The organism is Paenibacillus sp. 32352, assembly GCF_002042965.1.
GTDB classification, from domain to species: Bacteria; Bacillota; Bacilli; order Paenibacillales; family NBRC-103111; genus Paenibacillus_S; species Paenibacillus_S vulneris.
Genome location: NZ_MZNT01000022.1, coordinates 1 through 57,671 on the forward strand (window position 1 = coordinate 1; position 57,671 = coordinate 57,671).

A 57,671-nucleotide genomic window follows, 5' to 3' on the forward strand; every position below is an offset into this window, starting at 1 on the left:
GACGTAAACTCTTCCGAGGAATACCCCACCTCCATATTTAGCAAAGTTCTCGCAAAACTAGGTTTCTCGACAGACTCGCCCCACTTTGTGGGGTTGTTTTATTCATTTCGGGCCTTGTGTTAGCATAGACTGCTTCAGAAGCATGGCTGGGAGGGGGGACCCCATCGGAGTATATCAGCACAAGCTCTATAGATTTTTCAACAGACCAACCCGCTTTACCGGGTTATTTTGCATTCCATGAAGTCCGCCTCCGAACCGGAAGGGCAGGTACAGCATACAATATTGTGTTTGAATCGACTGTTTGGGCGGGTGCCGCATCGGATGCGGACCATGCGCTTATGCAAGAAGCTCAAGGCGATTACAAGTATGGTTCTAACAAAGCACGCTATAAACGGGATTATGTATACCTGGCGATTCGAGGAAAGGTGGATGTCATGAGTAAGAAGTATAATCGGTTCGTCGTCAGTAAATGGACGAAGACCTGCGTGTTGAGCGAAAATACCAAAATCCGTGCTCATATACCTCCGACAGAGAAAATGACGCATTCCTCTCTTAAAAGCATGCTGGATAAATACCGAATGGTGTATATCAAGCCGGATAAGGGAACCTTTGGGATCGGGGTTATGAGAGTGGAGGTGGATTCGGATGCCTCGAAGCCGGTGTACCGTTATCAGAGCGGCTCGGAAATCCGGAAATTTTCATCCTATGACGACATGTACGATTCCATTATCGATCTCACGAAAAATCGGCTGTATTTGGTTCAAATGGGCATTCACCTGACCAAATACCTCAAGCGCAGCTTCGACATTCGCGTCCATGTGCAGCAGTCGCCGCAAAAGAAATGGGAGACGACAGGCATTATCGGGCGTGTCGCAGACCCCAAGAAAATTGTGACGAACGTTCATAACGGAGGACAGATCAAATCGATTGAGACCTTATTGAAGGCTTATTTACCTGCGGATAAGCAAAAGATCTTCATCCGGTATTTGAAGAAGCTCGGCTTGGTGACGGCGGAAGAGCTGTTCAAAACCTATAAAGGCATTAAGGAAGTCGGTCTGGATATTGCCTTGGATAAGGATCTCAAGCCCTGGATTCTGGAGGTGAATACCAATCCGGATCCGTACATTTTCAACCGGTTGAAGGATAAAACCATGTATCGCAAAGTATACCGTTACGCCAAAGCCTACGGAAGAGTCTAGCATCGTGTCATTATGACAAAATCCCGTATCCGCTTATGGTCGGGGGTACGGGATTCTCGGGATGAGTATCATCTAACGAGGGGTTTAACTTTGTTTAAGAATCGCGGGAGTCCGTCTCTGCGGGAGAGGTGGCTTCCGTTTGCGCTTTAGGCAGTGTGATGAGGAACTCGCTTCCCATGCCGGGGGTGCTTTGAACTTCAATCGTACCTTGATGGGCTTCAACCAGCCTCTTCACAATAGATAGCCCCAATCCCGTTTCACTGTTGCTTTTGCTGCGGGAAGGGTCGGCCTTATAAAACCGTTCCCAGATATACTCCTGCTCTTCAGGGGTCATACCGTGCCCGGTATCCGAGATTTGGATCCTTGTCTCGGTTTCGGTTTCCTGTCCCCGCAATCGGATGGAACCGTAATCGGTGAATTGGATGCTGTTCTTCACAAGGTTAATCAGAATCTGCATCAGCCGGTCATAATCCCCGTAGACTAGCAGCATGGGATCGCATTCGATAATGATTTGGAGGTGCTTCGCTTCCAGCAGGATCTCCAGCGACTCCGAGACCACCTCCATTAATTCTTTCAGAGGGATATGCTTCTTATGCAGCGTAATCATGCCGTTCTCGATTTTCTCCGTATCCAGCAGCTCATTAATGAGCCGGATCAGACGGAACGTTTCCTTCTCGATAATGCCGTAATACTTCTGCTTGTCCTCCGGCTGGGTGACCAGATTGCTCTTCAGTCCTTCGATAATGCCCCGAATGGAGGTTAAAGGAGTGCGCAGCTCATGAGTGACATCCATGATGAATTGACGCCGCATCGTTTCGTACTGGTTCAATTTCTTGGACGAAGCCTCCAGTTGGGCCGCCATGGCATTGAAGTCGAAGGCAAGATCCCCAAGCTCGTCCGTGCGGGTAACAGGCAGTCTTGCTTCGTATTGCCCTGCGGCAATCTGTCGTGTAGCGCGGCGAAGCGGCTGAATGCTCTTGCTCATATTGCGGGATATCAGCAAGCTGACGATAACGGCCAGCAGGAATACGACTGCGAATAAATAGATCAGTGCCTTATTGAACGATTGCACCGTCTCCTGGTAGCCGTGAAGGGGAGAGAAGACGAACAGGTACATATCTCCTTTTTGGCTCTTGGGACGGATCGGCTTGCCCAGAACCACCAACGGCTCTTCCGTATTCCGGTTGACAATGAAGCTCTCATTTTCATTCATATTGAAAATTTTGGCCTTCAGTCCGTCCAGGAAAGGCTTGGAACGGTAAGCGCTCGGCATTTTGGGATCGCGGTACGCCATTTCCCCCGTTTTGTCGAACAGAATAAACGAAATTTTGCGTTCCACAAGCAGAGTACGGTAGGCTTGGAGCGCAGGCTGCGGCTCATCCTCCTCCCGTGAAAACATTCTGGAGATGACCTTGGCCGTAGTAGTTAATTCCTCTGTCTCCGCTTGATAAATCTGCTGCTTGGTGTAATAAGCGAACCCAAAGCTCAATAAGCCGAGGATAAGCAGGCACACAATGAGATGACTTAGAAAAAGGCGCTGAAAAAACGTAAAGCGATAACGCTTGTGGCTCCCCATCGTTATTCCTCCAGCTTGTAGCCGACTCCCCAGACTGTTACGATCAGCGCGCAATCCGGTGTCGAGACTTTATTGCGGAGTCTTTTGATATGCACGTCAACCGTCCGTTCTTCTCCAATATAGTCATAGCCCCAGATGCTTTCGAGCAGCTGCTCGCGGGTAAACACCTTCTTCGGGTAGCGGACGAACAAGCAGAGCAGATCGAATTCCTTCGGTGTCAGGTTCGTAATCTCATGGCCTTGAATGATGGCGGTCCTCGACTCGAGCTGGATCGTAATGAATTTGTGCTTCAGCGTGCTGAAACCGTTAGCCTGCTCCTCCTGGACGGAAGGAGCCTCGCGGTCCTCGTTAATTCCGATCTTATAGCGCCGCAATACGGCTTTCATTCTGGCAATTAGCTCCATGGGACTAAACGGCTTGGTCACATAATCGTCCGCACCGAGCTCCAGCCCCTTAATTCTGTCCTGCTCCTGATCGCGCGCGGTGAGCAGAATAACAGGGGTTTGCTGATTCTGTCTAAGATCCCGGCACAGGCTGATGCCGTCTTTGCCCGGAAGCATCCAATCCAGAATAACGAAATCCCATGGTTGTTCATCTATTAGCCGCTGTGCCGTTATTCCGTCATTGACGAAGGTGGTATCATATTGTTCCTTTTGAAAAAAAAGTTGCAGCATTTCACATACGGACAGATCGTCCTCGGCGACAAGCAGCTTCACGGAAAACACTCCTTGATTTCTTCTTTATATCTCCCTTTAAGCATAGTCGGTTGAGGGATGAATATCAATACTGGATCGGCTTGGAACAGGTGCATGATGAGACGATGAACCAATTGACAAACCAAGGGTTTCCATGAGAAAATGTACGCGTGTACATTCTGGTTGCAAGAACATGTTGAAGCTTAGCAAGCAATAAGGAAAAGCTGAACGAAAGGAGAGAACGCATATAGTAACGAGGAAGGAAGTTGCTGAGTTAGCGCGAGTATCCGAAGCTACCGTTTCCCGCGTTTTCAACGGCGTAGGGCCGATGAAGGAAGAAACGAAGCAGAGGGTATTGGAGGCAGCTAAGAAACTGAACTATCATCCCAACGCGATTGCTCAGAGCTTCGCCCGCCGCAGAAGCGGCAATTTGGGCGTGGTTCTTCCCTATGTGCCCAAGGTGCATTTGTTTTCGACGTATTTTTTTGCCGAGATTTTAAGCGGTATAGGCTCTAAGGTGCGAGAAAAAGGGTATGATCTGCTGCTGATGTTCCGCTCACCGGAGGACGAGAGTGAATATACGGATATTTTTCTCTCGCAGAAAGTGGACGCCTGCATTATTCTGGGTGCCGGCGACACGCCGAGAGAGCGGGAGCAGCTGAAAAAGCTGGAAGAAGGGGGGCATCCGTTCTGTCTTGTCAACCAGCATTTTGCAGGAGAGCAGTTTAACGAAGTGGATGCGGATCATACGGGGGGCAGCTACCGCGCGGTCCAATACCTGCTAGGTAAAGGCTATCGCCGAATTGCCTTTCTGAACGGGTCCCCGGAATTCTCAAGCAGCGGCGACCGGTGGCATGGCTATAAGCTGGCCATGGAGGAAGCAGGTATCGATTCAAGTGAGTACCAAAGATGGTACTATGAGGGCAACTACAGCAGAACAAGCGGCTACCGGGCGGCGGCCCAGATGGCCGGCCGCGTAGGGGAGCTGGATGCGGTGTTCTCGGCCAATGACCGGATGGCAATAGGCTTGATGCAGGGGCTGCGGGAGCGGGGGCTGGAGGCCGGACGCGATTTTGCCGTTATCGGCTGCGATAATTCCGATGCCGCCCGCGTCACGGATCCGCCGCTGACAAGCGTAGCCGTACCGTTCTACGAGATGGGCAGCGCAGCCGCCGAACGTTTGCTGGAGCAGCTGGGAGGCGCCCAAGGAGGCTTTCAGCTCAAGATGGATACCGAGCTCGTCGTTCGGCAGTCTTGCTCCAAAAGGCAGTGACCGGATAATGAACGACCGGCGAAGCTTAAGCCGGGGTTGAACCTTGGTTGGCATCACCGCGGCTTACCGTCGGTATTCGCCGGATTTTTTACATGGGAGGATTGGAAGGATGAAGCAGTTCAATATCGGAATGGTCGGATATAAATTTATGGGCAAGGCGCACAGCCATGCTTATCGCGATTTACATATGTTTTTCCCGAAATCGGCAAGGCCGGTCATGAAGCTGATCTGCGGGCGGGATGAGCAGGGAGTTGCCCAGGCTGCGGAGCAGTTCGGCTGGGAAGGCTATGTGACGGACTGGCGCGAGCTGCTTAAGCGGGACGATATCGATGTCATCGATATTAATGCTCCGAGCGATGCTCATAAGGAGATTGCTTTGGCGGCAGCTAAGGCGGGCAAGCACTTGTTCTGTGAAAAGCCGCTCGCGCTGACGCTTGCCGACTCCCGCGAGATGCTGAAGGCGGCGGAGGAAGCTAACGTCAAGCATATGGTCGGCTTCAACTACCGGTTCGCTCCAGCCGTACAGCTGGCCAAGAAGCTGATCGACGAGGGAAGATTAGGTGAAATCTATCATTTCCGCGGATGGTTTCTTCAGGATTGGATTGTCGATCCGGATTTTCCGTTAGTATGGCGGCTTCAAAAGGAAGTAGCCGGTTCAGGCTCCCATGGTGATTTGGGTGCGCATCTCATCGATCTTGCTCATTATCTGGTCGGCGGGATGAAGGAAGTCATCGGCATGAGCGAAACCTTCATTAAAGAACGGCCGCTTCCTACCTCTATGACCGGCTTAAGCGCCAAAGGTAGCAAGGATGCCCCCAGAGGTCCGGTTACGGTCGATGATGCGACGCTGTTCATGAGCCGGTTTGAGAACGGAGCGCTTGGCAGCTTCGAGGCTACGAGATTCGCTCCCGGTCATCGCTGCACGAATGCTTTTGAAATCAACGGAAGCAAAGGCAGCGTGAAATTCGATTTTGAACGAATGAATGAGCTGCAGGTCTATTTCACCGATGATGCCGCCGACGTTCAGGGCTTCCGCCGCGTACTTGCTACCGACGCTGCACACGCTTACATGGATGCATGGTGGCCGGCAGGGCATACGATCGGCTATGAGCATACCTTCGTTCATGAAGTAGTGGAGCTGATGCAGGCATTGGAGGAAAACCGCCAGCCGGTGCCAAGCTTTGTGGATGGGGTAAAATGCCAGGAAGTGCTGGAAGCGGTAGAACGCTCGATTGAGGAGCGGCGCTGGGTCAAAATTGAGGAGATGTAGAGAGGGGCGATACGGCATGAAAAAAGCATTAATTGTACAGGGCGGCTGGAAAGGGCACGAACCGGAGGAGGTATCTGAAATTTTCCGCAGCCTGCTGACCGAGAACGGCTTCGAGGTCGAGGTATCCGACACATTGGAAGCATTCGCCGATGCGGAGAAGCTGAACTCGCTGGATCTGATCGTTCCGGTATGGACGATGGGGGAGATCACCAAGGAGCTGGTCAAGAACGTCTCCGAAGCGGTGCAAAAGGGAGTCGGTCTCGCAGGATGTCACGGAGGCATGTGCGACGCGTTCCGCAACAACGTCGATTGGCAGTTTATGACCGGAGGCCAATGGGTGGCTCACCCCGGCAATGACGGAGTCGAGTATGTCGTTAATATCAAGCACAGCTCCAGTCCGCTGGTGGAAGGAATAGCAGACTTTGCAGTGAAAAGCGAGCAGTATTATCTGCATGTCGACCCAGCGGTCGAGGTGCTGGCAACGACACGGTTCCCGGTAGTCGATGGGCCACACTCCCTGAATAAAGCCGTAGATATGCCTGTGGTCTGGACGAAGCGCTGGGGTGTCGGCAGAGTCTACTACTGCTCCCTTGGGCATCACGCCGATATCGTAGACATGCCGCAAGTCAAGGAGCTTATGCGCCGTGGCTTCTTGTGGGCAGCAGAAGGCAAAGAGGCTGCGCAAGGCATCGTTTCCGGAGATAGCAAGTATACAGGTATGGGAGACAGCAACTAAGATCATTCGTTACTAATCGTGGATTAGGGAGGCCATAAACGCATGGAGAAGATAAGAATCGGTATTATAGGCTGCGGTAAAATCAGCAGTATTTATTTTAAAAACTGCAAGTCGTTTGATGTATTGGATGTAAAAGCGTGCGCGGACTTGAATGTGGCCCGGGCGCAGGCAAGCGCGGAGGAATTCGGAATTCCGAAGGCTTGTACGGTAGAAGAGCTGCTGTCCGATCCCGAAATTGATCTGGTTATCAACCTGACGATTCCTGCGGCCCATGCCGATGTATGCATACAGGCGCTGGAAGCGGGCAAGCATGTGTATGTAGAAAAGCCGCTGGCCGTTACCCGCGAAGAGGGTCAGCGAATCTTGGCAGCTGCCAAATCCAAAGGGCTTCTGGTGGGAAGCGCGCCGGATACGTTCCTGGGAGGAGGCATCCAGACCTGCATCAAGCTGATTCAGGACGGCTGGATCGGCACGCCTGTAGCGGCTACGGCTTTCATGATCGGACGCGGTCATGAGCATTGGCATCCGGATCCCGAATTTTATTATGCCCAAGGCGGGGGACCGATGTTCGATATGGGACCTTATTATTTAACCGCCCTGGTAGCGATGCTGGGACCTATTCAGCGCGTGACCGGATCAGCCAAGATCTCCTACCCGGAACGGACGATTACCAGTCAGCCGAAATACGGCAAAACCATTCAAGTCCAGACTCCTACGCATGTCGCGGGAGTGCTGGATTTTCACAGCGGGGCGATCGGCACGATCATTACCAGCTTCGATGCCTTCGGCGGAGCGCAGGTTCCGCGGATTGAGATTTATGGCAGCGAGGGTACGTTAAGCGTACCGGATCCCAATACGTTCGGCGGTCCGGTTCTAGTTCGCCGGCATGATGCCAAGGAATTCACCGAGGTGCCGTTATTGTACGGTTATGCCGATAACAGCAGAGGGCTCGGGGTGCTCGATATGGCTTACGCGATCAAGAACAAGCGGATCAACCGCGCGAACGGCGAGCTTGCCTACCATGTCCTGGAAGCTATGCACGGGTTTCATGATGCATCCAACGAAGGCAAGCATTACATTATGCAGAGCAGTTGCGAGAAGCCTCAACCGATGCCGGCGGGCGTGATTAAAGGAATACTGGACTAATCCCTATCCATAGGAATAAACAAGAAACCGCTAGGGTCTTTCCAACATCCCTGGCGGTTTTTCTTTAAGTTCTTACGTTAAATGTTCTTTTAAAGTGCTCACCAGCTGCGCTTGCGTATCGTGGCTGCTATTCTGCCATATGATTTCGAACAAAACCCCTAACCCCGGAAGCACTTGCTCCTGGCCCCCGATCGACCCTTCAATAACGCCAAAAAGCTCCTCGTCATCTTTGTTCGTAACTCGTTGAATTATGGCCTGTCTCAGGTTTAAGTTCATGGAAGTGTCCTCGCTTTTCATCTCATGGTTTACCTGATTACTATGCTCCAAAAAGGGGCTGTTCATGCTCCGTTATGATCCGGATATTTTATGGTATAATAATAAAAACCGTACATATCATGCATTTTGATGATGAAGCTATAGCTGTAATGGCGGGTGCTGGAGGCATGCTGTCTATCGAAATGAAGGGGTGAGTTCCATGAAAAAGCAATTCGCCGTTATCGGAATGGGGCGTTTCGGTTCCAGTGTAGCAAGGACGCTGTCCGACCTTGGCTATGAGGTGCTGGCCATTGACAGCAGCGAGCAAAGAACGCAGGAAATCTCGACGATCGTGACGCATGTCGTCCAGGCGGATTCCACGGATGAAGAGGCGCTGCGTTCCTTGGGACTTCGCAATTTTGACGTCGTTATTGTCGCCATAGGGCAAGATATTCAGTCCAGCATATTGACCACGATTATTTTGAAGGAAATCGGCGTACCGAAAGTCGTCGTGAAAGCCCAAAACGAGCTTCACGGCAAAGTGGTAAAAAAGATTGGTGCCGATAAGGTCATCTATCCGGAACGGGATATGGGCCAGCGGGTCGCGCATCATTTGATCTCATCCAATATACTAGACTATATCGAGCTGTCCGAAACTTACAGCATTATCGAGGTTCAAGCATCGCGGACCTTAATCGGCAAAAACCTTCGGGAGCTGGACATTCGCGCCAAATACGGATGCAATGTCATGGCTATTAAGACCGGATCGCATATGAACATCGCCCCGAGTGCGGAGGATTTGATCAAAGAAAATGACGTGCTCGTTATCGTAGGAAAAAATGAAGATTTGAATTATTTTGAAAAAACATTCGCAGAGTAGGCTGTTGTTATGACATTGTTGGAATCATCGATTACTTCCGTCCAAAACGCCCGGGTGAAGGCATGGGCGCAGCTATTGGACAAAAAAGGCCGGGACAAGCAAGGCCAGTTCATTATTGAAGGCGAGCATTTGGTGCAGGAGGCTCTCGAATCGGGGGCCGCTATCGAAACCTTAGTCGTTGCCGAAGACCGGCAGCATGAGCTGCCCGACGGATTGTTGAAGCAGGCCGTTGACGCAGGAATTGAGTGCATAGCTGTAAGCGAGCAGGTGCTCGCCAAATGCACGGACACATTGACGCCTCAGGCAGCGTTTGCGGTGTTGTCCAAGCTGGATTGGTCCCTGGACGATTTCATGCGTGCGGATTCCGTGGGATTGGTCGTTGTTATCGACGGGATCCAGGACCCGGGTAACCTCGGAACCATTATCCGAAGCGCCGATGCGGTAGGGGCTACCGGCGTTCTGCTTGGCCGCGGCACGGTAGACTTGTATAACCCCAAAACCGTACGCTCCACTATGGGCTCGTTATTCCATCTCCCGATCGTGCAAGGAGATTTGCGGGACGCGCTCCCTCAAGCCGCCTCGCAGGGAATTGCCATTGTGACGACAAGTCTACAAGGCAAGCGGAGCTGCTATGAATATGATTTCCGCCAGCCGGTGTGGTTCGTTGTCGGCAATGAAGGACAAGGCGTCTCGGCCGAAGTGTCCGCTTTGGCGACGGAGCATATTCTTATCCCGATGCAGGGACGAGCGGAGTCTCTCAATGCTGCGATGGCGGCGACCGTGGTCCTTTTTGAAGCTATGCGGCAGCGGGGGACTAGTAAAAATTAAAGTCCCAACAAGACTAAAGACTGGAAAATGCATGGGCTTTCCCCAAGCATTTCTCCAGTCTTTTTTCATCGGCCGCGGCGATCAAAAGCAGGGGTTGAAAATCAGGTTGAAGCCTTATGGGGCAAGGGATTAGGGATGTTGGAGAAAGGAAAGTTTTGAGACTGTAATTTTTTGTTGATTACAGGTAAAATACCATACATAAATTTTCGTTTTTATTTTGAACGGGGAGAAAAACAACTAGAAAATTTATCTTCATAACTTCTGTAATAATCTCTGTCATAATATGTAATCATTTTGTATGGAATCATCGTGAATATTATCTGAGAAAATGTTAGATGTCTTAGAAAGATTCATAATCTAAATCAGATTGAATTTTCTAATTAAAGTTTCGCAAAGGAGTTTGAAAGATATAGAGGCAGGAAGGCTGAACCTGCTATAGAGACTGTGATTTCGATTCATATCCAATTGGGGTGTTTGTTTGAAAGATTTGTTAATAGGTAACAGTACTTCTATCTCTGAGCAATCATCATCATAGTTCAGATTAACCATTCCTGAATTAAATCCCATAGAAATAGAATTAATCATACTGAAAATTAGACAGCAATAATAAATTAGAGATATTAGAAATTGTTAAACTTAATCATAATCAGAAGGGGTAGAAATAATTAATATATTAATGGGCATGCTATTCGACAGGTTTTTGTACTTAATTGAGGCCATGTAGGGTTTTTATAAAGGCATGTACGGATATGCCAAAAGCCAAAGGGCTGATCAATATGCCACTGACATCCGCAAATCGTTTGGAGTTCCGGCTTTTGATGTGTCCCAGCTTATCTTCCCCTTATTTTTCCAGAAACGCAGGTGGTTCGTTTACTTGAGAACAACCGATCTTCGTTGCCAGTTAAGATGCCGTCTATCGTTTCCTGAATCATCTTTCTTTTACTTGGCGTTCACGCTCAGTCTTCTGGTGATTCAGAACTTTGAATCGCTGACGTCCGCATCACGCATTCGTGTATTCATCGTGAACGGTTTCGTTCTCAAACGAAATCGTTGCAAAAAAGCTGAGTTACTTGCCAATTCCACGATCACACTACTGGTCGTTTCGTGCGCGGTTACAACATGCTGACTTATGGCTGGCCGGACGGGTTAGCTTTGCTCCCATTGATTTTGTCATGCTGAGTTCGGCTGAACTAACGAATCGTTTCTTTTAATGAAAGAGCAACTGTCCAAACGACACAAGGTTACTAATGGTCTTGGAAGTATTTCCCTGTATAGCCCTACACATGAAAAAGGTCGCTCTTCACCATGATTGACAGGTCTAATAAGAACGCACTTTATTTCATTCAATATATTACTTACTGAGTTGAGGTCTCTGCACAGAGAGACTTTCTGACAATCTGAAGCGATGGAATTTTCCATTGCTTATTTTTATTCCTATGCCTTTACTTATGTGTAAAGGTAGCAATCTCATTTTGCCTGTGATCAGATACTTCGACGGAAGAATTTTGCAAAAAAATAGAAATTTTAAATATAAAAATGTTGAAAAATGGCATTTAAATGTTAGAATAAAGTTTAGTTTTTTAGAAAAAAGTGGGAGGAATGTATATTGATAACTACGGTTCCAAAAAAAATAGAAGAGGAGCATACAATGTGAAAAAAGTGTTTAAGCGCATTACTAGTGCTTTATTAACAGGTGTAATGGTATTTTCCACCTTTATGCCTTTTGCAGAGGCCAGTAGTACTGGAATTGAAACAATTAATAAGAGTTCCGTAACAGATAATACATATAGCAAATTATTAGATACAGTCTCTGAAAGCGTTTATGCTAACTACAATGGTAAAGAAAAAAAGTATATTGTTAAGTTAAAAAATCCTGATAACGCAGACAAATTAATCAAAAGTAATTTAATGAAAGGAAAACTCTCAAAGAAAACAGAAAGAGCTAAATTTATTCAAGTTAATTTAAATGACTCTGAAAAAGAGTTACTTAGTAAGGATCAAGATGTAGAGTACATAGAAGTTGATTCTACAGTAAATATTGCATCCGTTGGAAATGTAAAAAAAGATACTAAAACTGCTTCTACAGAAACCATTCCATGGGGAATCCATTCAGTTGGAGCAGATCTTATAGATGAGAAGAATATGCAAGGTAATAATATCAAAACTGCCATATTAGATACAGGAATATCGAAACATGAAGATCTAAAAATTTCTGGTGGGGTTTCGTTTGTTCCAAATCATGAGCAATACGCAGATGACAATGGTCATGGAACCCACGTTGCAGGTACTGTTGCCGCAATAAATAACAAAATAGGAGTAGTGGGTGTTGCACCACGTTCCCATATTTATGCTGTAAAGGTCCTGGATCAAAATGGAGGTGGAACATACTCTCAAGTTATCAATGGGATTTATTGGGCTATTGATAATAAAATGGATATTATCTCCATGAGTTTTGGAGGAACAGAAGACAGTAGAGCGCTACATGAAGCTATTCAAGAGGCAGAAAGACAAGGGATACTAATCATTGCAGCAGCAGGTAATCGAGGCTCCGGACAAGAAACAGAACTTTATCCAGCTTTGTATCCAGAAGTTATTTCTGTAGGAGCAGTGACAAAGGCTCATCAGCGGGCATCTTATTCAAGCACTGGGACAGAGCTTGATTTAGTGGCTCCAGGAACAGGCATCTTAAGTACAACAAACGATGGGGGATATGGAATACTTTCTGGAACCTCAATGGCTGCCCCACATGTAACTGGAGCAGCTGCCGTGATTTTAGCTAAAAACAAAAAAATGAACGCACAGCAGGTAAGAGAGCTTCTCTATCGAACTGCTACTCCCTTAGGTTCTACAAATGAATATGGCCACGGATTGGTAAACTTGGCTAAAGCCCTTGGGATCACAAATCAACCGATACCTCCTGTGGAACAAGTCGATCCAGTCCCAAATGAACCTGATCAACCTTCAAATGATTTTAATATCAATAAGAAGGACGCTGAAATTTTAAAATATAGTAAACAATTGCTTGATTTAAAACTAAAAGCCATCCGTGCTAATGATAAATCCATAGTAAAAGAAATTGATGGGGTGTATAACCATCTTCTCTCATATTCAAAAACTATGCATCAATTACCCGTTGATATTAGTAAGGCTATAAAAAAGCAGCCAAACCAACAAAAAATAGCTGCAAGTAGTTATTTTGATACACAAAAAGACTCATTTCTTAAACTGGAATCGTATTATAAGGAAGCTATAAGTAAATATGCTTCTGCTTTATCCGTACCTTTTTCTCAACAAAGCGGAATTACTGTTCTTAGCACTAATAAAATTGGTGATGGACAGACTGTTGTAAAAGGTGACCCGGCGACAGTATCGTTAACGCTTGATCAACCACATTCTGCTATTGATGTCTATGTAGATCAAATCAATTTAACTCCGGTACTTGGTCCTGTAACGATACACCACGATTCAAGTAATAATGTAAGCTATACTTGGCAAACGACTACATCTACCGTACCAGGAGACTATATTATTACCCTTCATTATCCTGATGTAACTGGATATGATGATCAGTTTCTCATTCATGTAGTGGATAATTCAGGCGGCAATCCAGGTACTCCAGCTAAACCGACAGGATTGAGAGTTACTGGGCAAACATCAAATAGTATAACCATTTCATGGAACAGTGTGAGTGGTGCTACCAGTTATAAAACACAGCTTGATGGAACTTCGCAAGGTTCCACTGGCTCAACGTCCTATACATTTAATGGGTTAACAGCAAATAAAACATATACTTTAGGGGTAGCAGCGGTAAATTCTTCAAACATCTCAAGTACATTCGCTACAATCACAGCAACAACGAATCCACCTGCGATTCCTGATATTCCGAGTGGCTTGTGGGCAAGCTCTACTCATAATAGCATCACATTGAATTGGAGTTCTGTTGTCGGAGCAAGTTCTTATAAAATCAGATTTAATGGACAAGATGTAGGCAATACTTCCTCCTCGTCGTATACTTTTACAGGTTTAATGCCTTTGACAGAATATACATTAGGAGTAGCAGCAGTTAATGCTTCAGGTAGTTATATTGATTTTGCATATTTGACAACCAAGACAAAAGCTTACCCATTATACCTAGATTCACCAATAGATGTAGATTTGCCTGAAAATTCAACTCAAGTTTTCAGTTTCACACCTAGTACCTCAGGAACCTACAAGATAACAACAAGTCCATATGGAGGATTTGGGGCTGAGAGTGACACTCTTTTAGATCTTTATTCAGACAGCTCACTAACGGATTTAATCGAGACGAATGATGATACCAATGGAACATTTGCAGAACTGCAACCTACCTTGCAAGCAGGGGGCACCTATTATATTAAATTATATGGATTTGATAGCTCCGAGCTGCATACAAGAATTATTGCAACGGCATTAAATTTATCTATACCAACTATTAATCTTGACATCCCTGCGAATGTAGACAGGCCTGCTGGTCAGAACGCTATATTTGCCTTCACGCCAACTACTGATGGTCTTTATAAGATCAATACCGGATTCTACGCTGATTCACCAAGCAGTGGGATCAATGATACGATATTAGATATATACAGAGACATAACATTAAATGATTTAGTGTTAGATGGTCACAATGATGATGCATCAGATGGAACAAACTTTTCGGAGGTAAACGTATCGTTACAACATGGTGTAACTTACTTTATCAAAATGAGTACTTATGGTGCTGCAGCGATACATGCTAGTTTGAAAGTTAGCTTAAGCACCCAGATAAACTTTATTACATTAACAAATAAGGTAGCTGTTAATGTTAGTAAACGTGCTGAAGAGAAAGAGTACTTCCGTTTCACAGCACCAGAAACAGGCTTGTATCGTTTCTTTACTTCTGCCATTCAAGGTTCTGGCAGCACTAGTGATACTGAAATCACTTTGTATTCCGATGCAGGGTTGAATAATCAAATCGCTATCAATGACGATGTTGTTGGTGAGCATCCATACGGAGCCTTATTCTCAAAAATAGAATATACGTTATCAGCAGGAACAACGTATTATCTAAAACTGAGAAATGTAAACTACGGAAACCCACTCACAGCACGTCTCATGGTGGAGGATAGCTTCCAGTCTGCAAAAACAACTGCGAAAGGGATAACTTGGGATACTGAATATACAAATGACATCTCATCTCGTTATGATGTGGATTATTATAAAATTACAGTTACAGAACCAAAGTATATTAAGCTAAATATTGACTCAAGCAAAATTATATTGGAAGATAGTCTAGGTAATGTTCTTAGTACAACAACCAGTAGTAGTAGTGTTTATTTAAAGGATCAAGGAGTTTATTATATTAGGGTAGCAGATTCCGGTTACTCTAGTGGATCATCAATGCCAGTACAGTATTCGTTTAAAGTAGAGGGTCAATTAAAACCAGATTGGTACAAGTTTACAATGGACGATGGGCATGGTGGAAATGTAGAAGTTTATTTATCTGATATAGGGGGAAGGGCAGGCGAAGGTTCAACTCCAATTACTGCAATTACAAAACGCAATAATCAATCAGTCTATAAGCAGTATTCCGTTAATAGCAATGGAAATTGGTATGATACAGGTAATATTTATGCTGGAGCACCAGGGCAACCTGGTGGAATTGGTATGGCCTCGGTTGAGGTTCTCGGGTTACCAAGCATCGAGGATATTCAGCAACAAATTGAAAATAAGAGTAACGAGTTAATTAACAAGTTTTACGATTATGTTGGTATTGATCCTGCTGATCTTACGGATGAAGATAAGAGAATGTTAGCGACGGGTGTAATCTATGGGATAGATGATAACGTCCATTTCGGAGTTGCCCAGTGGGCTTTAAATGTATACATTCCTGAAGATAACTATTATTACATGCGCGCTAAAGCATTCACAGATACTGTATTCACTGCTGCTTATACTGTAGCGGCTGCGGGTAGTGCTGCTGGGGCAGTTCAAGCGTTGATTAATTCAGGAACTATGGGTTCTATGGCACTAGCAGCAAGCCCTACAGGTTACGGTGGTGCTGCATTGGGAGCTGTTGCGCTTGAAGAGTTAGCAAGATCAGCTGCATTTGCAGGTGTCTCTTATCTATCTGGCAAGATGGCAACTCGTTCACAAAATATTGTAAAAACAAGTGCAGCTAAGTTAAAAGAAACATTAGGATATAAAATTCGCAATGTTGCAGATGATATTCTGGACAGATTTGAGGGTTATCCTAATTCTAATGGGGGACATACACTTTCAAAACATGTATCCATGACGAATGAAGAATTAAGCCGGAGAGCAATTCAAGATGAGCTAGATGCAACAAGTTTTACAAATAAAAGTACTGCTATTAAAGCTGTTCAGCAAAATTTAAGAAAAAATGCCTCTCAAATTGAAGATTGGCTTAAAAATTCTAACGAAGGGAGAAAATCTTTTGTTGTGGAACACGAGTACTCCATCGGTTACGGTGCTGAAGGAATAACTGGGAAAATGATATTTGACTTGAAAAAATCAAGAATGGTGCTGGTAAGGGATTCGAATGTCGATATAGGTTTTTATATATTGACTTCATTTCCGACTTTATAAGAAAGTAGGTATGTTAAAATTAAAAAAAAATATAACTCTGCCGAAAGATATTTGAAAGAAACTTATAAATCCGAATTTCTAGTTTTTTTCAGATATTTCATTGAGTGCTATTTCATCCCAAGTATAAGCTTTGTAGAAGTTATTAATGTCGTAAGAGAATACAAAAGAGCAGAAGATGAAGAACATATTCAAGGACTCTTAAGAGAGTCAACGGTATTGTTTGAAAAAGAAGAATGGGATTTTGTACAGGAATTTGTTAAAACTCACGGGATGAGGAGTTTGAGTAATGAAAAGCCTAAAAAATTAATTGAGCTTATTATTCAGGAGTTATCACTGTAGCCCTAGAAAGTGGGGTGAGGCACTTGCTATGATGAAGAGTATAAAGAGAACTGCTTAAACTTTACGACGCATATTAGCTAAATCGGCACAGAAACTTATGTTCTCATAACAGAACCCTAAAGGGAGAGATTTCCTTTAGGGTTTCTTCTTGTTTATTACGAGTGATGGTGAAATAGGGCATGTAAGGAGGCCCCTTTTCAGGGGTCGAGACAATACGAGGCTGCTAGATCTCAGTGCGCCTTAGAGGCGCCTGCGTGTAACATACCCTTATAGGGCTGGAAGCCATCGGCTATACCGGTGGTATGACTTGTCTCAACCAAAGCATTTGGTAACACAAAACGAGAAAAATATATAAAAATGTAAAAAAATGTTGAAATATCATTTTGAAGTAGTAATATATAAATGTATCTTATTGGTATATATTCCAATTGGAAGACTAGAAAAAACGGGGGTCGTAATCTTTTGTACAAAAAAAAGGTATGCATTATGCTAGTATTTTTCATTGTGTTTCAGTATTTTTCAACTATGTTCTTTGCAAATGCAATGACTGAAGAGAAACCACAATTGATAAATACTAATCCAAAAACTTCATCTGTGTTAGATACAATATACGCAGATAAAATGTCTCCAGAAAGTAGTAGCGTGGGTCAAACAATATACCACGATAGCGACTCCAAAAGAGTAGAAAGTAATAAGACTCTTAGTATAGCTGAAGGCGTATACAATAGTTCAATTACACGTTCTACATATCAAAATCTGAGTGGAATAGTAACAATAGCAGCAGACACAACCCCTCCAACGACGTCCATAGTTGTAAACGGTACGTTGGCAGGGAATGGTGTTTATTATGGGATGGTCACTATTCAGTTAACAGCAGTTGATAGTGAATCTGGTGTGAACCGTACTGAATACAGCTTGGATGGTGGAACTACATGGATCATATATGCGGGTAATATTACTTTATTGGATCCTAAGATCTATACATTCAAATATCGTTCTATCGACAATAGTAACAATATAGAAACCGCTAAAACGCAAAAAATAACGATTAAGTCAGATACAACTCCACCTGTAACAACTGTAAGTATTTCAGGAAACATGGGGAATAACGGATACTACATTGGGCTGGTATCAATAGTTTTATCTGCAAAAGATGACTTTTCAGGGGTGCAAACAACCGAATATAGTTTAGATGACGGAATTACATGGGGGATGTACACAAGTCCCATTAGTTTATCGGAAGATAAGGTGCATAGAATCAGCTATAGATCAACTGATAAAAGTGGCAACATCGAAACGGTAAAAGTGACAAAATTGGCGATAGATTCCACACCTCCCGCATTACCCAAAATAATAATGGACCCAAGTGATTGGATCAATGGTGACGTTTTGGTAACTCTATTGGATGGTCAGGATAATATTAGTGGTGCTTATAAGACGCAGTATAAATTAGGTTCAACTGGAGCATGGGTCGATTATAGCGTCCCCTTTAGTGTAAGTACGCCAAACCAAGAGATGCTTTATGCAAGAACTATAGACTTTGCTGGAAATATTAGCAGTGAGGCTTCTTCATTAGTGAAAATTGATAGAATTCCTCCAGATTCACCTGTAATTAATTTAAGCGAGAATAATTGGACTAATACCGATGTAATCTTTAGCATTATCCATGGGAATGACAATGACAGCAAGGCAAAAATATCAGAATACAAAATTGGACCTAATGGAAATTGGACAGTTTTTACTTCGCCAGTAACAATATCTGATGAAGGAATAACTGATATTACTGCACATACCATAGATTTTGCTAACAATATAAGTGCCGAGACAAATAAACAAATAAAAATTGATAGGACAGTTCCATCTACTCCTATTATTAATCCAAGTACTTTGGACTGGACTAACAAAGATGTAACTTTTACTATATCTAATATTGTAGATACTTTGAGCGGTGTCCAGAAGGTGCAATATAAAATTAATACTAATGGAACGTGGGAAGATTATTCGTCCACTGTGACAGTTAGCTCTGAAGGAATAATCCCTATTTTTGCTAGAACCATTGATAGGGCGGGCAATATAAGTGAGGAAGCAAGTGCGATAGTAAAAATAGATAAAACCAGCCCGAGTCAGCCACGAATAAATGCGAGTACTTTAGATTGGGCACAAGAAGTTGAAATAACTATAAATAGTGGAACCGACTTGCTCAGCGGCGTTATGAAGACTGAGTTTAAATTTTTAGAGAATGGTGAATGGCTGGAGTATACAGAAGGTGCAATAATTACGTTCCAGCACGAAGGCATAAACAATATCTACGCCAGGACAATAGATATTGCAGGTAATATAAGTACTGAGGCTAAACTCACAATGAAAATTGATAGAACCCCACCAACAATTCCTAATAATCTGAGATATACCTTAAAGACGAAATCGGGTATATATCTAGCTTGGGATGCTTCAACTGATAATGTTGGTATACGTGGATATGAAATTTATAATGGAGAAGAATTGATCGCTTCGGCTCCAAATAAAACAACATATTTTCTCGATAATCTAAAAGAAAATAAATATTATAACTTGCATATAAGGGCTAAGGATTTAGCCGGGAATCTCTCAGAAGTGAGCAATTCAATAACAGTTTTGACTAATGATCCAATCTCTACTTCAAAAGCCCATAATGTTTTCATGGATAATGATGGTAGTGTATGGGATTGGGGTAATGAACAAAGCATACCTGCTAAAGTAAAAAATGCTAATGGCCATGCCATGGCGGTGGCAGCCGGAGCGTCTCATGGCTTATTCCTAAATAATGATGGTACGGTGTGGGCATGGGGGGCAAATGATCTAGGGCAGCTTGGGATTGGTAGTCATCAAGGATATTATTTTAGGGATAATCCCGTTCAAGTCAACGGATTGGAATCAATTATAGCTATTTCAGCATCAGATGATACGTCAATGGCTCTTAAAAACGATGGAACAGTTTATTTTTGGGGGAGAGGGCCCTGGGATAATAAGCCAGCCCAGTTATTACCTCAAAAAATTGATCAATTTACTTCAATAGTGGGTATAGCTGCAGGATTTAGTCAGTTAATTGCATTAAAAGATGACGGGACTGTATGGGAAGTAGGTTTTTATTTCGATAATTATGGCCGCCAAGATTTCGAGAAATACAGTCCAGACGGGAGACTTTTAAAACTAAGTAACGTTGAATCCGTTAGTTCAGGCAGCTCGCACAGTTTTGCTGAATTAGCTGATGGCACGGCGTGGGGGTGGGGAAATAACGCTGATTTACAAATTCGCTACGGCGACCCCCGTCCCAACACAATAATAGTCGCACAATTAGATTGGATAAGTACGTTATATGGAAAGATAAAATCTATTTCAGCAGGAGGCGATTTATCTATTGCCCAATTAGAAGATAAAACAGCAATCATATGGGGCAAATATAAGACGGCAAATAATGTTTGGTTGGGACCGATTAGCAATACCAACAACGTAACAAATTTATCATCTGTTGCTGCAGTTGCAGCTTCTGGAAGCCATTTCCTAGTGTTAAAAGAAGACGGCAGCCTTTGGACATGGGGTTTTAATAATGCAGGTCAGTTAGGTAACGGAACAAGGATAGATAACTTTACTCCAAGTGTTGTCGTATTTGACAAAAGCGTTCCGAGCGCCCCAGATTTAAAAATAGTTACGAAAACGGAAAGCTCGGTGACATTATCTTGGGGCCCTTCACAAGATGGGACAAGCGGTATTAAGGAATACGTGATATATAAAGACGGGGTGAACATTGCAACGACAACGTCAACTCAATATACAGTTGCTAATTTAGCTATAGGAAATAAATATAAGTTTTATGTAATAGCGAAAAATAATCTGAACTTGGAATCGACGATTAGCAACGTTATTGAAGCGGAGATAGTTGACGTAACACCTCCGACTGCTCCGGCTAATTTAGCGGTACTAGACAAATCAGACAGTACGGTTAAATTAGGATGGGATCAAGCAACCGACAACACAGGAGTAGTTAGTTATCAGGTATTCATAGATCAAACATTAATAGGTACTACAGAAAACACAAACTATACTGTCGAAAAATTAAATCGTGGCACCATATATCAATTTTATGTAAAAGCTGTTGATGCGGCAGGGAATGAGTCGCCAGTTAGCAACCAGACTAGCGGAAAGACAGAGCTATTAATTAACGGCAGTTTTGAAAAAGAGACGATCGCTGGTTTTGCTGATGGATGGAGCATTAACGCCTCGGGGCAAGCAGGGTACACAACCGATGTCGTGGAATTGTCTGCTGTTACAGGATTAAAAGTTCAAAAAATTAATATTTCCGATTTTGCCAACGGGGAACATGTGGCTGTAACACAAAGCAATGTACCGGTCACGCCGAAGCGTATGTTTGTGTTTAAAGGATTTATGAGCGTGCCTGGTTTAAGTAATACAATAGTGGAAATAAAGGTTGAGCTTTTTGATACGTTGAATCAGAAAATCTCTGAATTTATTGTAACAGAGAGCACAATCAATACAGCCTTCAAGCTATTTGAAGTTCAAGGGCTTGTGCCTGACAATGCTGTGAATGCTTCTGTAAGCGCAGGACTAAAATCTATAAGTACGAATGGCTCTGGTGAACTTTTGCTAGATGCAGCACAATTTGTAATTACAGATCATGAGCTAACTAGTAAAGAACAACTCGTTACGGGAGAAATCCATAACCTGTTGTTAAAAGAAGACGGGAATTTATGGGTATGGGGCGACAATAGCAAAGGCCAGTTGGGGGATGGAACAACGAATAATAAGACAACTGGATTAAAGCTAAGCAGCATAAGCAATATAGCGATGGTAGCGGCAGGTTCTTATCATAGTTTGGCTTTGAGAAAGGATGGAACGGTATGGGCATGGGGGAATAATGCAAACGGGCAATTAGGTAATGGAACGCTCAGTGGCAGTAATGTACCTATACAAGTTCCTGGTTTAACCGGAGTTATAAGCATCGGAGCTGGGTACGGGCATAGCATCGCAGTAAAAGCTGATGGAACTGTATGGACATGGGGAAAAAATGATAGCGGGCAGTTAGGGGACGGAACGAAGGTAGATAGGTTGAGTCCTGTGCAGGTTCCGAATTTGACAGGAGTAGCTGCAGTTACGGGTGGAGTAAATTATACAGCAGCATTAAAAAGCGATGGGACGGTCTGGTCATGGGGCGGGAACCAATACGGGCAGCTGGGCAATAACAATAGCAATGTTCCGAGCCTTATTCCAGTCCAAGCGACAAACTTGTCAGGAGTTATTTCAATAGCAGCAGGGCTTGGTCATACGTTAGCATTAAAAGGTGACGGAACGGTATGGGGCTGGGGATATAACTACGATGGGCAAGTGGGGAATGGTTCAAATTCTAATCGATATTCCCCAACGCAAGTGCTAAATGTAAACAATATTAAAAGCATAGGCATAGGTTTGTACTTCGGATACGCTGTGAAAAATGATGGAACGGTATGGGTTTGGGGAGATGCATTTAACGGAAAGTTAGGCACGGGGAACTTAAGAGAATACACGCCAGTGCAATCGCCGCCATTGAGTAGTGTAAAGATGGTTGCGCAAGGAAAAGCTAACGATTATACCTTGTCTATGAAACAAGACGGAACGGTATGGGGGATGGGGTTAAACCGGTCAGGTCAGCTAGGGGACGGTACAACAACGGCTGCAAATGCTGTTCCTGTCATGATGCAACAAAATGTTGCCCCAAAGGTTAGCATAGCTTCTCCATTGGGGACGCAAAATTCTCCGGCGACAATCAATGTATCAAAGCCTCCTATAGGCTGGAAGCAAGTGGATTCGGAGTTAACGACATTTAAAGCGTATCAAGTACAAATACTCGATGAAACAGGCGCCGCTATCATCATGGACTCTGGAATCTTGCCTCAAGATACAACAGCAGATAGCGGAAGCTGGCAAGTAAGTGACGCATTGCCTGTTGGCCAAAAGCTACAAATTCGAGTGAAAGTTAGCGATGGGGCAGCTTGGTCAGACTGGTCGGTTAGCAGTTATATGGTTATACAACAGGATCTAGTGATTAAACCGATGATTGTAACGGGAGAAATCCATAACCTGTTGCTAAAAGAAGACGGGAATTTATGGGTATGGGGCGACAATAGCAAAGGCCAGTTGGGGGATGGAACAACGAATAATAAGACAACTGGATTAAAGCTAAGCAGCATAAGCAATATAGCGATGGTAGCGGCAGGTTCTTATCATAGTTTGGCTTTGAGAAAGGATGGAACGGTATGGGCATGGGGGAATAATGCAAACGGGCAATTAGGTAATGGAACGCTCAGTGGCAGTAATGTACCTATACAAGTTCCTGGTTTAACCGGAGTTATAAGCATCGGAGCTGGGTACGGGCATAGCATCGCAGTAAAAGCTGATGGAACTGTATGGACATGGGGAAAAAATGATAGCGGGCAGTTAGGGGACGGAACGAAGGTAGATAGGTTGAGTCCTGTGCAGGTTCCGAATTTGACAGGAGTAGCTGCAGTTACGGGTGGAGTAAATTATACAGCAGCATTAAAAAGCGATGGGACGGTCTGGTCATGGGGCGGGAACCAATACGGGCAGCTGGGCAATAACAATAGCAATGTTCCGAGCCTTATTCCAGTCCAAGCGACAAACTTGTCAGGAGTTATTTCAATAGCAGCAGGGCTTGGTCATACGTTAGCATTAAAAGGTGACGGAACGGTATGGGGCTGGGGATATAACTACGATGGGCAAGTGGGGAATGGTTCAAATTCTAATCGATATTCCCCAACGCAAGTGCTAAATGTAAACAATATTAAAAGCATAGGCATAGGTTTGTACTTCGGATACGCTGTGAAAAATGATGGAACGGTATGGGTTTGGGGAGATGCATTTAACGGAAAGTTAGGCACGGGGAACTTAAGAGAATACACGCCAGTGCAATCGCCGCCATTGAGTAGTGTAAAGATGGTTGCGCAAGGAAAAGCTAACGATTATACCTTGTCTATGAAACAAGACGGAACGGTATGGGGGATGGGGTTAAACCGGTCAGGTCAGTTAGGGGACGGTACAACAACGGCTGCAAATGCTGTTCCTGTAAAGACAATACTTAATCCTTAATAAAATGGTCTGCTTAGGGGTGCGTGCTTTGCAAGAGAGCGACAATTCATGGCGCACTATGAGATGGCTTATGGTACACGAGAGTTTAAATATAACAGCGTAAGTTTAATGTAGTATAATGCTTGAGACAATCAAATTGGCCCATCTTCTCATATAATTTGGAATGAAAAATTCCAATTAGGAGATGATGGGCTTTTAATTTAAGGTATTGTAGAAGAATGACATCAAGGATGCAAAAGTCATCGCACGGTTGGTTAAAGACAAAGATACATTCGTACGACCGTGAAATTATTGAATTAATAGTTGGCGGTGTTCTTGGTTTAAACGGGGCAATGATACTGCTTTTAATTGTTGGACAAAAAAATAAATAAAGTAGCTAAAGAGCTTATTCTTAAAGATACTGATATAACCTTTGAGAAAATCCGTGCACCAATGAAATTTGCAGAAACCCATATTAATACTTTAAATCTTAATCTTCATACACTAATGAGAGATAGGCAACTAGTTCGGAGTATATTTCCATTTGCCGAGAAATTCCAGGTGCACTAATGTTATAATATTGATAATGGTTTTATTTTAGATTATTGAGGAGCATTATGTTGGATAATTTTAATATTGACGGTCATAAAATACTGTTCTTCGGCTTAATACAGCAAGAGAGAGTACGACAAATCTCATTACATAAAATTTATGACAATTGTCATTACAGCATATGCCAAATAAACATTACAAAACACCCCAAAAGGGGTGGTTATTAGTGACAAAGTGAATTACAACTCACATCCACAACCATAAATAAGTGTCCACCAAAAATAAACACGTAAAGCCGCCAATAAACTCATCTTTCCGCAAATAAAGTTGTACCGCTACTTCATTTTCAAGCATTATTTCCCGACTCATTACAGGAGCCAAGCAGAGGCAATTAGTAGAGTCAAAGCCGGATGGAAAAGCAGAGTTGCGATTGGAATGAGCGGCGGATATAGCTGAATAAAAGCAAGGATTTATTACAGAGGATAAACCAGAGAAAGCCAGTAATAGCGGGAGATTTTGCTGGTTTGAAGCGGGATTAAAGCTGGTGTCATAATAAAAAGATGGAGGGCATGAGGGATTTCAAACTCCCCAATGTCCTCTTTTTTTATCCGCCGTTAGTATCCAATCCCCATTTTTTCACTTGTCCTTTCCCCTGATCTTTTACAAGACTTTATTTGCTCAGGCATTTTTTGAAATCAGCAGAGGAAAAGTGGAAATAATGCAAAAATGGCAAGGGTTCGTGGCGAACTGGTGGGGGTGGTGGATAACAAACGACTATATTTTCGAATCACGTTGTAGGGAATCCTCATGAAACGAACCGCTCCCCTTGAAAGGGAGTTAATAATTCAATCCGAAAGGAGGCCTTTCTTTTTCTTTGTAGGGGCAATGAGATCCTCACCACGCCATCCATACTGAAGCCGAGAAATAATAGTGGCTGACGTGATGCCTGCGAGTTCAGCCCATTCTTTTGTCGTTCGAGTCACGCCGTTAATTTTGATCTCTTGACATAAGAATGCGATCTCCTTTCTTTCAACTGGGATGAGCAAATCATCATCTCTATATCCGCTAAAATACCTTCCCGTCAATATAGCGGAGGGAATACCCGTAATAGCCTCCCAAGATCTAAATGATTTACTTTCGCCATTGATTACAATCTCCATATTCATTAGCTGGCTTTTCGGATAATAAGTATTATCGAAGTAATGCCAGTAATAACGCTCGACCAGACTATTGATTTCACCTGTCCAATTACAATTTTCTGGTGTGAATGAATCATTCTCACTAATGCGAGAAATCAGAACTTCTTCTTCATATCCATTTTGCATTGCCCAGGATGAAAAGGATTCAAAGCTATCCCATGATTCATCAATTTCTATCTTGTGAGCAGGCTTCATATAATCAATTTCATTTTTAGATTGTTGATCCACTTTCATTTTGCACCAATTTCTTAGCAAATCGATTTCAATCAAATTTCTCCCTCGAACCATTTTGAGGCGGCGATGATTTATAGTGCTAAACACTTGCAAAGCAACATCTTCTAAACGCACGAGAAAAAAGTATTCTTGAGGTGAAATATCCTTTGTTTGTTGATTTCGATATGTATAGGAAAATTTAAGATGAACACGAGTTTCTTTTGTTGAAACTTTACTCTTAGAAATAAAGCCATATTCGGACCAATCGAGAAATCGACTAGGTTCAGCAAGGGGGAGGATACCAAATAAATATAGCTCTGAATTCTCGTGATGTAATGGAATGACCAGTTTATACATATCCGTTTCGTTTTCTATAATGAAGTTCAAAAATAGTTTCGTTCGATTCGAAAAGCGGAAACCTTTCTGATATGATTCGAGGCTAATGTTAACGTCATGGAATTTATAACTGATATAGTCCTCTACGCCTTCATCAATTTCACTCATAAAGGCTTCAAATGCTTCAGAACTGAAAATTTCCTTATAGAGAGCTTGGACGTTTTTTTTACGCTCAACTAGTGTGAATACATGCTGGGATTCAGTAAAACAACCTGCACGTGGTAATTCAAAACCTTGATTGATGCAAAGAGTTGCAAGTTGAGTTAAATTTGTAATATTCATGATAGAATTCATTCTGTAGGTCCTTTTCCTTCTGTTGATAAAGAATCCATCGTATTTTTGAAGACTTTTTTGAACTGATTAATGGAATCCATTATGTCAATCGAATCTTTGTACTGGCGTTCATTCCAATGGCTATAAATTATTTTGCGAATAATTTCGACTAAACTTTCTCTTATTTCTTTATTAGCAGGGACCCCATCAACCAGGTATCCTTCAGTAAGAAGAAGCTCTTCAACAGGCTGAGGGTTTTTTTTATTTTGATTGTTTGCGATATACAATAAATCCACTACGTTTTGACCCAATGCTTCCGCCAATTTCTCAATAATGCGGTAACTTGGAACACTGCTTTCGCCCTTTTCAATTCTGTTTATATAAGAATAGCTGATACCTGTTACCAGCTCTAATTCTTTGAGAGAATATCCTTTAATCTCTCGTAGGTGTTTAATCAAAGAACCAAAATTGTCAGGTACAGCACGTTCAATACGTTTTTTCAATAACTTGATCATACGTCTGAACTTCTTTTTGTACGGCTCCTCTGGTAGTTCGGCGGATGCAAGGACATTTTCAATTTCCGCAATGTTATCCTCTGTTTCCTTACCTTTCGCTTTTTCAATAAGGGAGGCAATCGTTAAGGCCTCTTCTTTGATTCGCTTATCCTCTTGTTGTTCTACTATGTTTACTAAGAAATCGGTATAGTACCAGCTTGACCCGTCTTTGACTTTTCCGCCGTTCCCCATATCATACCACCCTATTGAACTCTGTAATTTTAGTTTATAACAAATAGGGAATGTTTAACAGGTAGTTTTATTGAATATAAACAAAATTCATCAGCATTTTGACTAAATGCATAATGTTGAAAGTGTCTATACTTGTCGGAATATCTCTATTAAAATGTGTTTGGAATGAATGGGCATCTTTGGAATTATGATATGTGTTTTTTTGTTCTGGGGGGAATTTTCAACATGAGAAAGGCAATCAACACGAAGAAAAAACTAATTGTCGGTGTTACATCTCTTGCAATGATCGTTAATGCAGGAACAGCTCTTGCGGCAGAAAATGAGTTTACGGCGGCAAGTGAGCGATCCGTTCAAATCGAACAATCTGCTCAAGTTGACCCAACTGTGCAATCTGTAACGAAAGCGGCTTATGGAGAAGATCCAGTTGTTGCGCCCGTAGTACAGCCACAGTCGGGAGCGAAGAAGGAGTATCTTGTCGTTTACAAGAAGGAGCCAAGAACCTTTCGGGCGGCGAGTATCGGCGCAACTCCGAATATCACGCACGAGTTCAAATCCGTTCCTGCGGTCACAGTAACAGCATCGGCTTCTGAAATCCAAGCGATTCAAGCAGATCCAAACGTGGCATACATTGAGGAAAACATCATTTTTCACGCAGTTGAGGACAGTAGTTTTACTGTTCAATCTGCCGCTTCTGAGGTTTCTCAGTGGGATTTGCAACAGATGAATGCAACAACCGCTTGGTCTGATGGGTATACTGGAGCAGGTGTGAAAGTTGCGGTACTGGATACAGGCATTGCAGCGCATTCGGACTTGAGCATTGCGGGAGGATATTCTGCCGTAGATTACACGACTTCTTATGCGGATGACGAAGGTCATGGAACACACGTTGCGGGTTCTATTGCGGCACTTCGCAATAACACAGGTATCGTTGGTGTAGCTCCAAATGCTTCCCTCTACGGAGTGAAAGTATTGGGTGCTGACGGTAAGGGTAACTTGGCAGACATTCTTGAGGGACTCGATTGGGCAATCCAAAATGGCATGGACATCATTAATATGAGTCTAGGCACAGAAACGGGTTCTCAATTGCTCGAAGACATGGTAGATAATGCTGTATCTCATGGCATTGTTGTTGTCGCTTCTAGTGGCAACAACGGGACGGCAGATGGTTCGGGCGATACGATTCTTTATCCTGCAAGATATGCAAATGTTATTGCTGTAGCGGCAGTGGATAACAACAAGATTCGTGGAGACTTCTCGGCAACGGGTCCGAAGAATGAATTTTCGGCTCCTGGTGTTGACGTTATTAGCACGTACTTAAACAATGCATTTGCTAGAGCAAGTGGCACATCTCAAGCCGCACCGCACGTTTCTGGTCTTTTGGCTCTTATGAAACAAAAAGATCCTAGCATGACGGCAGCTCAGCTCCGTAATGAGCTGTTAAAGTATACTGAGGACTTGGGTACTCCAGGTCGAGATGCTTGGTATGGCTTTGGGCTTGTTTCGTACAAGCAACTAGATGTTACGCCTCCAGCGGAAGTAACAGGTCTTGCGGTTACGGCGAAAACTACCAATTCTTTGACGGTAGAATTCACGAAACCAAGCGATGCTGACTACGACAGAGCGAATATCTATCTGAACGGTGCTCTTCAAGGTTCTACGCAAGGAACTCAGTTTGAAGTAGTCGGCTTATTGCCTGACACAGATAACTTGATCGTTGTGAAAACCGTTGATACATCGGGTAATGAATCTGTTGGTACTTCTATCGTAGGTCGCACCGATGCTTCGCCAGTGGTTGATATAACACCTCCAGCGGAAGTAACCGATCTTGTGATTGCGGCGAAGACATCCTCATCTTTGAGGATTGAATTCACAAAGCCGAGTGATCCTGACTACAAAAAAGCTAATGTGTATGTCGATGGTTCTTTAAAAGGTTCTACCAAAGATGATTACTATGAAGTAACGGATTTGGAGGAAGACACGAGTTACACGATTGTTGTTAAAACTGTAGATATTACAAGTAACGAGTCAGTAGGTGTAACCGTAACAGGTCGCACAAATGGAACGCCATTTGATATAACGACTCCAGCGGAAGTAACAGGTCTTGCGGTTACATCGAAAACTACATCGTCCCTGACGATTGGTTTCACGAAACCAAGTGATGCTGACTATGCAAAAGCCAATGTGTATGTAAACGGTACGTTGAACGGTTCTACAGCGGGTGAAAGCTATGATGTTGTTGGTTTGACAGATGACACGGCATACACGATTGTTGTAAAAACAGTGGACACTACGGGTAACGAATCTGCGGGTGTAACTGTAACAGGTCGCACGGATGCAGTTGTTGTTCCTCCAGTAGTGGATACGACAGCTCCAGCAGAAGTAACAGGTCTTGCGGTTACATCAAAAACTACATCGTCTCTGAAGATTGGTTTCACGAAACCAAATGATGCTGACTATGCGAAGTCCAACGTGTATGTGAACGGTTCTCTGAACGGTTCAACAGCCGGTGAAAGCTATGATGTTGTTGGTTTGACTGATGACACGGCATACACCATCGTTGTAAAAACAGTGGACACTACGGGTAACGAATCTGCGGGTGTAACTGTAACAGGTCGCACAGATGCAGTTGTAACGCCTCCAAGAACAGGTGGTAGAGGTGGCGGTAGTGGCAGTGGCAGCAGTGCAGGCGGTGGAATTGTAACAATCCCAACCGAAACACCAGTAGCTCCTCCAACAACACCAACTGAGCCAGTACAACTTCCAGATCCAACTCCGACCCCAAAAATCGTATTCAAAGATGTTCAGAACCATTGGGCAGAAGAATCGATTCAATGGGCGACAAAAGAAGGGCTTGTGAAAGGGTTCGAAGATGGAACGTTCAAACCGAATGCAAAAGTCACTGAGGCACAGTTCTTGGCGATGATCATTCGTCTTTACAATCCTGAGTTCGAAGCAACGTCTGTCGCAACCAATGAAAATTGGGTGAAGAAATACTATGATGTTGCGAAAACATTGAACATCCCAACATTCGGAGATGCGAATGGGGAGATCACTCGCTTGCAAGTTGCTGAGATTGTTGCCGCTACAAGAGGTTATAACTTGAAGGGCGATGATTTAGTAAAATTCATGTATGCGAATGGATATGCAGAAGGTAGTGATCCGAACAAAAAGACTCTTGCGAGCTTTCGTCCAAACGATCAACTCACTCGTGCAGAAGCAGTTCAGTTCCTCAAAAACCTTGCTGACAAGTTCGATGGTAAGCTCTTGAAACGTCCTGACAGACCTTCAGATGTGAGTCAATTACCAGAAGTTCCTATGCAATAAAAAAAAGGAGTGCAGTCGAATAATTAAAAGGAACAACCAAAGCAAGTGACTCTCGCTTGGTTGTTTTTCATATGGAGGGAAGAAACTACATGAAAAGAAAACTTGCAGTCGCTACATTGTTTTCAACAATCATAATTTCAACTCAATCAGCCGAATTTTTGCTTGAACCTAGAGTTGTATATGGGGAATCAAGCACAGTGTTTTCAGACATCGGACAACATTGGGCAGGAGAGACAATCCTCTGGGCAGTAGATAAAGGAATTACGAAAGGTTATGAGGACGGTACGTTTAAACCAAACAAATTGGTTTCAGAAGCAGAATTTATTACCTTATTAATTCGTGCTTATAAACCTGATATAAAGAGCGGTGCTGGGGGAAATTGGGCAGGCCCGTATTATGATTTCAGCAAAAAAATGAACTACCCTGTATCAAACAATGTAGCTTCTGAGTTTATGGGGGATCCAGCAATAACTCGAAGGGCAGTAGCGGAAATCATTGCCGCATCTCAAGGTGTTAATTATGATAGCGACAATGCCATTCGTTACTTATTGACTACTGGAATTGCAAGTGGAAGTGATCCGAACAATAAGACAATTGTTAGCTTTAAGCCAGATGAACCATTAACTCGTGCTGAATCAGTTCAGCTCATCCGAAATCTATCAGAGAAAGGTAAGAAGGAGTTACTTGCGAAGCCAGAAAAACCATCAGATACATCCTTGCTGGCAAGTATTCCTTACGGAGAAAATAAATCAACTGAAGGTCAAACCCTTAGTCCAAATCTTTCCTCTATCCCTGATCTATACGTAAATGGTAATCCAATCGATGCAAAGCAAGGAGAGCCAATGATTCGAGGGGGCATTTTGTATGTTCCGCTTGAGCCAGTAGTTGTTGGAATGGGTGATTCGTTTACGTGGGAAAAGAAGCCGTATGCAGCGAATGTAAAGACCGATAGCGGCGACACCATTACAATTACAGTTGCAAATTCCATCGCCTTTGTTGATGGCAAACAAGTTCCTATATCTACACTTAATTTGGAAAACACAAAAGTTTCACTTCAAGCTAGTCCAGTTATCATGAACAACAAAATGTTCGTGCCATACGACTTCTTGGAAAATGTATTGGGCTATCCAGTAGAGGCTAAAAAAGATGGCTCTAAAGATGTCGTCTATGTTGGAAAGGGTACAATTGCAACGCCTATTCCTACACCAACACCTTCGAATCCATCTGGTTCCGTGAAAGAGGATCCACGCTACCCATTCCCTGATGGGTGGACACCGCCTCAAATCACATCTACATGGACTTCTGATAAGCAGAAGAATATGGAGATCCTGGAGAATGAGCTTGGATTCAAAAATCTTGGAGCTGGTGCAAGATACAGCCCATATGGAAAAGGACCAGGAACTACAGCAATACTGGTTTCTGCGGATGATTCTGAACAGTACGACACGATGATTACCATTAGTGTATGGACTGGTTCTAAGTACACTCCGCTTGATTATAAAATTCCTTACATTGCGAAGGAACTGTTTGGGTTTTATTTCCCACAAAAGAGTGGGGAATTCTGGGAAATCGTTGATAACCTATTTAATGACAAGGTTTTAGACCAGTATATAGGGAAAAAAGTTGTGATTGAAGACCGAGAAGTAAAATTCATGGATGTTAATGATCAACTTGTGATCATCGTGGGAAAACCAGGTATAAGGTACGATGACAACTGGAAAAATTCTTCCGCTGTCCTACCTGCGATTAAAGAGGATCCACGTTATCCATTCCCTGATGGATGGACACCGCCTCAAATCACGTCTACATGGACTTCTGATAAGCAGAAGAATATGGAGATTTTGGAGAATGAACTTGGATTCAAAAATCTTGGAGCTGGAGCAAGTTATCGGACAAAGGGAACGATAGCTACATCTGCAATTGGAGTTTCAGCAGACAAATCAGATCTCGAAACTGACATTACAATTGGATTCTGGAAAGGAACAAAATCCAACCCTGAAAGCAACAAAGTGCCATATGTAACAAGGGAATTGCTCAAGTTTTACTTCCCTACAAGTTATGAAACGTTATGGCAAATTTGCGATGATGCATTTAACGGTGTAAAAGGTGTTGGGAAGTATTTTGACAAAGTAATGACTTACGACAATCGGCAAGTTAAAATGATCGCAGTTAATCAACAACTTGTGATTACCGTGGGAAAACCAGGCACAAAATATGATTCCAACTGGAACAAGCAATGAGTAATAAAAAATAGAGATGTGGGATTTATTCCTGCCTCTATTTTTTGTTTTCAATCATTATAAATTGACGAGATCCATCTAAAATATAAAAGTCGATTTTTTGTCAGACACTATAAGACATATATGCTACTTCAAAATCGATAAATAAGAGAATAATTACAATAAGAAAGAGAAAGGAGGTAATGCAATATGAAAAAGAAATTCATTGGGTTGGTAAATGCAACCATTGTCACTCTTGGATTGTTAGTTGTCGATGGTTCAAATGGTGTTGTATTTAAAAGTAAAGCGGCGGAAGATCCTGTATTGGGTAATCTAAAGGTTGTTCTAAATCTAGCCGACAGAAGCGCTGACGATCCTCCATATTCATTGAAGGTTCAGGATCCATTTATGTTGTATCTGGTCCTCCAATTGTTCGAAAAGAAATAGTCTTTGAATCCGACATCGTTGAAGTGTTAAAAAGAGACACGAAAACAATTGGATGCAAGTGACGTTCGACGTTTGCGTTTCTTCATTGGGTTGGAGGATATTGGCTGCTATTGTTCTAAAGCTGAACTAGGTGCTCAAGAAAATCATAATTGTATTTCCGTTGTTGAAGTGTTCCCTCTCTAGGCCTAGATACTAACCATACTATATCCACCGAAAATAAACACGTAAAGCCGAAAACAAACTCGTCCCGCTGAAAATAAAGTCGTATCACTCAGTTCATTCCTCAGCATTATTTCCCGACGAAAAGCAGGAGGCGAGAGCAGAGGCAAGAAGCGGAGGCAAAGCAGGAGCGGGCGGGAAAAGCTAGGAAAACCAAGGATTCACAAGAATAAAGAGGGAGGGATTAGGGAAATACTTAGCCCTAACCCCACCCGTCAATATTTCCCCAATTCCTTCATACGACTTTATTTGCACAGGGGGAATCAGGGAAGAAGGGGAAAAGCGGAGGAAATGCAGGAGTGGCAAGGGTTTGTGAAACTGAAAAGAGTAAGCGATTCCCCATTAGACGCTTGATGTTTTGATGGATCTGAGGATTCGGTGGTTTCAATTTACAATTCAAGTAAAGAAAGGATAGGGGGATCGCCCTGTCCTTTCTTAATAGATGAAGATAAACGCATGATGCGTTTACGGTTTAATTAAGGTTTACAGATCGACTTTCCAGTTGCCCATCATCTTGGCGACTTCCGGATCGTGGTACGATAAGAAAAGACTTTGCCGCGTATCGAGAGTGGAAATCTGTTCGATGTCGTCAGCACTCAACTCAAAATCGAAAATGTTGAAGTTTTCGACGATCCGTTCTTTTTTAACTGACTTCGGAATTACAACGACTCCTCTTTGAACAAGCCAGCGAAGCGCGACTTGGGCGACGGACTTGTTGTGTTTTTCTGCGATCGAGGATAGCACTTCGTTCCCGAAAAAATTGTTACGTCCTTCAGCGAAGGGCGCCCACGACTGGTGCTTCACTCCCTGCTCTTTCATAAAAGCGGCGCTCTCTATCTGATGGTAGAATGGATGCGTTTCGACCTGATTGACGGCAGGCACGATTTCGTTATGCACGATAAGGTCCATTAAACGGTCAGGCAGGAAATTGCTGACCCCGATCGCCTTGATCTTGCCTTCGCGGTACAGCTCCTCCATCGCACGCCAAGCGCCGTAATAATCGCCGAACGGCTGGTGAATAAGGTATAGATCCAGATAATCGAGCTGGAGTTTCTTCAGCGATTTGGCAAACGCCACCCTGGCACTCTCGTAGCTGGCATCCTGAACCCAAAGCTTGGTTGTGATGAACAGATCTCCACGTGGTATACCGCTGCGCTTGATCGCTCGACCGACCGCCTCCTCATTCAGATAACCGGCGGCGGTATCGATGAGGCGGTAACCAGCCATCAGAGCCTCATATACGGCGTTCTCGCATTCTTCAGCATCAGGAACTTGGTAAACACCGAAGCCGATGATCGGCATCTTCACGCCATTGTTTAATGTTACGGTTTGCATTGTAATTCCTCCCAGTGTTCAAATGTATAACAGCAAACGGCGCTTATCCCCTGAATCGGGCACAGCAGCGGGAATTCTACTTACGACTCGTTTGCGTTACACTAAGCTTAGAACCTTCGTGTTACACGAAGTCAAGCTGCTTTAAAATTTTTTTCGAGGAGGATTTTACATGCATACGGTCAAAGAAGCTGCCCTAATAACAGGACTCACCGAGCACGCCGTGCGCTTTTACACGGATAAGGGCCTGGTGCCAAGCGTACAGCGCAATGAGAATAATATCCGGATGTTCGACGAAGAATCGATCAACTGGCTGCATGGCGTCAAATGCCTCAAGCAATCCGGGATGCCGATTGAAGTCATTAAAAGGTACGTCGATCTCTGTCTCGAAGGGGATTCAACCGTTCCGCAACGCTGTGGACTCATTATGGAGCATAAAGAAGCGGCGCTCGCTAAACTCGAAGAAGCCAAACGGCACATTGACCATTTGGAACAAAAAACCAGCCTGTATCAAGCCATTATGGAGCATCGTGCGCCAGACACGACCAATCCCGGCAACTGGGACAAAATTCTGCATATGCATGGTGACGTATTTTACTCGCCCTCTGTTCGTAGGGCTTGAGAGATAATAGTGAGATGGTCACATATCCAACCCCCTAAGGGAGTGGCTGCCGTTTCGGTAATTTCTAATAAGACATCGGAGGCCATCCCAAAAGTCAACTCTAAAGACCAATTAGGACACGGTTAATATACAGAAAAATGTTTTTTAAACTTACAAAGGAGTTAAGTATCTTTTATGTGCTTAACTCCTTTACTTTATGGGCCTAGCGCCGCTTTCTTTAGCGAATTGGAGTAGTACCTGAGAGGGGGGAAGATAAATAGGCAGGCTTATATTGGGGGGAATGTGCGGACTATTAGCAAAAAAAAGGTGACAACAAGATTAAAGACTGGAAAATACACGGGCTTTCCCCAAACGTGTCTCCAGTCTTTTTTCATAGCCGCGGCGATCCAAAGCAGGGAAAAGGAAACTAAGTTTATTATCACGAATATCAATGGAATGAAAAATAAGGTTATTTTGTGTTCCAAAACCATGTTTTTTTCGTGAAAGGAGTCAATTATGGATGGTCTTGCAGGATACTTAATTTTAGGCGCATTGTTTGGAATATTTGTTGCTATTCAAAAACTTAACTCAAACATCATAACTCAAATTGACCAAAACGAAAGAATTATTGAATTATTGAAAGAAAAACGGATAACGAGAGCACAACAACAACAACGTCAGGCTGTCGGAATTATCGGCAGTCTGTTGAACTAAAGAGCAGATTACGTTAATAACTGCTAGGATTATGTGGAGGTAAGGTGATAACCCGGAATTATCATGATAAGTATTGTTATTAATAATCGTCGGATTTTGAAAGGAGGGTAAGCCGTGAAGCTTAGAGGGACTATTACCGAACAGGCGTACAGAAGAGAATTACAAGCTTCAAGAATTCGTCTGTTCGGCGATGTATCCATGCGAAGGTTTTTAGAAATTATCAGAGATACCTTTCCAGTAATGAAGACAGCATACATTTTATATTGGACACCCGAACAGGGGGAAGATATTATCAGCTTTCTTGTGGATACACATTCAGTTATTAAAATTGAATTGGATCGTTACGATGATAAAATAGCGCCGATAGTAGATGTGTATCCAATAGAGAACGTGATTAAGGGACGTAGTAAAACGAATCAGATTAAAATAGCCGTAGCTTTGGATTTAGCGAAGAACGATCTAAATAATTGAAAGGAAGATGTTGCCAACGGGTACTCTGGCTTAAAAACAACTAGTAAGTGGATGCCCGGCAGCCCCGTTGAGGGCAGAATAGTTCCAATAATATGTGGCGGCATCCAAGGAAGACAACGGCATGCACGTGTTGCAGGGGGGGGGGGTCTGCCATTTCTTAATGAGTGACACAATTTTGGTTCGTTACATGGAAGTTTATCGTAGTAGCAGATACTTCAATCCCATACAGAGGATTCAAGTGATCTCGGTGTCGAGTTCCGCTTCCGGCATGGACTGCAGCGTTTTACAGACTTTATCCCCTCAATAAAGTCTATTCCATTCTTGAGCCAACATATGAATCTTACACTTACTATCATTTAATTATAAATTGCTTCAAATAACGTCCCCACTTGTTCTGCCATAACACGAGGCGGACAGGGCATTCCATTCCTTAACCACCATTCCACTACCCCAACGTAAGCCGATGCAACAAAATGAACAATAACCTCTTCATTAATCTCGCTATGTCTTTCGTTTGTTTTGCGGAGTTCATTTTTGAACGCTTCGATTTGATACTCAAGGAATCGACTGCGAAAATACGGTGCGCCTTTATTTGCCAACATGGTCGAAAAGAATAAGTAATGGCTTTCCAAGTATTCAAAACAAATCTGAGTTGCCGGTTTCCACTCCATTTCACACGCAGTTTCGCTGATGTTTCGGAGTTTGTCTATATATTCTTCCATAAGCTTATCCAACAGGTCGAATTTATCCGTGTAATGAAGGTAGATGGTTTTGCGGCTAACATCCGCTCTGTCGGAGATGTCTTGTATCGTTATCTCATCGAAATTTTTTTCTGACATCAGTTCAAGCACCGCTTTTTTAATCGCTTCTTGCGTTTTGATGATTCGTCGATCCACTTTTGGCATTTGGGAGCACCACTTTCTCTAAAGTTAATACACATTTTCCGTGGATGTGTGAACTAATTAACGAATTCAGGGAATTTGGTCATTGAAAATCAGAATTCGATTTATGATAATACATATATGTTTTGTAATACACTATTGTGTATTATACACAAGAAACCAGGTGAAATGGCAATCGAAAATAAAGTGGTTGTAGATGGATGTAGCTAATCAAGAAAGTATCCGGCAAGCGGCGTTGACAGTAAATGAGCAGTTTGGAAGGTTAGATGTATTGATTAATAATGCTGGGGTGTATTTGGATGAGAATAAAAAGTTAATGGCTATGGACCCTTCCATTCTGGATGAAACGATGGCGACGAATTTCCTCGGAGTCTACCATGTGATCCGTAACTTTATACCTATTATGGAAAAATAAGGATATTGGAGGATTATTAATGTTTCTTCGGAATATGGGGCGATGAGCGAAATGTCTTTTCAGGGGGCAGGCGCCTATAAATTGTCTAAGCTAGCCTTAAATGGATTGATACGATTGGTAGCTGCTGAAATCAATGGAGATTTAAAAATAAATGCGGCGGATCCGGGTTGGGTGAGCTCGGATATGGGCGGACCTTCGGCTCCACGAAATCCCAAGCAAGCTGCGGAGTCGATCCTTTGGTTAGCTGCTATTGGACCTGAAGGGCCAAATGGCGGGTTCTTCAGAGACGGAAAACGGATAGATTGGTAACCTTTATGAAGGGGGAGGATTATGGAGAAGCAAAAAAAATGGCTGATACTGATACTAACCATAGGTGTTTTCGGGATCTTAAATACCGAAATGGGGGTTATTGGGTTATTGCCTTCCATTGCTGATCACTTTCACGTGAGCATTTCAAAAGCAGGATTGACAGTAAGTCTTTTTGCCATTGCGATTGCAGTGTCTGGTCCTACGATGCCGTTATTGTTTTCGGGTATGAATCGCAAGAAGGTCATGCTGCTTGTACTAGGTGTTTTCGTTTTGGGAAACATGGTGTCCGTATTTACATCTAACTTTACCATTTTATTATTGGCTCGTATCATTCCAGCCTTTTTTCATCCGATCTATTGTTCATTGGCATTTACAGCTGCTGCTTCCTCCGTAAGTAAAGAAGAAGCTCCAAAAGCTGTTGCTAAAGTATTTATTGGAGTATCGGCCGGGATGGTAGCCGGCGTACCGATCGCAAGCTATATTAATAATGCCGTTTCGTATGACATGGCGATGGCTTTCTTTGCTATTGTGAACTCTATTGTACTCATTGCTACATTGATTTTTGTGCCATCTATGCCTCTGAAAGAACGACTTTCTTATGGTACACAGCTTTCTGTATTAAAGAAATCTATTACATGGCTTTCCATCGTGACCGTCATTTTATTAAACTCAGCTGTATTTGGGGTTTATAGTTATTTTGCTGACTATTTGAAAACAGTAACAGCGATGTCCCCGAATACGATCAGTTTCACGCTATTCATCTTCGGCGGAGCCAATATTATTGGAAACATTATCGCAGGAAAGCTGCTTACGCATAGTGCCCTTAAGTCTGTAGTTTCTTTTCCTTTGTTATTGGGTGCTGTTTACACCATTTTATTCTTTACCGGGCCGTTTACCGTACCTACGGCGATTATAACTTTCATTTGGGGCATATTGGCTGGAGGAATTATGGCAAATATAAATCAATATTCGATCGCCTCTGCAGCTCCTGAAGCGCCTGATTTCGCCAACGGATTATTTATATCATCCTGTAATGTAGGTACAACCTTGGGTACGGCCGTCGGCGGGCTATTTATATCAGAAATGGGTACGCCCTACGTTGTTTTAGTGGGAATACTTTCATTATTGTTAAGCTTTGTTGCCATCATACTAAGAAGCTGCATGGTTTCTCCAGCTCGGCAGCTCTCAGTGTGAATCCAATGCGCATAAAAGATACCTGCATGGCCTATCCTATGTTTTGGTTAAAGTATCCGGACGTTAGAAAAGGAGGAGACGACATGGCAGCAGGACAAGGCTGGCAGCAGCAATGCCGGGAAATTCAAAATGCTTGCTCCAATAGCAACTGGAGTCAAGTGATCCAAGGGTGCAACGAGCTGATCCAATACGCGCAGCAGCAATCGGATGTTACACCCGCAGCAGTTGCACAAAACAATGAACAGCAGCAACAGCTATTCATTCAAGCGCATGCCGAGCAAGACTGATCGCAGCAATTGTAACATATAGCATTCAAAACACGAAATGATTCGGAAGGGCCCAGAATAGCATAGGCAGGATTAATGGGATGTCACGAGACCTTCGGATGCTAAGGTTATTGTAAAGCCATTCCCAAAGGTCGTGAGAACATCATCAGTGCCAAATTGCCTGTGATAGGAAAGGCTTGTTCCGGTAGGAGGTAATATTATGATTACGACTAGTGCACGTGCTGTATTCAGCCCGGAAGGTTCGTTCCAACTGACCACGATAGAACGCAGGGATCTTAAGCCGCATGATGTCCTTATTGAGATTAAATACGCTGGTATTTGCCACTCAGATATCCATACTGCTCGCGGCGATTGGGGACCTGTCAATTATCCTCTCGTTCCCGGGCACGAGATCGCTGGAATCGTCACCCAGGTTGGTTCCGAAGTTACAAAATATGCGGTGGGGGACCGAGTTGGGGTAGGCTGTATGGTCGACTCCTGCCGTGAATGTGTTAACTGCCAAAGAGGAGAAGAGCAGTACTGCCTTAGTGGAAATACGGGAACCTATGCAGCTATCGATAGATACGGGCAATATACACAGGGCGGCTATTCCACCCACATCGTCGTAACGGAAGATTTCGTGGTTCGAATCCCTGATGGTATGGAGCTTGACGTCGCTGCACCGCTTTTGTGCGCCGGCATTACAACATACTCGCCTCTTCGCCATTGGGGAGCTGCCCCCGGCAAGAAAATAGCGGTTGTTGGATTTGGCGGGCTTGGACATATGGCTGTGAAGCTCGCTCATGCCATGGGGGCAGAGGTTACGGTGTTATCCCAATCATTAAAAAAGAAAGAAGACGGCTTGCGGCTTGGCGCGGACCATTATTATGCTACGAGTGATCCGGAGACGTTTAAGAAGCTTGCCGGTTCATTCGACCTCATCATAAATACTGTGAGCGCGAAGATCGATATTAATGCCTATCTTTCGCTGCTGGCGCTTGACGGTACCTTGGTCAACGTCGGTGCGCCGGCGGAACCGCTGCCGGTTCAGGTATTCTCGCTGATCCCTCAGCGCCGGTCGTTTGCCGGTTCTATGATCGGTGGAATTCGTGAAACACAGGAAATGCTTGATTTCTGTGCTGAACACAATATAGCACCTGAGATCGAGGTTATTGCTGCCAAACAGATTGATGAAGCTTGGGAGCGGGTACTTGCTTCCGATGTCCGTTATCGGTTTGTAATCGACATCCGCACGATGGAGAATGAATAACTTTTGGGATAAATCAACAAGCCATTGTCTTTTTGGACAACGGCTTGTTTTCGTATGATTCATAGTTTTCTATCTAACAGTGCCTCGAGAATGCCCCGAGTTGTGCTGCCAAGACTTGATGTGAAAAAGGCTTATTGACGTGCTGATTCGCACATTCCCCGCAGTTCGTTGACCTGCTCTTAGATAATCAACATTTGTTGATAAATTGTTTAGTAATGAACAAATCCAGCTACATTAACGATTGAAAAACCGTTGATTCCATATAAAATTATAAACAGATGTTGAATAAGTAAACAATGTTGAATATATATAGGTCGGTCGGTTGGATCGCAGCTATATCAGTCGCAATTGCCATAATTCTTGCGGTGGTCTCATTTAGCCGTAAAACAAGCAGGAGGGTTATTGATGAACCGAATTGAAAAAAGCAAAGAAACATACACACAGCTATTTGGCGATGGTGTCCCAGCGGCGTATGCTACTGATCCTGATTTTCAAGACATCCTGAGCCGCTTTATTTTTGGAGAGGTTTTTTATCAAGGCAGCCTGGACGATAAGCAGCGTGAGCTTATAACCCTAGTAGTGCTTACAACGAACCAAACTTTGCCCCAATTAAAGGCTCATGTTCACGCCGCGTTAAATGTTGGGCTCACACCAGTGGAAATCAAGGAGGCCATTTACCAGTGTGCGCCATACATTGGATTTCCCAAAACATTAAATGCTGTTACTGAGGTCAACGAAGTCTTCAAAGCTAGAAATATTGCATTGCCGCTTGAGAGCCAAAAGCAGGTGGAAGAGGATAATCGGTTTGAAAAGGGGCTTGCCGTGCAGATAGAGATTTTCGGGGATGTCATTGCAACAATGCGGGAGAGTGCCCCATCCAATCAAAAGCATATCCAAGACTACCTCTCCGCCTTCTGCTTTGGCGATTTCTATACCCGCGGCGGTCTTGATTTAAAGACGCGAGAGTTGCTGACGCTCTGCATTATTAGTAGCATCGGCGGCGCAGAAGGTCAAGTGAAGGCGCATGTGCAGGGTAACAAAAATGTGGGAAATGACAAGGAAACCATGATCACCGCCATCACTCACTGCCTGCCCTATATGGGCTTTCCGAGAACACTGAACGCTTTGGCTTGCATCAATGAAATGATTCCCGAAAATTAAGAGCTACAAAAAATATATCAATGCTAAGGAGACAAAAGCATGTTTAACGAAACTTATAGATTATCCAACGGTGTAGAAATTCCAAAGTTAGGTCTCGGTACCTGGTTGCTTGACGATGAACAAGCAGCACAGGCAGTGCGTGATGCGGTATCTATCGGATATCGCCATATCGATACGGCTCAGGCCTATAAGAATGAGGCTGGTGTAGGCGAAGGAATTCGTTCCTGCGGCGTCGCAAGAGAAGAGCTTTTCATAACGACGAAGGTTGCTGCAGAAGCAAAGAGCTACGATACCGTTACGCAGTCCATTGATGAGTCTTTAGCCAAAATGGGATTGGATTACATTGATCTTCTGATTATCCACAGCCCACAGCCTTGGAAGGAGTTCCGTGAGGAGAACCGTTACTTCGAGGAAAATAAAGAAGTATGGAGAGCCATGGAGAATGCTTATAAGACAGGCAAAGTAAAGGCAATCGGTCTTTCTAACTTCCTTAAGGATGATGTACAGAATATTGTTGCAAGCTGTGAGATCAAGCCTATGGTAAATCAAATCTTGGCACATGTGAGCAATACGCCTCTGAATCTTATTGAATTTTGCCAAAAGAATGACATCCTGGTAGAGGCATATTCGCCTATCGCACACGGCGCAGTCCTTGATAATGCGGAGGTTAAGGTAATAGCTGATAAGTATGGAGTATCGGTTGCTCAGCTTTGCCTGCGTTATGATATCCAGCTTGGACTTGTAGTCATTCCTAAGACGGCCAATCCAGATCACATGAGAATTAATGCAGAGCTTGATTTTGTTATCAGCGATGCAGATATGGAGATGTTGAAGAATGTAGAGCCCATCCAGAGTTACGGTGAGCATAGCTTCTTCCCTGTATTTGGCGGGAAATTGAAGTAAACCATTATTAATGGGGGACTTTTTATAGTAACTGATCAGCTAGGGGATACCACTAGGAAGGATCATTATTGGAGGAATGAATATGGCAAAGCATGAAGAAGTAAAACATGGCGTTATTTTCCCAGTGGGCGAAAAAAATGAAGCATTTGCACAATATTTTGTGGGACAAAGCTATCTGAAAACATTAATTGCTGATCCTAAGGTGAATGTTGGCGTTGGAAATGTGACCTTTGAGCCAAGGTGCAGAAATAACTGGCATATTCATCGGAATGGATTTCAGCTCTTATTGGTGACTGGCGGCGAAGGCTGGTATCAAGAAGAAGGAAAGCCTGCTCAATCCTTAAAAGCCGGCGATGTTATTGTTACCCATGATGGAGTAAAGCACTGGCATGGTGCTGCAAAAGACAGCTGGTTCGAACACATTGCAATCACTGCGGGTACGCCGGAATGGTTGGAGCCAGTAACCGATGAGGAATATAATAAATTGAACTAATAATGAACTGGATCGGGAAGTTGTTTCTCAATCGATCATATAGCTCACTAGCGCTGGCTTCATAGAGGCTGAGGCTGTTCCCGGAGCAGAGCAACTGCTTAAAGGGGACAGCCTCTTTTTCTTGGATGAACAGGAGCTGGAAGGCATATGAAGATGCAGTTGTAATTAACGGTAGATTAGCATACAATGTATGTATCTATTATTAATTGATCAATCAATAAAATAAAAAAGGGGGAACGAATATGGCAAAAGGAACAGCATCTGCAAATCGCCGTACGGAAATCGTATCAGCGGCGATTGAAGTGTTCGCAGAGATCGGCTACTACCGTGCAACGACGGCCCAAGTAGCGGAGCGCGCGTCAATCTCACAGCCTTACGTCTATCGCTTTTTTACGAAGGAGTCGCTGCTGGTGGAAGCGCTGGAGGTATCCTGGCAGCGAATAGTGCAGGCCTTTCAACGCGTGATCGACACAGCGGCCCCGGAGCAATTGGAAATAGGCTTGATCCGAGCCTATGAGGGCATTATGGAGTCGCATCGCAGCGAGATTTTGCTCCAAATGCAGGCCCAGACGATTCGGGAAACGCCGATACGCGACGCCATGAGACAGGGGCTAAGCCAAGTGAAGACGCTGGTGGAGAACGCCTTTATCCAGTCCGGAATCCCGGATGCGGATGAACGGACCTCGAATTTTTTGGCAAGAGGCATGCTGTGCAACGTATCGATGGCGATGGATATGCCGGATTTGATGGTGAAGAACAAATAATAACGAAAGAGGAGCAGGCGGATGCCTTACTCCTCTTTTTCGTTCATCTTTTGCAGCTTTGCCGGGTTGTTGATCTTGTACGGCACAGGATGCTTGGTAAGCTTCTTCGCAACGATTTTGCCCTCGAAGGTGAGCTTGTCCCCAACTTCGAGCTCGAGCTTCTTCAGCGTGGCGCTGTGGCTGGACCAGGCGTCGCCGACCTCGGTCTCCGGATCAACGATCGTAACGGCTTCGTAAATGATGACCTCATCGTCATTGTCGGAGAAATGGTTCGGAACGGTCGCAAACTCCTTCACGACAGCCGTCATTTTGACCTTCTCCTCCGGGAGCTGAAGCTTCTGCTTCTTTCCTTTGCCTTTTGCCGGTTCGGCGGTCTTAGGCGCTTCCGGCTCAGTCTCTTTAGCGGCGGCTGTGCTCACAGCAACGGGCTGCGGCGCTATCTCCTCCTGCGGTTTGGCTGCTTCCGCTTCTGCAGGAGCCGAAGCCTGCGCTTCCTCGGTAATGGCCGTAGCCCTCTGTCCGTAGCTGGCGGCTTGCATTTCCTTCAAATAGGAGGGATGGATGCAGTGCAGCTGCTTGTTGTCCAATTCAATGATGGCCGTCATATTGTCGACATAGCCGATAATATGGCAAGCCAGATTCATGCCGTTGCCTTTGTAAAAAAACGTTTTACTCTTGGTCGCCTTCTCGGAAAGCAGGCCCCATTCCTTGCATTTATCAATCTGTGCCGCCTCATCTTCAAAGGCGATATATGTCGTGGGCTCGATGGTGAACGCATATGCCATAGGGTTCTCCGCCTTTCTTATTATCCCTTCCATCTTACCATTTTTGATGAGTTGTTTCATTATTTGGTGAGGAATGTCGAGACGACAAATAGCCTTCCCTATAAGCGGAAGGCAAGGGGAGATTTCGATAGTGCCCGCTGCTACTCACTCCGGCTCCCTACACGACTCCACTCTACGAATAATTGTAGGACGTCTCCACCGTACCGTCTTGGCGATGAATGATAGCGCTCTTGTTCAAGTCGGAAGCCCTCTGTTTGGCATAGTCGACAGCCTCAAGCTTGGTATCCGTACGAACCAAGGCTTGTTTCGCACCTTCCTCCTTGACGGCCCAGCTATCGCCATCCGGGACGACATGGATATTGCTTTGCCGCGGCGTAGACGAGCTTGAACCGGCAGGATGTTCATGCAATGGGTGGTCATCATTCCACCTCTTCGCTTGCGCGGTCGCAATGGCGATGGCCCGGCCTTCCTCGTAGCCATCCTCCAGCAAGGCATTTGCAATTTCTATCGCTTTCCCCCTCACACGCGGATCCAAATGCTTCATCGAAGCGGGATAATCATTCTTTTTCCATGGCATACAGGCTCCTCCTCCGAACGTTCTTATTCTGTAATTAGCCAGTTACAGAAGTTTCTAAACATAGGCTTCGCTTTGTTTTCCTTATTTAACCAATATGGTTTCTAACTGTGATAATATGGATAGGAATGGGGCTAAGGAGGCAAGGGAGCAATGGTTGGAATACTTTATTTTGTCGGGGCTCTTATTATTGTGGTTGGGGTGTTAGCGGGGGTTTTAGTCCCGCTGGGGCTCCCATTTATCGGAGGAGCTATTGTGAGCGGATTATTTTTGATAGCGCTGGGGAGAATCGTGGAGCTTCTCGAAAAGATCGAACGCAAGCTGCCGGACCCATCGAATAGCCAAACACAACAAGTACAGGAATACACCGTTAGCTCATCGGATTTCGAAGTGTATGAGTCCCGTAATGAAACGTACCGTTTTTTTACGCTGGACGGGGAAGATTTTATTCAGGCAAGGGTCTTTAAACATTATATGGAGCTGCATGGGGAATCTATTGTATTCAAGCTGCCCAACCAGGAACAAAGAGAGTGGATCAAGGAACCTGCGTACCATGCGTCTGCCCATTTATTTACAAGGGATCATATTGTATTCGTGAGACTATCCTCTTTAAATATTAAAGCCTCGCGTTTAGGGGATTCCATTGTTTTAAGCTACTCGGACAGTAAAATATTCATTTAACTAGCGGACATGAACGGGGCCATTGATGGATAGTATGAGAATAGAAGCACCCAGGCTCGGGAGATCCGCTTAGATGCAAAGGGAGGAACATAATCGTGAGAAATCTCCTCAATTTACTAGTAACCCTGCTTGTATTTTGGATCGGAAATGAATATTTCCACCAATATGTTGCCATTAAGGATACCAAGACTTTAATCATTGCTTCGGTTCTAATGTTTGTGATCAGCTTTCTATTTAGTCTTGCGATGGTTCTCTCCGTGCTGCTGATTACAGTAGGGATCGGCTGTCTGACGACGCCGGCTCTGATGCTGGTCTCGCTTATTTTAACACCAATCAAATTATGGCTTCTTGATAAATACTTGTACGGATTTGAAATTCACGGGTTCTGGACCTATGTCATCCTAACCCTGGTATTGAGCCTGTTTACGGTAAAAGTAAAGCACAAAAAGGACTGAGCAAGCTTACGATCATATCACAAAATATACCAGCGGCGCAATGCGAAACCTCCTCGTGTTGCGTTTTTTTATTGTAATTGAGGAAATGGAACAGCATTCAGAGGAGATCGAGAATATCGTGAAGGTCATTTCGGGAGGAAATCGCTACTTCTTCGTCTTCCTTGTCCAGGATGGCCGAAGATCTTCGCAGTTTAGTCGGTAACTTTAAGGTATAATAGGGGGGAAAAGGTTGAGATCATCATCCTTGATGGAACGGGGAGGAGCGAAAACGAGATGCCCAAAGCCATTTTATTAGATATGGACGATACCATTTTATCTTATGACCACGGGGTGGACACGGATTCGTGCTGGCGGAGATCCTTCGGCAGTAATCCGGGATGTGACCCTGAGGATCTGCTGGCTGAGATTAAAGCAGCGGCCCGATGGTATTGGAGCGATCCCGAGAGGCATCGAATAGGCAGGCTGGATCTCTATAAGGCTAGACAAGACATCGTTGGCATGGCCATGAAAAAGCTGGACGTTGAAAATGCCCCGCTTGTTGACACCATCGCCCATACTTACGGAGAAGAACGCGATAAGTGCGTTGCTCTGTTCCCAGACTCTATCGCCACCATCCAAGCTTTGCGGCAAAAGGGGATCAAGCTCGCACTATTGACCAATGGGAATGCGAAGCCCCAATGGGCGAAGATTCATCGTTTTGAGCTGGCACCGCTCTTTGACTGCGTCCTGGTCGAAGGCGAATTCGGCATCGGCAAGCCGGATGAACGCATCTATCTGCATGCGCTTGAGCGGCTCGAAGTAACTGCAGAGGAAGCCTGGATGGTCGGAGATAACTTCGAGTGGGAGGTAGCGGCGCCTCAGCGTCTGGGGATCCGCGGCATCTGGCTGGATCATAAGGGAGCAGGCGTACCTGCTGGCGCCACTGCTGTCCCTCACAGAATACTTAAGTCGCTGGGTGAGCTGCTTACCATGGTTTAACCGCGGGGGGCTATAAGCCCCTTTTTTTATTCTCGTAAAAGAAATGATTGACAAAGGCGGCTCCTCCACATATATTTGTTGTACATACAAAATAAATCGAAAGGGGATCACCATAATGGACGAAGGCTTTTTACACGACTGCTTATTTTTTACCGCCAATCGATTAGGCCGCGCCATTACCAAAATAGCCGAGGAAGAATTCGCGCCGACCGGATTGACGCCTATGTACGGATACCTGATTCGCCTGGTGAATGGAACCCCTGGCATTACGCAGAAGGAATTGTCCGAGAAGCTGTCCATCACACCTTCAACGCTTACTAGATTCATCGATAAGCTGGAAGGCAAGCAGCTGGTGGAGCGGAAGGGGCAAGGAAAGACCGTTCTGGTCTACCCTACCGACAAAGGAATTGCTCTGGAGGGCACGATCCGTCAAGCTTCGAAAAATTTACGCGCACGCTATGAAGCCATCCTCGGTGTAGAGGCAGCCGAACAGCTATCTTCTCTTATTGAGCTTTCAAGCGAACAGCTGGAAAAGAAATAATTTTTTAAAAATATTATTGTATGTACAACTAAATTAAAATAAAGAGGAAGTGAATCACAGATGGAGAGTCATCTCAAATCACCTCGATTTCATTATGGCTGGGTAGTGATCCTTGTTACCTTTGTAACACTGCTCATTTCCGCCGGGGTTCGTTCCATGCCCAGTATTCTGATTGTACCGTTCGAAAAAGAGTTCGGCTGGAACCGGGGCAGCATATCCGGAGTTATCTCTACAGGAATCTTTTTATATGGGATGGTAGGTCCGTTCTCGGCTGCCGTCCTGCAAAAGTATGGAATTCGCAGAGTCCTGATCATCACCTTGTCCGTATTGGGGGTCAGTATGGCGGTTACCCCGTTGATGACAGCCTATTGGCAGTATGAGATCCTGTGGGGGATTGTTTCCGGTCTCGCTACGGGAATGATGGCGAATGTGCTTGGCGTTACGGTCAGCAATCAATGGTTTGTGAAGCGTAAGGGGCTAGTCGTCGGCTTGCTTACGGCAAGTGCCGCTACAGGTCAACTGCTGTTCCTGCCCATGCTTGCAAAAATTATGGTTGAAGCCGGCTGGAGATATGCCGTCTATACGGCTGTTGCGGCTATTGTGATCGTATTGATCGCCGTCGCCATATGGATGCGAAACCATCCTTACGATGTTGGGGCTGCTCCTTACGGATCGGAGGAGGTGGTTCCGCCGGTGCCGTTTCAAGGAAATCTGTTCCTTAGTCCGCTATTGGCACTTCGGTCTGCCATGACGAACACGACCTTCTGGCTATTGGCAGGCACCTTCTTTTTTTGCGGATTTTCAACGAACGGGCTAATTGGCACGCATCTCATTTCGGCCTGTGGAGATTACGGAATTCCTGAAGTCATGGCTGCCGGATTGCTGGCCCTGATGGGGATGTTCGATCTGGTGGGAACGACGCTGTCAGGCTGGTTATCGGACCGGTTCGACAGCCGGAAGCTGCTGTTCTGGTATTACGGGCTTCGCGGGCTTTCTCTGCTGTTCCTGCCTTATGCCCTCGGCGCAGGTCCTAATATGCTGCTCGTGTTCTCCATCTTCTACGGTCTGGACTGGATTGCAACGGTACCGCCGACCGTGAAGCTCGCCGCCCAGGAATTCGGCAAGGAGAAATCCGGCATGATCTTCGGATGGGTGGTTGTGGCCCATCAGGTAGGCGCTTCGGTGGCGGCGTACGGCGCCGGAGCGATGAGAGAATGGTTCGGCAGCTACACAGTTCCCTTTATCGCGGCGGGTTTCGTCTGCTTGTTCGCAGCGATGATGGCGATCCGGATTTCTAAGGCCGGTGCCGCGGCCGCCCAGGTTCAGGCTTGATTGCATCATCCCGTGGATCAATCCAACGCGCAGGCTGCAGAAGGCAGCCTGCGCTTTTTGTGCGGCAGAACAGATGCGGGAAGCAGAAACGGATAAGCATCGTAAGATTTGTCAAAAATCGAGAAATCGGTGCGATGGGAGAAGGGAACCAGGCGGAACCGATGGATGCATCAAGATGCGGACATGAAGTTACGCCTGTTTGCCGTTGCCAAAGGGGCGTAGCGGGAACGCGAACGACAACCTTTTTTTCAGCTATCCCCCTTGAACTTCAATGATGGCCCTCCCTTTACGGGAAAGCTCTCCATGTATTGTATTCGTGCTCTCTATCGGAGATAATATACCTATACCGGTATAGCAGAAAGGATGGATTCGCATGTCCATGAAATACGATGACGATGTGAAAAAAAGATTAAGACGCATGGAAGGCCAAATCCGCGGCATCTTGAAGATGATGGAAGAGGAGCAGGACTGCAAGGATGTCGTAAGCCAAATCTCTGCAGTGCGAAGCGCCGCGGATAAAGCCATAGCCTATATTGTGGCTGTGAATTTGGAGCAATGCATTATAGAAGAAATAGAAGCGGGCAGAGATTCCGGCAAAGTCGTTAAGCAAGCGGTGGACCTGCTGGTCAAAAGCCGGTAATACAGGTGAGGGGGAGGTAGAACCGTGGATATACAGCTTATTATCAAAATTGTTGCTGTCGCTTGTCTGGTCTGGTTCCTGTATTCGCGCTTTGCAGGGGTCAAGGGATTAAAGACATTGAATTCCGATGACTTTCAGCAGGAGCTGAAGGAGAATCCGAATGCGCTGCTGGTCGACGTTCGTGAACCGGGAGAGGTCAAGCAGGGATTTATTCCCGGCGCCGTCAACATTCCGCTGACCCAGCTGAACCGAAGATGGGGAGAGATTCCCCGCGACAAAAGCGTTTATTTGTACTGCCGAAGCGGGATGAGAAGCAAGCAGGCGGCTCGCGTCCTGATTAGAAACGGCTTGCGCGATGTCGCTCATTTGCAGGGCGGAGTTGCGGCCTGGAAGGGCAAGCTTGTAGAGCAATAGGGAGGCCGTTAAGGCCTCTTTTTATATTTCACAGCTCCCCGCAGAGGCCTTGATAGAGCTTGGGGCTGCGGCATTAGCTTTCATGCCTATGACCCCGACGGCAACAAGCTCCACCTGTGGGGCGGATGGCCGAAGAAGTTGCAATGACAGCAGCCATGCTTGGCAGCCGCCGCAAGGAAAGATTAAAGGTCGCCCTCTCATGAGGACGACCTTTAATCTTCTGGGCCAGTCTGGTTTAACGAGCCCGGACGATTCGTAATAATACTTCAATCTCAGGCTTTTTGTAGCCTGAACCCTCCTGCGCATTCAATACCATGAGACCCGAGAGCACAGATAAGTAGGAGGAGATCAAATCCTCCAGCTGGCCTGCGGCAAGTTCTCCTGCCTCTTGCCCTTCCTTAAATAAGGGGAGCAGTTGATCGACGAAGGATTTCATCGAGTATTGCTCAACGAGCTGCCTTGCTTTGTCCGGCACGCCGTCCGACGTACGGGCTTGGTGAATCAGCATAAAGTAAGGCGCTCCGTTATCATCCAAAATATCTTCGGTTAGAGCTCTAATTTTGTCGAGCGGGGTACCTGGGAGCCCGTAAAGGCTGCGTATGGCGTCCTGCGATGCCAGCATAGCCTCTTGAACAAGAGTGTTGAACAGCTCCTCCTTGGATTTGAAGTAATGGTACAAGAGTCCGTGGCTGATTCCGGCTTCGGCTGCAATCATGCTCATCTTCGTTCCGATGATGCCGCGCCGGGCAAAGACCTTGAGGGCAGCCGCTATGATTTGCTCCTTCCGTTCATCGCGGATTTGGTGTAGTTGTTCATCGTTTAAAGGCGCCAATTGTCATTCATTCCTTTGCCATAATGGGCTTGCTGCTAATGTCTGATGAATTATCTACTTAGGAGTATACCATTTTTGGCCTTTTCTTTTAAGAAGCTTCTTGATTGGACGCTTCGGGATGAAGAGGGCGCGGTACAAAGACCTCCTGCGAAAATTGCGGCAGGATTTGCTCCAATGCGGCTTCCAGCGAATCGCCGAAACGTTGGTTCAGTTCGTCCAGCAGCCTTTTGCCGTCAGCCGTAGCTTGAAGCACAGTTCTTACCAGCTCAGGCTTCATAATTTGTGCCGGTGATACGGATAGCGTGTTGACCGCCCAATACAACCCGAACAGCTCCCAGTTCTGCGTCCCCGTGGCATACTGCAGGAACAGAGCCGAATACCTTTTGCCCCAATCGATTCCTTTCAGAGGCTCGGTCCCGGCATATTCAACGCCTTCCCATTGCAAATCGTTGGCGCAATTCAGCCACCATGCGGGTTCAATGACCTGCTGCAATTGTTGAAGCACAGTTTGCTCAAAATGAGGCTGGGGATCAATCCACTGCCGCTGCAAGCAGCTTTGCAAGGTCTCTGCTTCGATGGCGGCGACTGTCATGCCCTGCCCGAAGATAGGATCATAGATGCAAAAGGCATCCCCTAATACCAGAAGACCGGCAGGCCACTCCGTCATTTGTTCGTAATGGTGGCGGTACAGCTCCGGAACGCGGAATCCTCTTGGTGGAGCAAGCGGCTCCAGCTGCTGAAGAATGTTCGAAAGCATCGGGCTCGGCAGCTCTGCCAACGCCTGATTAAACTGCTCCTCCTGAGTGGGAGGATAGTGACCGCCCGGCCGGTACAACAGTACCTCTGCAACCTGATGTTCAATAAAGGAAAAGCAGCCGGAGAAGGTTTTGTTCTCAGGGTCCCCTGCCATGACGATGACATCCCATTCATCCGCCAGATGGGTGAGATGGGGAGGCAGCTTATAACGGCGGGTACTGTACCCGATATCGGCCTTCAGTACATCCGGAGCGGGGACATCGTAACCCATGCTTGTAAGCCAGGCCGGCAGCTTGGAGGAACGCCCGCTTGCATCGAATACCATATCGGCATGTATGACGATGTCTTGCCCCTGTCGTCCGCGTTCACGAACCAGCACTCCTGTAATCTGGCCTCGATCTGGGGTAGACATAAGCTGGAGGACATCATGACGAGCGAGCGAACGTACGTTGGCAATTTGCTTCACCCGTTCCCTAAGTACCCACTCCAGCGCGGCTCTGCTGAATTTGACATCATGACGCGGATATTTGCCAACCATGCTTCCGTATGGGTTCATATTGTGAACGGTCTTGTTGTAAGACGATGGGGAGCCGAGAGCCAATAAATCCTCTTCATAGCCGGGAAACAGGCGTGCCGTAATCTGCTTGCCCCGCATAGTGAAGCGATGGGGATGATAGGCCTGCGGAGTGCCGCTGCGCTCTCCCGGCCACTCAGGAAATTCGTCCTTGTCTACCATGATTACTTCTTCGTAGTAATCCGATACGACTCTCGCGGTCAGTAAGCCCGCAATGCTCCCGCCTATGATCACAGCTGTGCCCTTTTTTTGCATTTCTTTCATAAGTATCACTCCTTCGAAATTTTAGATTGATTTAATCAGTCAATATCAGGATAAAAATAAAGATTGACTTGTTTAGTCAATACTGAGGCGAAATAATATAGATTGATTCATTCAGTCAACATTAGAATACAGTACGAATCTCCAGCTGTCAATAGGCTGCTGCGCTGGAAACAATCATGTAATACTTGATGGAAGGAATGAGCATATTATGACTGTTGCTTTTTTTAGCAAGGGCTCCCGTTTTTTCTAATAGCTTCATGATTTGAGGTGGATAAAATGCTGCAGATCAATTGTGATGTGTCCCCCATGAAAGAAGAGCTTAAACTGCATTTGAAGCAAATCGCGGACCAAATTCACCGCAGCCTGGAAGATATCAATAACGAAGACCATTGCTTGCTAAGCCAGTTTGATGAGATTCGGGATTCGTTCAATAAGATGGAGTCGATAGCGGCTTCCTTTTATTTGCAGTGCTACTTGTCCTCCTTTACGAATAACTATTTGGATCTGTCCGTCAGCATCCAACACTTGTCTGAGCGAAGACACGGGGCGCTGATTGTAGTGGAAAGAAAAGATCCGCTGGACATGTTCCTGCATTCCGGTATTCCCCTCGAAGCGACCTTGACCAGCTCGCTCCTGGAGTCGGTGTTCTTCCCTGGAAGTCCGCTTCACGATGGAGCGGTGCTGGTCCGCTCTGACCGTATTGTATCGGCGGCGAACGTCCTCCCTGTATCCCATATTGCCGTAGACAAAAAACTCGGCACCCGCCATAGGGCAGCGATAGGCCTTACGGAAGTTACGGATGCGCTCGTTCTTGTCGTATCGGAGGAAACGGGTAAAACCTCGTTTGCATTCAAGGGGACGCTGCACCCCATTAATGCCGTCGATGCTATTGTTGAAATGGAGAAGGCACGGTAATTTTCAATGAGACAAGCAGCACATAAAAAAAGCATCTCGTGCACGCCAAGGCGTTCATGGGATGCTTTTCATTTTGGCTAAGGCATAAGAACCATTCAGCGATCCGACGTTCAACCGTCTTTATACCCGGTAAAAATCGCCTCTCCACTGGGTGACTGCCTTCTTAATATCGGCTGGCGTTAGGCTCTTATTGACCGCCTGCTCACATAGCGCGGGGAACTGTTCGTCACCGGCAAAGCGCAGCGCTACGATTTGTCTGATGGTAAGACGCGGATTCAGCGGCTTGCCTGTCAGCAGATAATGGCGGAAGTTCTCTTCGCCGCGGATGATGCGGTCCTGCAGCTTCGCAGCATAGGTTCTGGTCAGGATAACGGTAACCAATAGACCAATCGAAGCGAGAACGGTAAGTACGGAAACCCAGGAGAACGAAGTAATGAGATACACCACGCTGCCGATAAGGGTAATAAGGGCCAAGGGCGCGCCGATGAAGTGGAACAGCGGATGAACTCTTTTGTGATTATGGTAATTTTGCTCTTGCGGCATGAATAATCTCCTTTCTGTTTTTAAGAGAGTTTTGAATATTCTATTCTACTGCGGAGGGGATATTCCTGTCTCGGAAGAGGGAGTATCCTGAAGAAAATTGGATTAAGATATTTTGACCTTATAGGTTTCAAAAATTTCGTGCCTGTTGTTCGCAAAGTACCTGTACCAGCTTCGAAGCCAGACTCCCTTTTGTGGGTCATGCATATAAGTTTTTTAGAAATTGCTGTCGAATTTAAGAGGTTAAGATCTTGTGATGTCGAATGAAAAAGGAAATATCGGATACAAAACGGGAAGGTTTCGGAGGGAGCGACAGCATGAGAAAAAGCAACCGTATCATTTCTTTAAAAACGAAATTCACAGTATTTTTATTGCTGTTAACGGCTATACCGGTAATCGTTGTGGCTGGAATTATGATGACTTTGTATACGCAGGTGGTAAGAGCGGGTCTGGAGCATCAGCAGCAGGCAGTGGCTTCCGCGAATGCGGTTCAACTAAACTCCTTTCTTGACTGGAAGGCTAAGGCCATGGAAAGCATGGTCAATACATATCGCAAGGACTTTTTGGAAGGGGATAGAAAGAGGATATTAGAGCTTCTCCAGGGTATGAAGGCGATGAGTCCGGATGTCAAATCCTTTACCTATGCCTCCGAATCAGGGAAGTCCTTCGATGATAAAGGAAATGAACTTGATCTGTCCGGTTTTAATAACTTCAAGCGGATCAGACAGGAAAAATCGTTAGGGATATCCGATATTTTGCCGGATGGCAATACGAAGGAAAATATTATTCTCATGGACTTTCCGCTGACAGGCAGCAACGGAGAATTACGCGGTCTTATTCAAGCGGTTGTGGCGCCGGGAAACATTCTGGAGGATTTGAACCGCAACAAAATTGGTACGACCAGCACAGCCTTTTTGCTTTCAAAAACCGGCAATTACCTTGCCCATCCATCCCAGGAACGAATCGGCAAGGAGCTTAAGAGCTTTGAGAACGAGTCAACCGCACAAGTATTCAACGAGAACGTATTGAAGAATAAGTCGGGGGAAGTTCACTATTCCGGGACGGACGGAAAGCAGCAGGCAGCCTCCTTCGCTGAAGTGGAGTTAACCGGCTGGAGGGTAGTCGTCGCCAATGATGAAGCGGATCTCATGAGCGGAATTAAACAATCCAACACAACCGTGTTTATAGTGACCGTCATATGCCTGCTGGCAGTAGCCGTATTGGCTTACTTCGCAGCTTCCTATGTGCTTAAGCCCATCTTCCTCATGACGAAACTGATGAAAAGAGCGGCTGGCGGCGATCTGACGGATCGCTTGAATCCCAAAGGCCATGATGAACTGCAGCAGCTGATGCGCCATATGGATGAGATGATGGAGTCGTTCAAGTTTACATTGATGAAGCTTTCTGAGGCAGTACAGCATACAGCAGCATCGTCAGAGCAGTTAACAGCTATCGCCTCCAGCTCCGTAAGCGCTTCACAAAGCACAGCAAGATCGGCTGAGGAGGTAACGCATGGTGTTCAAACGCAATATGAGGGGTCAGCGCAGTCTGCATTGGCTATGGAAGAGATGGCGGCCGGCATCCAGAGAATAGCCGAATCCTCCGGCATCGTCAATGAAAACGCCCAGCATGTAAGCAAACAAGTCGTACAGGGGTCAACGATCGTTCAAGAAGCGGTTCATCAGATTACAAATGTAAGTACTGCTGTACAAAGAACGGCCCAGACCGTACACACATTGGAAGCGAGATCGAATGAAATCAATCAGATTGTCAGCTATATCTCGGAGATCGCTAATCAAACGAATCTTTTGGCCCTGAACGCGTCGATTGAAGCGGCCAGAGCCGGTGAACACGGAAGAGGCTTCGCCGTAGTGGCAGGGGAAGTCAAAAAGCTGGCAGAGCAGACAACGCAAGCAACCGGATCGATTGCAGGGATGCTTCTCGAAATTCAGGCATCCACTTCCGAAACGTCCAAAGCTATTGCAGAAGGAATCATTGAGGTTCAAACGAGTGTCAGCCAGGTTGAAAAGGTGGGTGAGGTATTCGTCTCTGTTGTAAATGCTGTGGAAGGGGTCACGGCACAAATCGAAGAGGTCTCAGCAGCTACCGAGGAGCTGTCCGCCAGTACGCAGGAGGTTTCGGCGACCATGAATGAGATTGTCGGCATTGCCAAACACTCACTTGGAGAGATGCAGCAAATTACCAAGCGCGCTGCAGACCAGCATGAATCCATGGGCGAAATTTCGGCCGCCTCAGAGTCTTTAAGCACAATGGCAGCAGAGCTGCAGGAATTAGTGTTGAAATTTAAACTAGTCTAGAAAAGCAGGGGCAGGTCGTTGGGACCTGTCCTTTTGAATTTGGACAGATTTAACGTTTCCCGAGTCCAAGGGACCATAAGTAAAAAAGAAATTATACAATCATATAAAAATATTAAACGTTAAAAGAACGGGCTAATCCTTATAATGAAACTATTACGGATAAAGGGGGATTAGTCATGCTATGCAAGACGAAGAAAACGCTCGCTTCGTTCCTGTCATTATCGATGGTGTTCTCGATGGCGACGACAGGAATGACGGCCTATGCTAAGACTGCAGACTTAGCGGACTCCACAGTCAAAGTATCATTCTCGGATGTTTCCAATCATTGGGCGTCGAGAGAGATTGGCAGCTGGTCTCAGAAAGGCGTTATTAACGGCTATGAGGATGGGACGTTCAAGCCGGATGTGCCTATTTCGAGGGCGGAATTTGTCTCTGTAGTAAATCGGGTTTTCGCGTATTCAAGTGAATCGGCTCAAAGGTTTCCTGACGTAGCTTCCAGCGCCTGGTATGCAAAGGATCTATCCAGAGCCGCAGCTGCCGGAATCGTAGCTGGGGATGATAAGGGGAACTTCAATCCGGATGCTCAGATTAGCCGGCAGGAAGCGGCGGTGGTCCTTGCCCGGGCATTTGATTTGAAGGCGAAGGATCCAAAGGCGTCGGACCGTTTTTCCGATGCCGGGGCTATAGCGAGCTGGAGCAAGGAATATGTCAATGCATTGACAGAAGGCGGGTACGTCACTGGTCGCGAGAATGGCCGATTCGATCCG

The 57,671-nt window shown here is 45.0% G+C and carries 44 protein-coding genes and 2 pseudogenes (1 of these 46 running past the window's edge); 34 read left to right on the forward strand and 12 right to left on the reverse strand.

All coding sequences use genetic code 11. The annotated features are described in order from the left end of the window. Nucleotides 1-284 precede the first annotated feature (284 nt). Nucleotides 285-1,199 carry a YheC/YheD family protein gene (locus B1728_RS33845; RefSeq protein WP_256865624.1) on the forward strand — a complete coding sequence of 305 codons (915 nt, stop codon included), beginning with the start codon at nucleotides 285-287 and terminating at the stop codon, nucleotides 1,197-1,199. Between the two features lie 94 nt (nucleotides 1,200-1,293). On the opposite strand, the gene B1728_RS33850 is transcribed toward B1728_RS33845, so the two are convergent. Next, the gene (locus B1728_RS33850) at nucleotides 1,294-2,775 is read right to left on the reverse strand and encodes a sensor histidine kinase (RefSeq protein ID WP_079914832.1); all 1,482 of its coding nucleotides are present in this window, start codon (nucleotides 2,773-2,775) and stop codon (nucleotides 1,294-1,296) included. A gap of 2 nt (nucleotides 2,776-2,777) precedes the next feature. Beyond that, the gene (locus tag B1728_RS33855) at nucleotides 2,778-3,491 is read right to left on the reverse strand and encodes a response regulator transcription factor (protein ID WP_079914833.1); all 714 of its coding nucleotides are present in this window, start codon (nucleotides 3,489-3,491) and stop codon (nucleotides 2,778-2,780) included. Between the two features lie 226 nt (nucleotides 3,492-3,717). On the opposite strand from B1728_RS33855, the gene B1728_RS33860 reads away from it, so the two are divergent. From B1728_RS33860 to B1728_RS33875, 4 genes are all read left to right on the forward strand, one after another. Further along, entirely contained in the window at nucleotides 3,718-4,743 is a 1,026-nt protein-coding gene (locus B1728_RS33860; RefSeq protein ID WP_079914834.1) for a LacI family DNA-binding transcriptional regulator, read from the forward strand. A gap of 109 nt (nucleotides 4,744-4,852) precedes the next feature. Then, the gene (locus B1728_RS33865; RefSeq protein ID WP_079914835.1) at nucleotides 4,853-6,013 is read left to right on the forward strand and encodes a Gfo/Idh/MocA family protein; all 1,161 of its coding nucleotides are present in this window, start codon (nucleotides 4,853-4,855) and stop codon (nucleotides 6,011-6,013) included. Between the two features lie 16 nt (nucleotides 6,014-6,029). Beyond that, nucleotides 6,030-6,749 (forward strand): ThuA domain-containing protein, encoded by a 720-nt coding sequence (locus tag B1728_RS33870; protein WP_079914836.1) that lies wholly within the window; start codon nucleotides 6,030-6,032, stop codon nucleotides 6,747-6,749. A 42-nt stretch (nucleotides 6,750-6,791) separates the two neighbouring features. Continuing rightward, nucleotides 6,792-7,895 (forward strand): Gfo/Idh/MocA family protein, encoded by a 1,104-nt coding sequence (locus B1728_RS33875; RefSeq protein WP_079914837.1) that lies wholly within the window; start codon nucleotides 6,792-6,794, stop codon nucleotides 7,893-7,895. A 72-nt stretch (nucleotides 7,896-7,967) separates the two neighbouring features. Here the strand turns inward: B1728_RS33875 and sspI are convergent, their stop codons facing one another. After that, on the reverse strand, nucleotides 7,968-8,171 hold the full coding sequence (sspI, locus tag B1728_RS33880; protein ID WP_079914891.1) for a small acid-soluble spore protein SspI: 204 nt from the start codon (nucleotides 8,169-8,171) through the stop codon (nucleotides 7,968-7,970). 166 nt (nucleotides 8,172-8,337) lie between these two features. Between sspI and B1728_RS33885 the strand changes: the two are divergent. From B1728_RS33885 to B1728_RS33900, 5 genes and pseudogenes are all read left to right on the forward strand, one after another. Then, a pseudogene (locus B1728_RS33885) lies at nucleotides 8,338-9,030 on the forward strand (potassium channel family protein); the annotation flags it as partial. A 9-nt stretch (nucleotides 9,031-9,039) separates the two neighbouring features. Then, nucleotides 9,040-9,858 (forward strand): TrmH family RNA methyltransferase, encoded by an 819-nt coding sequence (locus B1728_RS33890; RefSeq protein WP_079914839.1) that lies wholly within the window; start codon nucleotides 9,040-9,042, stop codon nucleotides 9,856-9,858. A 1,650-nt stretch (nucleotides 9,859-11,508) separates the two neighbouring features. Next, nucleotides 11,509-16,467 (forward strand): S8 family serine peptidase, encoded by a 4,959-nt coding sequence (locus B1728_RS33895; protein WP_179136312.1) that lies wholly within the window; start codon nucleotides 11,509-11,511, stop codon nucleotides 16,465-16,467. 51 nt (nucleotides 16,468-16,518) lie between these two features. Beyond that, nucleotides 16,519-16,806 (forward strand): hypothetical protein, encoded by a 288-nt coding sequence (locus tag B1728_RS36000; RefSeq protein ID WP_144028100.1) that lies wholly within the window; start codon nucleotides 16,519-16,521, stop codon nucleotides 16,804-16,806. Nucleotides 16,807-17,268: 462 nt separating this feature from the next. Further along, nucleotides 17,269-23,943, forward strand: coding sequence for an RCC1 domain-containing protein (locus B1728_RS33900; RefSeq protein WP_179136313.1), 6,675 nt, complete (start codon nucleotides 17,269-17,271; stop codon nucleotides 23,941-23,943). A gap of 1,376 nt (nucleotides 23,944-25,319) precedes the next feature. Here B1728_RS33900 and B1728_RS33905 read toward each other — a convergent pair. Continuing rightward, on the reverse strand, nucleotides 25,320-26,564 hold the full coding sequence (locus B1728_RS33905; RefSeq protein WP_144028101.1) for a hypothetical protein: 1,245 nt from the start codon (nucleotides 26,562-26,564) through the stop codon (nucleotides 25,320-25,322). 8 nt (nucleotides 26,565-26,572) lie between these two features. Next, nucleotides 26,573-27,301, reverse strand: coding sequence for a helix-turn-helix domain-containing protein (locus B1728_RS33910; RefSeq protein WP_079914843.1), 729 nt, complete (start codon nucleotides 27,299-27,301; stop codon nucleotides 26,573-26,575). 225 nt (nucleotides 27,302-27,526) lie between these two features. On the opposite strand from B1728_RS33910, the gene B1728_RS33915 reads away from it, so the two are divergent. The 3 genes from B1728_RS33915 (at nucleotide 27,527) to B1728_RS33925 (ending at nucleotide 33,291) form a co-directional block, all read left to right on the forward strand. Continuing rightward, nucleotides 27,527-30,625 (forward strand): S8 family serine peptidase, encoded by a 3,099-nt coding sequence (locus B1728_RS33915; protein WP_179136314.1) that lies wholly within the window; start codon nucleotides 27,527-27,529, stop codon nucleotides 30,623-30,625. 89 nt (nucleotides 30,626-30,714) lie between these two features. After that, nucleotides 30,715-32,865: an S-layer homology domain-containing protein gene (locus tag B1728_RS33920; protein ID WP_179136315.1), complete on the forward strand. Its 2,151-nt coding sequence runs from the start codon at nucleotides 30,715-30,717 to the stop codon at nucleotides 32,863-32,865. Nucleotides 32,866-33,054: 189 nt separating this feature from the next. Further along, entirely contained in the window at nucleotides 33,055-33,291 is a 237-nt protein-coding gene (locus B1728_RS33925; RefSeq protein WP_079914846.1) for a hypothetical protein, read from the forward strand. Nucleotides 33,292-33,993: 702 nt separating this feature from the next. Here the strand turns inward: B1728_RS33925 and B1728_RS33930 are convergent. Continuing rightward, nucleotides 33,994-34,845, reverse strand: a complete 852-nt coding sequence (locus B1728_RS33930) for an aldo/keto reductase (protein ID WP_079914847.1) — start codon at nucleotides 34,843-34,845, stop codon at nucleotides 33,994-33,996. 169 nt (nucleotides 34,846-35,014) lie between these two features. On the opposite strand from B1728_RS33930, the gene B1728_RS33935 reads away from it, so the two are divergent. The 3 genes from B1728_RS33935 to B1728_RS33950 all read left to right on the forward strand — a co-directional run bounded on the left by B1728_RS33935 (nucleotide 35,015) and on the right by B1728_RS33950 (nucleotide 36,628). Beyond that, the gene (locus B1728_RS33935) at nucleotides 35,015-35,464 is read left to right on the forward strand and encodes a MerR family transcriptional regulator (RefSeq protein WP_079914848.1); all 450 of its coding nucleotides are present in this window, start codon (nucleotides 35,015-35,017) and stop codon (nucleotides 35,462-35,464) included. A gap of 495 nt (nucleotides 35,465-35,959) precedes the next feature. Then, nucleotides 35,960-36,157: a hypothetical protein gene (locus tag B1728_RS33945; RefSeq protein WP_079914850.1), complete on the forward strand. Its 198-nt coding sequence runs from the start codon at nucleotides 35,960-35,962 to the stop codon at nucleotides 36,155-36,157. 114 nt (nucleotides 36,158-36,271) lie between these two features. After that, nucleotides 36,272-36,628 carry a hypothetical protein gene (locus B1728_RS33950; protein WP_079914851.1) on the forward strand — a complete coding sequence of 119 codons (357 nt, stop codon included), beginning with the start codon at nucleotides 36,272-36,274 and terminating at the stop codon, nucleotides 36,626-36,628. A 356-nt stretch (nucleotides 36,629-36,984) separates the two neighbouring features. On the opposite strand, the gene B1728_RS33955 is transcribed toward B1728_RS33950, so the two are convergent. Continuing rightward, nucleotides 36,985-37,533, reverse strand: a complete 549-nt coding sequence (locus B1728_RS33955; RefSeq protein ID WP_079914852.1) for a TetR/AcrR family transcriptional regulator — start codon at nucleotides 37,531-37,533, stop codon at nucleotides 36,985-36,987. A 193-nt stretch (nucleotides 37,534-37,726) separates the two neighbouring features. On the opposite strand from B1728_RS33955, the pseudogene B1728_RS33960 reads away from it, so the two are divergent. The 8 genes and pseudogenes from B1728_RS33960 (at nucleotide 37,727) to B1728_RS33995 (ending at nucleotide 44,305) form a co-directional block, all read left to right on the forward strand. Further along, nucleotides 37,727-38,254 (forward strand): annotated as a pseudogene (locus B1728_RS33960) (SDR family NAD(P)-dependent oxidoreductase). Between the two features lie 21 nt (nucleotides 38,255-38,275). Further along, nucleotides 38,276-39,448 carry an MFS transporter gene (locus tag B1728_RS33965; RefSeq protein ID WP_079914853.1) on the forward strand — a complete coding sequence of 391 codons (1,173 nt, stop codon included), beginning with the start codon at nucleotides 38,276-38,278 and terminating at the stop codon, nucleotides 39,446-39,448. A gap of 83 nt (nucleotides 39,449-39,531) precedes the next feature. Beyond that, nucleotides 39,532-39,735: a hypothetical protein gene (locus B1728_RS33970; protein WP_079914854.1), complete on the forward strand. Its 204-nt coding sequence runs from the start codon at nucleotides 39,532-39,534 to the stop codon at nucleotides 39,733-39,735. Nucleotides 39,736-39,934: 199 nt separating this feature from the next. After that, nucleotides 39,935-40,984 (forward strand): NAD(P)-dependent alcohol dehydrogenase, encoded by a 1,050-nt coding sequence (locus B1728_RS33975; RefSeq protein WP_079914855.1) that lies wholly within the window; start codon nucleotides 39,935-39,937, stop codon nucleotides 40,982-40,984. A 405-nt stretch (nucleotides 40,985-41,389) separates the two neighbouring features. Continuing rightward, a complete protein-coding gene (locus B1728_RS33980; RefSeq protein WP_079914856.1) occupies nucleotides 41,390-42,145 on the forward strand; it encodes a carboxymuconolactone decarboxylase family protein in 756 nt (251 codons plus the stop codon). Between the two features lie 39 nt (nucleotides 42,146-42,184). Next, complete coding sequence (locus tag B1728_RS33985; RefSeq protein ID WP_079914857.1) at nucleotides 42,185-43,048, forward strand: aldo/keto reductase; 864 nt, start codon at nucleotides 42,185-42,187, stop codon at nucleotides 43,046-43,048. Nucleotides 43,049-43,130: 82 nt separating this feature from the next. Beyond that, on the forward strand, nucleotides 43,131-43,541 hold the full coding sequence (locus B1728_RS33990; RefSeq protein ID WP_079914858.1) for a cupin domain-containing protein: 411 nt from the start codon (nucleotides 43,131-43,133) through the stop codon (nucleotides 43,539-43,541). A gap of 242 nt (nucleotides 43,542-43,783) precedes the next feature. Then, nucleotides 43,784-44,305, forward strand: coding sequence for a TetR/AcrR family transcriptional regulator (locus B1728_RS33995; RefSeq protein ID WP_079914859.1), 522 nt, complete (start codon nucleotides 43,784-43,786; stop codon nucleotides 44,303-44,305). Between the two features lie 26 nt (nucleotides 44,306-44,331). Here B1728_RS33995 and B1728_RS34000 read toward each other — a convergent pair whose 3' ends face one another. Beyond that, nucleotides 44,332-45,090, reverse strand: coding sequence for a hypothetical protein (locus tag B1728_RS34000; protein ID WP_079914860.1), 759 nt, complete (start codon nucleotides 45,088-45,090; stop codon nucleotides 44,332-44,334). 172 nt (nucleotides 45,091-45,262) lie between these two features. Then, nucleotides 45,263-45,667, reverse strand: coding sequence for a DUF2188 domain-containing protein (locus tag B1728_RS34005; RefSeq protein WP_079914861.1), 405 nt, complete (start codon nucleotides 45,665-45,667; stop codon nucleotides 45,263-45,265). Between the two features lie 150 nt (nucleotides 45,668-45,817). Between B1728_RS34005 and B1728_RS34010 the strand changes: the two genes are divergently transcribed. The 7 genes from B1728_RS34010 to B1728_RS34040 all read left to right on the forward strand — a co-directional run bounded on the left by B1728_RS34010 (nucleotide 45,818) and on the right by B1728_RS34040 (nucleotide 50,705). Continuing rightward, nucleotides 45,818-46,345, forward strand: a complete 528-nt coding sequence (locus B1728_RS34010) for a hypothetical protein (RefSeq protein WP_079914862.1) — start codon at nucleotides 45,818-45,820, stop codon at nucleotides 46,343-46,345. A gap of 95 nt (nucleotides 46,346-46,440) precedes the next feature. Then, a complete protein-coding gene (locus B1728_RS34015; RefSeq protein WP_179136316.1) occupies nucleotides 46,441-46,800 on the forward strand; it encodes a phage holin family protein in 360 nt (119 codons plus the stop codon). A 273-nt stretch (nucleotides 46,801-47,073) separates the two neighbouring features. Next, complete coding sequence (locus B1728_RS34020; RefSeq protein ID WP_079914864.1) at nucleotides 47,074-47,778, forward strand: HAD family hydrolase; 705 nt, start codon at nucleotides 47,074-47,076, stop codon at nucleotides 47,776-47,778. 115 nt (nucleotides 47,779-47,893) lie between these two features. Next, nucleotides 47,894-48,319 (forward strand): MarR family winged helix-turn-helix transcriptional regulator, encoded by a 426-nt coding sequence (locus B1728_RS34025; protein ID WP_079914865.1) that lies wholly within the window; start codon nucleotides 47,894-47,896, stop codon nucleotides 48,317-48,319. 60 nt (nucleotides 48,320-48,379) lie between these two features. Continuing rightward, a complete protein-coding gene (locus B1728_RS34030) occupies nucleotides 48,380-49,651 on the forward strand; it encodes an MFS transporter (protein ID WP_079914866.1) in 1,272 nt (423 codons plus the stop codon). A 373-nt stretch (nucleotides 49,652-50,024) separates the two neighbouring features. After that, complete coding sequence (locus B1728_RS34035; protein ID WP_079914867.1) at nucleotides 50,025-50,291, forward strand: metal-sensitive transcriptional regulator; 267 nt, start codon at nucleotides 50,025-50,027, stop codon at nucleotides 50,289-50,291. A 24-nt stretch (nucleotides 50,292-50,315) separates the two neighbouring features. Further along, nucleotides 50,316-50,705 (forward strand): rhodanese-like domain-containing protein, encoded by a 390-nt coding sequence (locus B1728_RS34040; protein WP_079914868.1) that lies wholly within the window; start codon nucleotides 50,316-50,318, stop codon nucleotides 50,703-50,705. A 235-nt stretch (nucleotides 50,706-50,940) separates the two neighbouring features. On the opposite strand, the gene B1728_RS34045 is transcribed toward B1728_RS34040, so the two are convergent. Together B1728_RS34045 and B1728_RS34050 are read right to left on the reverse strand one after the other, a co-directional pair. Continuing rightward, complete coding sequence (locus tag B1728_RS34045; RefSeq protein ID WP_079914869.1) at nucleotides 50,941-51,537, reverse strand: TetR/AcrR family transcriptional regulator; 597 nt, start codon at nucleotides 51,535-51,537, stop codon at nucleotides 50,941-50,943. An 88-nt stretch (nucleotides 51,538-51,625) separates the two neighbouring features. Then, nucleotides 51,626-53,131 carry an FAD-dependent oxidoreductase gene (locus B1728_RS34050; RefSeq protein ID WP_079914870.1) on the reverse strand — a complete coding sequence of 502 codons (1,506 nt, stop codon included), beginning with the start codon at nucleotides 53,129-53,131 and terminating at the stop codon, nucleotides 51,626-51,628. Between the two features lie 276 nt (nucleotides 53,132-53,407). Here B1728_RS34050 and cdaS point away from each other — a divergent pair, with 276 nt between their 5' ends. Next, nucleotides 53,408-54,046 (forward strand): sporulation-specific diadenylate cyclase CdaS, encoded by a 639-nt coding sequence (cdaS, locus tag B1728_RS34055; RefSeq protein WP_079914871.1) that lies wholly within the window; start codon nucleotides 53,408-53,410, stop codon nucleotides 54,044-54,046. 120 nt (nucleotides 54,047-54,166) lie between these two features. Here the strand turns inward: cdaS and B1728_RS34060 are convergent, their stop codons facing one another. After that, nucleotides 54,167-54,589, reverse strand: coding sequence for a DUF6526 family protein (locus B1728_RS34060; protein ID WP_079914872.1), 423 nt, complete (start codon nucleotides 54,587-54,589; stop codon nucleotides 54,167-54,169). A gap of 314 nt (nucleotides 54,590-54,903) precedes the next feature. On the opposite strand from B1728_RS34060, the gene B1728_RS34065 reads away from it, so the two are divergent. Together B1728_RS34065 and B1728_RS34070 are read left to right on the forward strand one after the other, a co-directional pair. Beyond that, nucleotides 54,904-56,904, forward strand: a complete 2,001-nt coding sequence (locus B1728_RS34065) for a methyl-accepting chemotaxis protein (RefSeq protein WP_179136317.1) — start codon at nucleotides 54,904-54,906, stop codon at nucleotides 56,902-56,904. A 176-nt stretch (nucleotides 56,905-57,080) separates the two neighbouring features. Beyond that, nucleotides 57,081-57,671: the 5' end (the start) of an S-layer homology domain-containing protein gene (locus B1728_RS34070; RefSeq protein ID WP_079914874.1), read on the forward strand. It continues 6,582 nt past the right edge of the window; 591 of the gene's 7,173 nt are visible here — the first part of the coding sequence; the start codon lies at nucleotides 57,081-57,083; its stop codon lies beyond the right edge, outside the window.

Coding starts and splice junctions, on each gene's coding strand:
- B1728_RS33850 (WP_079914832.1), bottom strand. CDS start 2,775: ATGGGGAGCCACAAGCGTTATCGCTTTACGTTTTTTCAGCGCCTTTTT.
- B1728_RS33865 (WP_079914835.1), top strand. CDS start 4,853: ATGAAGCAGTTCAATATCGGAATGGTCGGATATAAATTTATGGGCAAG.
- B1728_RS33870 (WP_079914836.1), top strand. CDS start 6,030: ATGAAAAAAGCATTAATTGTACAGGGCGGCTGGAAAGGGCACGAACCG.
- B1728_RS33875 (WP_079914837.1), top strand. CDS start 6,792: ATGGAGAAGATAAGAATCGGTATTATAGGCTGCGGTAAAATCAGCAGT.
- sspI (WP_079914891.1), bottom strand. CDS start 8,171: ATGAACTTAAACCTGAGACAGGCCATAATTCAACGAGTTACGAACAAA.
- B1728_RS33890 (WP_079914839.1), top strand. CDS start 9,040: ATGACATTGTTGGAATCATCGATTACTTCCGTCCAAAACGCCCGGGTG.
- B1728_RS33905 (WP_144028101.1), bottom strand. CDS start 26,564: ATGAATATTACAAATTTAACTCAACTTGCAACTCTTTGCATCAATCAA.
- B1728_RS33910 (WP_079914843.1), bottom strand. CDS start 27,301: ATGGGGAACGGCGGAAAAGTCAAAGACGGGTCAAGCTGGTACTATACC.
- B1728_RS33915 (WP_179136314.1), top strand. CDS start 27,527: ATGAGAAAGGCAATCAACACGAAGAAAAAACTAATTGTCGGTGTTACA.
- B1728_RS33920 (WP_179136315.1), top strand. CDS start 30,715: ATGAAAAGAAAACTTGCAGTCGCTACATTGTTTTCAACAATCATAATT.
- B1728_RS33925 (WP_079914846.1), top strand. CDS start 33,055: ATGAAAAAGAAATTCATTGGGTTGGTAAATGCAACCATTGTCACTCTT.
- B1728_RS33930 (WP_079914847.1), bottom strand. CDS start 34,845: ATGCAAACCGTAACATTAAACAATGGCGTGAAGATGCCGATCATCGGC.
- B1728_RS33935 (WP_079914848.1), top strand. CDS start 35,015: ATGCATACGGTCAAAGAAGCTGCCCTAATAACAGGACTCACCGAGCAC.
- B1728_RS33945 (WP_079914850.1), top strand. CDS start 35,960: ATGGATGGTCTTGCAGGATACTTAATTTTAGGCGCATTGTTTGGAATA.
- B1728_RS33955 (WP_079914852.1), bottom strand. CDS start 37,533: ATGCCAAAAGTGGATCGACGAATCATCAAAACGCAAGAAGCGATTAAA.
- B1728_RS33965 (WP_079914853.1), top strand. CDS start 38,276: ATGGAGAAGCAAAAAAAATGGCTGATACTGATACTAACCATAGGTGTT.
- B1728_RS33970 (WP_079914854.1), top strand. CDS start 39,532: ATGGCAGCAGGACAAGGCTGGCAGCAGCAATGCCGGGAAATTCAAAAT.
- B1728_RS33975 (WP_079914855.1), top strand. CDS start 39,935: ATGATTACGACTAGTGCACGTGCTGTATTCAGCCCGGAAGGTTCGTTC.
- B1728_RS33980 (WP_079914856.1), top strand. CDS start 41,390: ATGAACCGAATTGAAAAAAGCAAAGAAACATACACACAGCTATTTGGC.
- B1728_RS33985 (WP_079914857.1), top strand. CDS start 42,185: ATGTTTAACGAAACTTATAGATTATCCAACGGTGTAGAAATTCCAAAG.
- B1728_RS33990 (WP_079914858.1), top strand. CDS start 43,131: ATGGCAAAGCATGAAGAAGTAAAACATGGCGTTATTTTCCCAGTGGGC.
- B1728_RS33995 (WP_079914859.1), top strand. CDS start 43,784: ATGGCAAAAGGAACAGCATCTGCAAATCGCCGTACGGAAATCGTATCA.
- B1728_RS34000 (WP_079914860.1), bottom strand. CDS start 45,090: ATGGCATATGCGTTCACCATCGAGCCCACGACATATATCGCCTTTGAA.
- B1728_RS34005 (WP_079914861.1), bottom strand. CDS start 45,667: ATGCCATGGAAAAAGAATGATTATCCCGCTTCGATGAAGCATTTGGAT.
- B1728_RS34010 (WP_079914862.1), top strand. CDS start 45,818: ATGGTTGGAATACTTTATTTTGTCGGGGCTCTTATTATTGTGGTTGGG.
- B1728_RS34020 (WP_079914864.1), top strand. CDS start 47,074: ATGCCCAAAGCCATTTTATTAGATATGGACGATACCATTTTATCTTAT.
- B1728_RS34025 (WP_079914865.1), top strand. CDS start 47,894: ATGGACGAAGGCTTTTTACACGACTGCTTATTTTTTACCGCCAATCGA.
- B1728_RS34030 (WP_079914866.1), top strand. CDS start 48,380: ATGGAGAGTCATCTCAAATCACCTCGATTTCATTATGGCTGGGTAGTG.
- B1728_RS34035 (WP_079914867.1), top strand. CDS start 50,025: ATGTCCATGAAATACGATGACGATGTGAAAAAAAGATTAAGACGCATG.
- B1728_RS34050 (WP_079914870.1), bottom strand. CDS start 53,131: ATGAAAGAAATGCAAAAAAAGGGCACAGCTGTGATCATAGGCGGGAGC.
- cdaS (WP_079914871.1), top strand. CDS start 53,408: ATGCTGCAGATCAATTGTGATGTGTCCCCCATGAAAGAAGAGCTTAAA.
- B1728_RS34060 (WP_079914872.1), bottom strand. CDS start 54,589: ATGCCGCAAGAGCAAAATTACCATAATCACAAAAGAGTTCATCCGCTG.
- B1728_RS34065 (WP_179136317.1), top strand. CDS start 54,904: ATGAGAAAAAGCAACCGTATCATTTCTTTAAAAACGAAATTCACAGTA.